This window comes from Flavivirga aquatica, from assembly GCF_001747085.1.
Lineage (GTDB): Bacteria > Bacteroidota > Bacteroidia > Flavobacteriales > Flavobacteriaceae > Algibacter_C > Algibacter_C aquatica.
Map to the genome: position 1 here is coordinate 519,045 of NZ_MDJD01000054.1, position 57,671 is coordinate 576,715.

The window sequence follows — 57,671 nt, forward strand, 5'->3', positions numbered from 1 at the left end:
CTGTAGGAGTTGCTAATATATACTTCCCAGAAGCATTACTAAAATCTCCAACTACTTCTGTATTTACGCTTGCTGTACTTCCTGAAAAATCACCTGCTAAAATTTTAGTATCTGCTGGTGTTTCTGCTTCAACTCCAGTTTCTCCTGCTGGTTCTATTGTTAAAACAAATCTTGTCGCTGCTGCTAATTGAACAGCATCTACAGTAAAAGATTGAGGAAAAGTTACAGATGAAAACGTACCTGTAGAAACTGGAGATCCATCTACAATAATCCACCCTTCGTAAACGTAACCTGCTCCTAACTCATCTAATTTTTGATCTCCTTGTTGAAAATCTAAAGTTAAATTTGCTGTTGTTGCTGCGCTGTTATCGTCGTCATTGCTACATGAACTAGCAAAAACTCCAACTGCTAGTATTGCTAAAAACATTTTTTTAATCATCATATTTTTTAAGTATTTTTTAATACTTCAAAAATATGACACATTTTTTTCTTTAAATGTTAGGTAGCTAACATTAAGCAATATTTTTATGTACTCTTATTTCTTTTCTAGTAAATTCAATAATATTTTCCTCTTTTAATTCATTCAATAAAATATTTAATGTTGACCTTGAAGTACCAATCAAAGAGGCTATATCTTTTTGCGTATAAGGATGATGTATAATTTTATCTCCAGTTCTATCACAATCATATCCATAATCTGTACATAATTCATGTAAAAACTCAAGAAGGCGTGTTTTGGTATCTTTAAGTAATAATAGCTGTAGTCGTCTCTCTAATTTTTTAAACTTATAACCTATTACTTTATAAATTTTAAAACTAAAGGTTTGATTATTTCTCATTAAATCGTGCATTGTATCTACTCCTATTTGGCAAATACTAGTACCATTATCTATCGATTGTGCAAATTCCTTTCTTACAGATTCTCCTAAAATTGCTGTTTCTCCAAATAATTCTCCTCGCGTTAAAATGGCCTTTACAATCTCATCTCCTTCTTCGCTATAATAACCTATTTTAACTTTACCTTTTTCTATAAGATATACTTTATTAGCAGAGTCTTCCTCAAAATAAATATAATCTTTATTTTTATAAGCATCAAAACCATGACCTACCTTGTATGTTTTAAATTTATGAGGGCAGAGTACCTTAAAGAGATTGACGTCGTCAAAGAACCAAAGAGATTTCATATGTTTATTTTAAATAATTATGTGCCTAATATACTTCTATGTATATTATGTATACGTTAAAATTTTAATCACAGATGCTTGATTAAAACTATTATAATTATTTAATTGTCGAGTGACACGAATAAAACTTACAAAATAGGGTATAAAAAAACCTCCTAAATTAGGAGGTTATATCGTTTGTTTTATCTTCTTCTTTTTCAACCTCTAACACGTCTAACATATCATGTTTTTGCAGTAAATTATACCATTGAATAACTTTCTTTATATCGCTAGCATATACTCTGTCTTCGTCATAGTCAGGTAAAACATCAAAGAAATATTCTTCTAGCTTATCTTTACTATCTTTTGGCTTCACACTAGTCTGTTCACCGTTTTCTTTCTTCTTAATATTTTCAAAAACCTGTTTTAAAGGCACTTCCTCTGTTAATGTATAAATCGCAATTTCGCTTAAAATGCTAACATTGTTTTGTACACTTACAGAAAGGCGTTTATTATCCATTAAAGATTCTACTACAAACCCCCCACGTGTTTGTGCTATTAATTTATATAAACCTGGTTTTCCTGATATGGATAGTACTTTATCTAAACTCATAAATTTATTTTTTTGAAAGGCGCAAAGATCAATTGTTTATTGATGTATTGCAAATATTATCGTTTCTTTTTTTGATCTGGAAAACGCATTCTATAGTCAACATTAATCTTGCCTTTAGATATATTTACTAATTTTCCTTTTATTAAACGCTTTTTTAAGCTAGATAGTTTATCTGTAAATAAGACCCCTTCAATATGATCATATTCATGCTGAATAACTCTAGCTATTAACCCATCAAAAGACTCTGTATGCTTTTCAAAATTTTCATCAAGATATTCGATTGTTACATTTGATTTTCTAAAAACATCTTCTCTAACATCTGGAATACTTAAACACCCTTCATTAAAAGCCCATTCTTCCCCTTCTTCCTTGGTTATCTTCGCATTAATAAAAACGCGTTTAAATCCATTAAGTGCCTTTTGCTCATCTGCAGTTAAATCTTCATCTTCAGAGAAAGGTGTTGTATCTACTAAAAACAACCTAATAGGTAAGCCTATTTGTGGTGCTGCTAAACCAACTCCTGAAGCATTATACATGGTGTCAAACATATTTTCTAAAAGCGTATTAAATTCAGGATAATCTTTAGTAATATCTATCGCTTTCTTTTTTAAAACTTGGTGGCCGTAAGCTACAATCGGTAAAATCATCTTATGTTTTATGTTAATCTTTGCAAAAATACAATACTTATAATTTATTGTCTGTATTTATAATAAATTATTCTTTTTGAAATGTTATTATTTAGAGTACAAATAACTCTGTAATATAAGGGTAGCACTAATTTCATCTACAAGTGCTTTATTTTTTCGTTGATTCTTTTTTAAACCACTATCAATCATTGTTTGAAATGCCATTTTTGAAGTAAAACGTTCATCAACTCTTTGGATAGGAATATTTGGAAACTGTTTTTCTAATTTATTTATAAAAGATATTATGTGTACTTCACTTTCTGAAGCTGTATTATCCATTTGCTTAGGTTCTCCTACCAAAAACAGCTCTACAGTTTCTTTCGCAACATAGTCTTTTAAAAAAGCAAGTAAATCCTTAGTGTTAACTGTAGTTAGCCCTGAGGCTATAATTTGTAGCTCATCTGTTACTGCTATACCTGTTCTTTTTGTTCCAAAATCTATTGCTAAAATACGAGCCATTTATCTTTTTTTGACAAAAATAAGGCTTTAATCCACATTTCTTATTAGAAAAGCTCATTACATCGATATCATAAAAAGATACTCTTTAATATTTTTTAGTTATTTCTTGTTATACTAAATTACTTTAATCTTCTTTAAAAAATTATAATCTCTAAAAACAAGAAAGGTCATCTTTTCAGACAACCTTTCTTACTGCTTAATCCTCTCTGATTAATTAATAAATACTTGAACTTTAATTTTTACACTTTAACGCGTTTATTTATCTTAGGGAATATAATATCTAAGTTACTAACATTTCTTATTCTATTTAAGTAAAGTCTAATATCACTACTACGTGTAATAATATCTTCTACCTTATCTTCTTTAGTTAGTAATGAATCGGTATCCTTTACTTTATTAATTTCATAATTAAACTTATCAAACATTTTTTTAAAATCATTATAAATAATTTTACTTATTTCAACCTCTAAAAAGACATCTTCACTTTGTGCATTTCCTAGAGAAGAAGAAAATAATAAAATTAATATTATATAATGTTTTGTTATCATCTGTTTATTAATGTTCTACACAACAAATATAAAAGCACATGAAAGCTTAAACATAAAAAAATGGTTATACATCATGTATTTTCGTTTATAAGGGAAGACACTTATTTTTATCGACAAACAGTTTAACGGTAAAAAGTTGCCGATAAAAAACATAAAATAAATATTTTACTAAGTTATTTTGTACAATTTTATAGAGGAAGTGATTTTTATCTTTACAAAAACACTTTATCTCTAAGTATTTTTGAACTTAAAAAAATAGATATTCTAACTTTTCATTCCCTTTTTTAAATGATACCTATTATATTTGTGCAAAATTAAATATCGATGACAGAATTACAACAAATCATAGAAAATGCTTGGGAAAATAGAGACCTTTTAAAAGAAGAGGTAACGACTTCTGCTATACGAACAGTTATAGATTTACTAGATAAAGGTGAATTGAGAGTTGCAGAACCAATATCTGATGGTTGGCAGGTTAACGAATGGGTAAAAAAAGCTGTTGTTTTATATTTCCCTATTCAAAAAATGGAAACTTTAGAAGCTGGTATTTTTGAGTATCATGATAAAATTCCATTGAAAAGAAACTTTGCTGAAAGAGGAATTAGAGTTGTTCCTAATGCTGTAGCAAGACATGGTGCTTACATCTCTAGCGGAACTATTTTAATGCCTAGTTATGTAAATATAGGTGCTTACGTTGATGAAGGTACTATGGTTGATACTTGGGCTACTGTTGGTAGTTGTGCTCAAATAGGTAAAAATGTACATTTATCTGGTGGTGTTGGTATTGGTGGTGTTTTAGAACCATTACAAGCTGCTCCAGTAATTATAGAAGATAACGCATTTATTGGCAGTCGTTGTATTGTTGTTGAAGGTGTTCGTGTAGAAACTGAGGCTGTTTTAGGTGCAGGTGTTACTTTAACAATGAGTACCAAAATTATTGATGTAACTGGTGATGAGCCTGTAGAATACAAAGGTCTTGTACCAGCACGTTCTGTAGTTATACCTGGTAGCTATGCTAAAGAGTTTCCTTCTGGAAGCTACAATGTACCTTGCGCTTTAATTATAGGTAAACGTAAAGAGAGTACTAATAAAAAAACATCGCTTAATGATGCCCTTCGTGAGCATAATGTAGCTGTTTAATACTTAGACAAAAATAAAAACCATACAAGAGAGCTACTTTTATACGAAGTAGCTCTTTTTATTTTATATTTTCGCATATATAAATTGTATTTATGAAAATACTTATCATACAACAAAAAATGATTGGCGATGTACTAACAAGCAGTATTTTGTTTGAAGCTCTTCGTCAAAAATATCCTGATGCTCAATTAGACTATTTAATTAATGAGCATACCTTTCCTGTTGTTGAAAACAATCCTTTTATAGATCATTTTATCTTTTTCACTAAACAACATGAATCTAGTAAAAAAACACTTTTTAAACTTGCTAAGTCTATAAAGCAAAAAAAGTATGATGTTGTAATTGATGTCTATTCTAAACTATCTAGTAATTTAATAAGTTTTATATCTAAGGCAAGTACTCGAATTTCATACCATAAAAGCTATACTTCATTTTTATATCATAATAATATAAAAAGACAAAAAAGCAATAATCAAGAAGCTGGTCTAGCTATTATAAATAGAATGCAATTATTAAGCCCTTTGGGTGTTGATATACAAACTATTAAACCAAAGATTTATTTAACTGAAGAAGAAATTTCTAAAAGCAAACAATTTTTAGAAAATCATGATATTAACTTTTCTAAACCTTTACACATGATAAGTGTACTTGGTAGTGGTGATAATAAAACTTATCCTTTTGGCTATATGGCTAAAGTTATTGATACCATCGTTGCACAAACCAAGGCTCAAATTTTATTTAATTACATCCCCAATCAAGAAGAAAAGGCAAGAGAAATTTATAACCTATGCGAAGACACTACTAAACAATATATTTTCTTTAATGTGTTTGGGAAAAGTTTAAGAGATTTTTTAGCAATAACGCATCATTGTGATGCTTTAATAGGTAATGAAGGTGGAGCCATAAACATGGCTAAAGCCTTAAACACAAAAACATTTTCTATTTATTCACCTTGGATAGATAAAGCTACTTGGAATCTTTTTGAAGATGAGAACAATATAAGTGTTCATTTTAAAGACTTTAAGTCTGAGCTATATAATAAACCAGAAAAAGCCTTTAAAAAAGAAGCCTTAACTTTATATAAACTATTTAAACCAGATTACTTTGTAGATAAGCTTAAATCGTTTTTAAAAAGTTAAGACTAGTCTTTATTTCTATTTCTTTAAAGTTTCTCTAAAGCTTTTTTAACTGCGATTTCAACAAATTTACCTTTCATTATTTTTTCTTGAACCTTACGCACATTAGCTTTCATTTGCTTATAATCTTCGGCAGTTAAGTTTTCTAAAATACTATTTAAATCTGCCAAGTTAGAAACCCCAATTCCTAAGTTATTATTTATTATAAATGGAGCAATGGCTGCTTTATCCCAAACAATAACTGGCATACCACATAAAAGATATAATGAGGTTTTATGCGGGTTATTATATTTTAAATACTCTCCATACTTCCCACTGCATAATTCTGTAGAAATACCGTCCCAGACCAATCCAAAATGAGCTTCAATTTTATGAGCAACTTGGTCAGACGGGAAAGCTCCTTGATAAAAAATAACAGATGCTTCTTCCTTTACCTTACGTTTTGCTGGATCGAAACTTAACCCATACAATTTCAAATTATATTGGCTATTTTCCAAGGTATCAAAATCAAAGATGTAAGAATTCTTACCGTTACCAAAACCACCAGCATAAGCAATTTTATAAACATCTTCTGTACTTATATTTTCATTTTGAACAGGTTTATCTGAAGACACATAATCAAACACCTCTAAAACTATAATAGGAATTTTTGTTCCCTGTTCTAAAAACCAGTCTTTCATCGATGGGTTATGTACAATTATAGCATCCGAGCATACAATTTTAGATAACTCTGCTTCCACATCTTTAGTTCTTCCCTTTAAAACCCTTACATCATGCACTATAGTAATAATTTTGCAACGCTTTAATTTTGCTACAAAAACAATAAGCTTCCTAAACTTATTGTTCGGATATTGTGTACATATTATAGATTTAAATGGCAACCTTATTAAAGCCATAGAAATCCCAAAAATATTTTTTATAGTTCCTATAGCAGAATTAGGTATAGATGACTGTTTAAACCCTAGATTCTTAAAACCTAAATTCTTTAATGTAACTTCACAATCTGTTTTTGCTTTTCCAGCAGCATTAAATAATGATTTATAGTTTCTAGAAATATAATACATATAGGTTCAAAAGTTTTTTTTAGGAAATTTAAATCCTAGTTTTGTTAAAAAATTAAATGTATGCAAAAATATGATTATTTAATTGTTGGTGCTGGCTTATTTGGATGTGTTTTTGCACATGAAGCTACTAAACAAGGAAAAAAATGCCTTGTTGTAGATAAGCGAACACATGTAGGAGGAAATGTATATTGCGAAAATATTGACGGCATTAATGTACATAAATATGGTGCTCATATATTTCATACCAACGACAAAGCTATCTGGGATTATGTAAATCAATTTGCTGAGTTTAATAATTATATAAACTCGCCTATATCTCTATCTAAAGGCAAATTATATAATTTACCTTTTAATATGAATACATTTTACCAATTATGGGGAACAAAAACACCGGAAGAAGCAAAAACTATAATCGAAAGTCAAATTAAACAATTTGGAGTTAAGACCCCTAAAAACTTAGAAGAACAAGCCCTTTCTTTAATTGGAAAAGATGTTTATGAAACCCTTATAAAAGAATACACAGAAAAACAATGGGGTAAAAAAGCTACCGACCTTCCATCGTTTATTATTAAACGATTACCAGTACGCTATACTTTTAATAATAATTATTTTAATGATACCTATCAAGGTATTCCTATTGGAGGTTATAACAAAATAATTGATGGACTATTAAAAGATATCGATGTAAAAACTAATGTTGATTTTTTTGAAGAAAAAGAAGAGTTAAGTGCTTTAGCTAATAAAATAGTGTACACCGGAAAAATTGATGAATTCTATAATTATAAATTTGGTAACTTAGAATATAGATCCTTACGATTTGAAAATATTAGGTTAGATACCGATAATTATCAAGGAAATGCTGTTGTTAATTATAATGATGCTACTGTGCCTTATACACGAATTATTGAACATAAACACTTTGAATTTGGTAAACAAAAGCATACTGTAATAACAAAAGAATTCTCAGAAAAATGGACTCAAGAGAAAGAAGCATATTACCCTATAAATAATGATGATAATCAAAATAAATATCAACAATACAGAGCACTTTCTATACAAGAGGACAACATTATTTTTGGAGGTAGACTTGCCGAATATAAATATTATGACATGCACCAAATAATAGCTTCTGCATTACAAAAAAGTAAACAAGAATTAAGTTAACTAGATTGGTTTATACCAAAATTGGTATAAACCAACTTGTTCTTTTTTGTATACTTTCTTATGGAGTTATTTAACTGTAATGCCTCTGTATTTTTATATGGACGCTCATGGTATAAATGCAAACATACAGCACTATAACGAATCTGCTTAAATTTAAGTCCTTTATTCATCAATCGTTCTCCTAACTCTCTATCTTCTCCACCATATTGCATACGTTCGTCGAACCCATTAGCTTCAACTATGTCTTTTTTCCATCCGGATACATTCATACCATCAAACGTAGCTTTAGTTGGTGTAAACGTATTTAAAAACCATGCTTTAAAACCTCTAGAAGTTAATTTGTTAGACTTAAACGTTTTTTTAAGTCCGTTTTTAACTAACCATTCGATATAAAAACAATCCTGATTTTTAATATGTTCTTTTGAAATACTATCTGATATTAATTTTGGTAATTTTAAATATCCTCCAGACAAAAAATAATTTGGTTTTCTTAGTTTTAAATGTGTCTCAACAAAATCTTTTCTAGCAATACAATCTCCATCTGTAAAAATCAAATAATCTGAAGATGCTTTAACTACTGCTTTATTTAATATTTTTGTTTTTTGAAACCCATTATCCTCATGCCAAACATGCTTAATAGGATAACTAACCTCTTTTTTTATATGCTCAATAAGTTGTTTAGTTTTATCATTAGAGCCATCATCGGCAATAATAACTTCAAAGTTTTTAAAACTTTGAAAATTATAACTCCAAAGTACCTTTTGCAACCATTCGGGTTGATTATATGTACTAATAATTACTGAGGTCTTAAATGTGGTCATTGCCACAAAAATAACTATTTTTACCCAACCATAATGAAGAATATGATTAAACTATCTGGTGTTATTATCACCTATAACGAAGAGCGAAATATTGAAAAATGCTTACAATCTTTAGTACCTGTTGTTGATGAAATTGTTGTGGTAGATTCGTTCTCTTCCGACAACACTAAATCTATTTGTAACAAATACAATGTCAAATTTATAGAACAAAAATTTCTAGGTTATATTGAACAAAAAAACTTTGCGCTTTCTCAAGCTTCCAACGACTATGTCGTTTCTCTTGATGGTGATGAATCTCTTTCTGAAGCATTACAAGAATCTATTATTTCTTTAAAAAAAAATTGGAAACTTGATGGCTATTATAGCAATAGATTTAATAATTTTTGTGGACAATGGATTAAACATTCCGATTGGTATCCTAATAAAAAATTACGAGTTTTCGATAAAAGAAAAGCACAATGGAAAGGCATTAATCCTCATGACAATGTTGTGCTGCATAATTCAAAAGATAAAACAGGTTATTTAAAAGGAGATATTTTACATTTAACTTATCAAACTTATTCTGAGTTTAATTTAAAAACCGAACACTTTTCTACTATTGCAGCAAAAGCATATTACAACTTAGGAAAAAAAGCACCTCTATGGAAAATTTTATTCAACCCCACTTGGGCTTTTTTTAAAGCCTATTTTTTAAGGTTAGGATTTCTTGATGGCTTAAACGGATTTATAATTTGTGTACAAACAGCAAACATTACCTTTTTAAAATATACTAAACTTAGAGAACTATATAGAAACGAAGAAAAATAAAAAACTTATTTTTTCCAAAACTTTAATTTCTTTTTTAATCTGCGTTTACGATGGTATTTTTCTTGAAAGGCTTCAGTATCATGCCACATTAAATTAAATATTTTATCGTAATCTTCACCTGTACATTTGGCATACTCGTCGCTCATAACTTCTATCATAGACTTATGTATAGTAAGTCTAGAAAAGTTTTTAATACGAGTTTCAAAATCTAACGTTTTAAATTCCATGCGATTTAAATCAACCAAATAAAATGTATAATTCCCTTCATCAGTTTTAATCAATGTATTACCGGGAGAATGATCTAAAAAATGAATTCCTTTTTCATGTAATTGAAATGTAAATCTTGTAAAAGCACGAAGTATAGCTTCATGATTTGGATAATTAAAATTTGTAGTTAATTCTCTATACGTTAAATCATCATTAATTTGCTCACTTATATAATAGCTTTTCTTGAATAAAAAAGACGTAGTAAACTCATAATAAGCAATAGGTTTAGGAGTTCCCACCGCTAACTCTATAAGTTTATTAGCATACTCAAAAGAACGCTGCGCTTTACTTTTCCTAAAAAATCTGTATGCTATTTGGTTAAAAATATTGGGGACTCTAAACGATTTAATGTTAATTGTTCTTTTATTAAGTTTAAATAGCTTCAAAGAATTTCTATCTTGATTGCCAAAAGGAACACCCAGCGTTTCAAAATTTTCTATAAAACCATCTAATAAATTACTACTTTGTTTAAACGATTTATGTATTTGTTTTTTTTTATTACCCAATTAAATATTTGTTTACGCTTTTACGCTAGAATTTTTCTTTATTTTCAGAACAAATTTCATATAAAAAATGAATCTGTTTTATTATAAAAACTCATAATCTATATGAAGTCAAAAATAAACAATTCTACATATAGAATTTAATTCAATTTAAAAAATAACCATCAATAGTCTTAGCACAGTTTTCCCAAGTATACTGGGTTACAGTTTCCCTTATATTTGTTTTTAATAAAAAAGCTTTTTCTATTAAAGGAATAACATCTTGAGAACTTGCATCAACGTCAAACAAAAAGCCGTTTTCTCCATGATTTATTAAATCAGAACAGAAACCTGTTTTAGAAGCTACTGGCACACAATTAGACATCATTGCTTCCAGTATAGGTACTGGTCCTCCCTCTAATATAGAAGGGGAAACAAAAACATCTATTTTACTATATAAATCAGGGTAAGTTTCATAAGGCACATCATTATAGTAAACAAAATTTGGCAAACTAGACAACTCATTAAATTTACTATAATTCTCCCAATTATTACCAATCAAATGAAAGATTCTATTTGGCAAGTTTTTAACGACTTCTAAAATTAAATTTGGGTTCTTACGTATGTTGTAAGTAGAACAAAACCCTACGGCTCCATTTAATCTAGTATGGCTGCTAAAAAAATTTGAGCACGTCCCTATATGTAAAACTTCAAGCAATTCTGGTTTTACTCCCATCTCAATTAAATTAGTTTTAATTTCAGAATTTAAACATATAATAGTATCTGCTTTGTTGAGACACCATATTACATGAGTTTTGGAATATTTTTTAGACCAATTGGGATGCGTAAACATGACAACATTTTTTTTCTTCAAAATACTTGGTGTACTACGAATACACCGACAAAAGTAGTTTTGATAAATATAATAATAGCCATCAGCATCAGGTAAATCACGTAATTTATTATGAAAATAAGGCTCTGCGTTTAAAGAAGAATGCCTTGAAAGACGTCTTATTTTAGCTCCAAAAATCCAATCCTTATCTTTCTCTCTAGCGATATAAACCAATTTATTTATCGTTTTAGTTGCAGAAGATGCATAAAACTTCGAACAAAATATAGCCCATAAATATTTCCATTTATGACATATTGTAAAATAAAGATTCTCTTTTAAATCATTATTACCATTCATCATTGTAATCATTTTACTATGTTTTTACTTATTAACTTCCAATTAATAGAATAACGCCTAACCTATGTAGATATTTTCACTTATCCAAATGCATCTATACAGTATTTAGAATAGAGAAGTAATAAATAACCTTATCCCAAGCTTAATACCAAAATCTTTTCTATTTTTGTTTGCAAACCTACCCAACTATGTATCAAATAGCTGTAATTTTAATAAATTATAACTCTTCAAATTTCACCATTAACGCTGTTAAATCTCTTATTAATAACACATCAAAAGAACTTAACTATCAAATTATTGTTATTGATAATGCTTCTAATTATAGTGATTATGAAACATTAAAAAGAGGACTTCCAAAAACAGAGCATTTAACGCTTTTTAGAAGTAAAAACAATACAGGATTTGGTGGAGGTAATATGCTTGGAATCCAATTTGCAAATGCGGAGTATTATGCTTTTGTTAATAACGATACTTTAATTAAAAATGACTGCTTATCAATTTTATTAGACTTTTTAAAAAATCATAATGATGTAGCACTTTGTGCGCCTCAAGGATTTGATGAAGATGATAATGTTTTAAAATCATTCGATCATTTTTTAACATTAAAACGAGAATTATTTGGTAGAAAAATACTTGAAAAGCTAAACCCTAAAAAATATCCTAAAAGAAAGAAAATATATAGCACTCCCCTAAAAGTGGAATGTATTCCTGGTTCTTTTCTATTTGCAGAAGCAAATGCTTTTAACTTAGTTGGTGGTTTCGATACTAATATATTTCTATATTACGAAGAAACAGATTTAGCATACAGAATAAATAAATTGAATGGTAGACATGCTTGTTATTTAGTTCCTAAAGCACAATATGTTCATTTTAGAGGGAAAAGCACATCAAAAAATATTATAATTAAAAAAGAGTTAAAGTTATCTTTACTATATGTTATAAAAAAGAATTCTTCATATTTAAACTATCTTATTCTAAAAACATTTATGATAACAAAATACTTCTTTAAAGCATTAGTAAAACCAAAAAACTTTACGTTTATAAACTTATTATTATTTCAAGGTGCCTCTATAAGCAAATCCTTGAAACATTCTCAAAAAATATTAGAAAAATAGATGACCATTTTACATGTTTCTGGAGTTACAAATTGGGGTGGTGGAGAAAATCACCTAGAAAATTTGTATTATGAATTAAATAAGTCTAACCCAGAAGTAACACAATATATTTTTTGTGTTAAAGATGCCGATTTTCATAAAAGACTAATCAAAGGGAATTACAATCATATAGCAGCTCCACTAGACCTTAAAATTGACCCTAGATTTATATTTAAACTAATTAGAGTCTGTCGTTCTAAAAAAATTGATTTAATTCATATACACGACCCTACAGCATTAACGCTTTCCGTTATAGCAGATCGAATTTACGGAAAATTACCTCCTTTTATTTATGGCAAGAAAACATCTTTTCCTATAAAAAACAGAAAATCTACGCTTTTTAAATACAATTATAAAAAAATACAAAAATACATTTGTGTTTCTAAGGCTGTAGAACAAGTTACAGCTAAAAGTATTGAAGACACTTCTAAAATTATGACCATTTATAATGGTATACGATTTAGTAACAAGAATACCAAAACAGAATTCTTGCTTAAAGACAAATTTAATATACCTAACGATAAAATTATTGTGGGTAATATTGGCAATCATATAAGAGCCAAAAATCTATTTGCTTTTATAGATGTCGTTAATGATATTGTTAACGTAAGAAAAAATAAATCTTTTCATTTTGTACAAATTGGAAACTTTACAGAAAGAACACAAATGTATCAAGATAAGGTTAAAGAGTTTAAACTTGAAAAACACATTAGTTTTACAGGCTTTATAGATAATGCTTCTAGTTTTATTTCTCAGTTCGATATCTTCCTATTAACATCTCAGTCTGAAGGCTTACCTCAAGTAATAAACGAGGCTTTTTATTTTAAAGTTCCTGTTGTTTCTACAAATCCTGGAGGCATTCCAGAAATAATAAAAGATGGAGAAAATGGTTTCTTATCAAACGTTAATGATTTCGAAAAATTATCAAAAGATTTAATTACTCTAAGTTCTAATAAAGATTTATTAGATAATTTTACCGAAAAGTCTTTTAAACAAATAACGACTTATTTCTCTTCGGAGATTATGGCGAAAAAAACTTTGGAAGTTTATAAAAAAATAATCTAAAATGTCTTCAAACCAAATACAAAAAAAAATAAACATTATACTTCCGTTTCCTACGAAACGTCCTAATGGAGGTCCAAAAGTCATGTTCATTTATGCCAATTTTTTAGCCGAAAAAGGCTATGATGTTCAAATATATCATTCATTAAATACATCATATCAAAGATATAAAAAGCCATATTTTATAAGAGCTATACTGCATAAAATAAGAAAAACTCATAGACCTAATTGGTTTGAATTAAATCCTATTGTTAAATCTTGTAATATAAAAAGAGTCTCAGATCAGTTTATTAGAGATGCAGATTATATTTTGTCAACTTGGTGGGCTACAGCTCTAGAAGTTCATGAATTAAGTGCTACTAAAGGAAAAAAAGTAAATTTTATTCAAGATTATGAAAATAATCATGAAGATGTCAGTTTACTAGAAAGATCTTATGAGCTAGAACACACTACAAATATTGCTATTTCATCTTTTGTTTACGATATTATAGAACCACTATCTTCTAAAAAACCATATCTTATATTGAATGCTATAGATACATCTAAGTTTTATATAAAAAATGATATAGAAGATCGAAAACCTTCAATATTAATGATGTATTGTAAAAGTACTCGAAAAGGTTCTACCTATGGTGTTGAAGCATTACTTCGCATTAAAGAAAAACATCCTCATGTTAATATTTCATTCTTTAGTACTGCCAAACGACCAAAAAATCTTCGTGAAGACATCAATTTTTTCCATAGACCAAAAAATTTAATTGATATATATAATTCACATTCCATTTTTTTAACACCAAGTATAAAAGAAGGTTTTGGGCTTCCTGCATGCGAGTCTCTAGCCTGTGGCTGCACCTTAATAGCTACAAATTTAGAAGGTCATAAAGATTTTGCATTCAATAATGAAACCGCATTAACTATTGCTCCAAAAAATCCTGATGATATTGTTGAAAAAATAGAATCCCTTTTAAATAATGATGACTTAAGAAAGCATTTAGCTAAAAAAGGAAATCAATTTTTATTGAATAATTTATCTTGGAAAAAAAACATAGAACAATTAGAAAACATATTAAATAACATCTAATATTTTTTTAAATAATTACATATGCATCAAGAAATAAACAAAACTATACAAGTTTTAAAACAAGGTGGTATTATACTCTACCCCACAGACACCGTTTGGGGTATTGGCTGTGATGCAAACAATGCTGGAGCAGTAAAAAAAATATACGAATTAAAACAACGTGAAGATAGTAAAGCTTTAATATGCTTAGTAGCAGATGACAGAATGTTAAAAAAGCATGTAAAAAACATACCAGATGCAGCTCTAAGTATTATTGACATAGCAGACAAGCCTACAACCATAATTTACGATGAAGCACAAAATTTAGCTTCAAATTTAATAGCTCCAGATGGTACTATAGCTATTAGAATTCCAGATGATGACTTTTGCTATCAACTTTCAAGAAAATTTAATGGCGCTATTGTTTCTACTTCTGCAAATATTAGTGGTTTCCCTACTCCTAAATCCTTTAAAGAAATATCTAAAGCTATTTTAAAAGGTGTAGACTATGTTGTAAATTTGCATCAAGAAAAAAACTGCTCAAAACCATCATCTATTATTAAATTGAGTAATAATGGAATTGTAAAAGTAATAAGACCTTAAATTCTCAGATTTCGAACACTCTATTCTAAAATAAGTGTTTTGGAATTTAGTTTTCGGGTATTGAATTTTTTATTAATGAATTACAGAGACGCACTACAAAACCCTATATTTAAAATAATTTCACAATCTGCTAAAGAAATAGAAATAGAATCTTTTGTTATAGGTGGGTTTGTACGCGATTTTATTTTAAAACGTGGTCATGCAAAAGATATAGATGTTGTTGCCATAGGAGATGGTATTAAACTAGCAAAACAAGTTGCTAAAAACCTTCCTAATAAACCCAAGGTTCAAGTTTTTAAAACCTATGGTACGGCAATGCTTAAATATAATGATATTGAAATTGAATTTGTTGGTGCTCGTAAAGAATCTTACACAGAAGATAGTAGAAACCCCGCTGTAGAAAATGGCTCTCTAGAAGACGACCAGAATCGTCGTGATTTTACAATAAATGCTCTAGCATTAGATTTAAATGAAGAGAAATTTGGAGATTTACTAGATCCTTTTGGAGGCACTAAAGACCTAGATAACAAGACTATACAAACGCCATTAGATCCAGACATTACATTTAGTGACGATCCATTACGTATGCTACGAGCTATACGGTTTGCTACTCAGCTTGATTTTATTATTGAAGACAAATCACTTCAAGCCATTACCCGAAATAGTAATAGAATTAAAATAATTACTAACGAACGTATTGTAACAGAGCTTAATAAAATACTTGAATGTAAAAAACCATCTATTGGCTTTTTACTCCTAGAAAAAACAGGTTTATTAAAATATATTCTTCCAGAAATAACAGCTTTAAAAGGGATTGATGAAGTCGAAGGACAGCGCCATAAAGATAACTTTTACCACACTTTAGAGGTTGTAGATAATATTGCTATAAATACAAATAATCTTTGGTTACGTTGGGCTGCTTTATTACACGATATTGGTAAAGCTCCAACTAAAAGGTTTAGTAAAAAAGTAGGATGGACATTTCATGGACACGAATTAGAAGGTTCTAAAATGGTATTTCACTTATTTAAGCGATTAAAAATGCCATTGAATGATAAAATGAAATTTGTGCAAAAAATGGTATTTATGAGTTCGCGCCCTATAGTATTAGCCCAAGATATTGTAACAGATTCTGCTGTACGTCGCTTAGTATTTGATGCAGGCGATTATGTAGAAGATTTAATGACTCTTTGTGAAGCAGATATCACCACTAAAAACCCTAAAAAATTCAATAAATATCATAATAATTTTAAAATTGTTAGAGACAAAATTATTGAAGTTGAAGAGCGCGATCATGTTAGGAACTTTCAACCGCCAGTTTCTGGTGAAGAAATCATGAAAACATTTAACATTAAGCCATCTAGAGAAATTGGTTTAATTAAGGAAGCAATAAAAGAAGCAATTCTCGAAGGAGATATACCTAATGAGTATCAAGCAGCATATCAATTAATGATAGAAAGAGGTAAAAAATTAGGTCTAAAAGTTAGCACGCAAAATGATTAAAATTGTTAGAACAGACTCTAAAGACTTCGATTTTATAAACCTCGTTAAACATCTAGACGCCTATTTAAAAGTTAAAGACGGTGACGATCATGCTTTTTACAACCAATACAACAATATAGATGTATTAAAACATGTTGTTATTGCCTATTTAAACGAAGCTCCCGTAGCTTGTGGAGCTTTTAAAGAATTCGATAATAATACTGTTGAAATAAAACGCATGTTTACCCTACCTGAATCTCGAGGGAAAGGATTAGCTTCCAAAATATTACTAGAACTAGAAAAATGGTCTAATGAACTATCTTATAATGCTTGTATTTTAGAAACAGGAAAAAGACAGACCGAAGCAGTAGCATTTTACAAAAAAATGAGCTACACAGCAATTCCAAATTACGGACAATATAAAAACATGACTAATAGTCTATGTTTTAAGAAAATTTTAAGCTAAAATATATAATTACCTCAAAACAATTAAGAGGTTCTTTTTATTAAAGAAAATGAAAAAAGATAATAAAAGAGTTATTTATTGGTTACTCACAGGTTGCGTTTTAATATTCATAATGGTTGTTGTTGGCGGCATAACAAGATTAACCCACTCAGGTTTATCTATTTCAAATTATAAATTAATATCGGGAACCATTCCACCTATCAATGATGCAGAATGGCAAGAAGCCTTTAATTTATATAAGCAATATCCCGAATACCAAAAACTAAATAATCAATTTACCCTTCAAGACTTTAAAGATATTTACTTCTGGGAATGGTTACACAGAGTCATTGGACGTTTTATAGGTATGGTCTTTTTATTGCCTTTTTTATATTTTATAATTAGAAAGCAACTTACAGCCCAAACCATTAAAAAATCTATTATTTTACTATCCTTAGGTGCTTTTCAAGGTTTTTTAGGCTGGTATATGGTTAAAAGTGGACTCGTTGATAATCCAGATGTAAGCCATTATAGATTAGCAGCTCATTTAACAACAGCATTTATAACCTTTGCTTATACCTTCTGGGTAGCCTTAGATTTAATGTTTCCTAATAAAAAAGAAATAAATAAAAACTTTAGAAACCTAATACGTTTAGGGCTAACTATTTTAATTATTCAAATTATTTATGGCGCTTTTGTTGCTGGTTTAGACGCAGGTTTTATACACAACCACTGGCCTATGATGAGTGAAGGTCAATTTATGCATGATACCGTTCTTATTGAACAAAACCCTGTATATAAAAACTTTATAGAAGGAAAAAGCGGCGTACAGTTTGTACATAGAATATTAGCCTATATTGTGGTTATTATAATTTTCTTAATTTGGAAAAAATCAAGAAAATTAGATTTAACATTATACCAAAATAAAGGAATAAACACACTAGTAATAATAGTTTTTATTCAGTTTTTATTAGGTATATGTACTATTTTATTACACGTCCCAGTTTGGTTAGGTGTAGCTCATCAAATAGGTGCTTTTTTCTTATTAAGTGCTACAACATTCACCTTACATCGCTTTACAAAATAATTAAAAATGCCTACCTTTGTAGCATAATTTTACACCAATGGTTTATAGATTTAGAGTTATTTTAGACAATGATACTGATGAGGATGTTTTTCGTGATTTAGAAATCCGTGAAACAGACACACTAGAAGATTTACATAATATTATAACACAATCTTTTGGGTTTGATGGCACTGAAATGGCATCATTTTATATAAGTAATGATCAATGGAATCAAGGTGAAGAAATTTCATTATTTGATTTAAGTGAAGATAATTCAACGCGTTTAATGAATGAAACATCTTTAGATAGTGTTGTTCATGAAGCACAAACAAAACTCATCTATATTTACGATTTTTTAAGCATGTGGACATTTTATGTTGAATTAGCTGAAATAGTTGATGAAACAGAAGGTAACGACTACCCTAATCTTATGTTTATTAAAGGCCAAGTTCCAGATACTGCTCCAGATAAATTATTTGAAGCTGATAACATCAATGATTTTGATGAATATGATGAAGATTCAGACGTTAATGACTACGAGAGTTTAGATTTTGACGAAAATTGGAATTAAGTTCCCTTTTTCGCCCCCCCTTTATCATTTAAACTCACTTAAATAAAATATTGATATTACATTAATTTATCTAAATTCACATTCTCATAATTTCGAGTCAAATAAGCTAAAGAACGTTTAAGAATTTGCCCCATATTTTTGCAGCGTTTAAAAGTGACATCTTGAGTATAGTCGAAAATTTTCATTTTCAATAAATCTATATTTTCTTGTTTAGAAATAACATCCTCTTCCATACAATCTAATAACTTATCTATTCTACCATGAAAACTTTTTAATCGCTTTACTAAAATAGAACGTTCCTCTGTCTTATACTGGTTTATAGACAGTTTCTGCATGCCTCCAGACACTAATTCCACCATTTTTAAATTCTCTTTAAAAAATTGAGGCCGGTATATATTAAATTTCCCTTCGTAAGATTGTTGATCAAAATCTATTGGTCTAATTTTATAAACTACATGATCAAAATCATGAGTAGGAACAATTACATAATTATATGAACGCATGTCTCCTAAGAGCCTAATCATACAGCGTTCATTAAATTTCACAAACTCTTTGGCTATCTGCGATTTTTCAGATTTATCACATTTTGGTAATATATTTTTTATAAAATCATCCCCTGGAATACCTGCTATATGCTCTTCTATTAATGTATTTTCATGTACTAAAAAATTCAAGTTATAGGGAGAAAGCATGTGCTCCAATTCTAAACCATACACACGAGATGCATCAGCTATTTTCACATAAAAATAAGTATAGTTATCATTTAAAATATTTCTAATCTTAATTCTAAAAGGTTTAGAATTTCCAAACGTACAGTAATCAATAGCATCAACACTAAGAAACGGAATGGCACTTTCATTTCCATCAGAATGCAAAATAGTATAAACTTTTTTTAATGCTAAATCAATCTCTTCTCTTTCAAATTCATTATAATAAACCCTAATCCAAAGCGTATCATTATCATCCTTATCATAAACAACTATAGATCCTTGAAAACGCAACAAATCATCATAAAAAATAGGAATTTTTACATTTCTATTATAATCAGATAGATAATCATGTAATCTAACAGTTATAGGGTAAGACGGCTTTTTTTTAGAAATTTTTAAATCTTGCATAAACTTGAAAACTTATTCAAATTTAATGCTTTTATTTATAAGCCTGTAACAAAAAAGGAAGACTGTCGTCATACTTAAAACTCGTATTACTCATTAAAATCTCTTTATCAAGTTTTAAAACTTTATATTTTTTTTTAATGAACAACACTTGTTAATAATAACTAACCTATACTAATTTTTAAAGTTAGCATATAAAAACTAATAGCTTGGAATCTATACTCACAATTAACAACCTTACTAAAAAATTTGGATATTTAACAGCTGTAAAAAACTTATCCTTTACTATTAAAAAAGGTAATGTTTACGGTATTTTAGGACCTAACGGAAGTGGTAAATCCACAACATTAGGTATCGTTTTAAATGTAGTAAATAAAACTGAAGGTGACTTTCATTGGTTTGATGGAAATACCTCAACCCATAATGCTTTAAAAAAAGTAGGCGCTATTATTGAACGCCCAAATTTTTATCCATATATGACTGCCTTTGAAAACTTAAAATTAGTTTGTAAAATTAAAGGTGTTAATTATAATAAAATAGACGAAAAACTAGAAATAGTTGGGCTTTTAAATAGAAAAAACAGCAAATTTAAAACTTACTCCTTGGGTATGAAACAGCGTTTAGCAATTGCTTCTGCCCTTTTAAATGATCCAGAAATTTTAATCCTTGATGAACCTACTAATGGATTAGACCCACAAGGTATACATCAAATTAGGGAAATTATAAAACAAATAGCAGCTAAAGGCACTACTATTTTACTCGCTTCTCATTTATTAGACGAAGTTGAAAAAGTATGCTCTCATGTTGTAATACTTCGTAAAGGCACAAAACTATACTCTGGTCGTGTTGATGAAATGATATCTAGCCATGGTTTTTTTGAATTAAAATCCAATAAAGAAGAAAACTTAATAGCGTTTCTAAAAAACCATAATTCTTTTGGAAAAATTAAAATTCAAGATGATTTGATAACTGCTTTTTTAAACGAACCTATGAATTCTGAAGATTTTAATAAACTCCTATTTGAAAAAGGTATTATACTAACTCATTTAGTACAACGTAAAGAAAGTTTAGAAGAACAATTTTTACAATTAACAGATAGATAAAACCCAACCAAAAACGAACCGCATGTTACGACTTTTAAATTTAGAATTGCAAAAACTATTACTAAATAGAACTAGTAAAATACTCATTTTTGTATCATTTATTTTACCCTTTTTTGTTATACTATTATCTTCCCTAAAAATTAATGTTTTTGGTTTTTTCACTCTAGAATTAGGCGAATTAGGTATTTTTAATTTTCCTATAATCTGGCATCTAACTACCTTTTTTGCATCTTATTTTAAATTATTTTTCGCAATAGTTGTCGTAAGTATGATTGGCAATGAATACAGTAATAAAACAATTAAGCAAAATCTTATTGACGGATTAAGCAAAAAAGAATTTATACTTTCAAAATTTTACACTATTACATTCTTTTCATTACTATCTACAATATTAATTAGTTTAATATCTTTTTTCATTGGTCTATATTATTCAAGTTATACAGAAGCTTCTATAATTTTTAGAGAAACTGAATTTTTATTAGCATACTTTGTAAAACTAATTGGCTTTTTTAGCCTCTGTTTATTTTTTGGAATGTTAGTAAAACGTTCTGCTTTTGCTCTAGCATTTCTATTCATCCTCTATATATTCGAATGGATACTGTACGGTTTAATGGCTTGGAAACTAGACATTAATTTAGCAGAAAAGGTTCATAATTTCTTTCCATTACAATCTATGTATAAGCTTATAGACCAACCATTTCAACGAATTGCCATGACCAAGTTCCCTAATAAAGAAAATTTAGCTTACGATTATGGAACTCATGGCTACGAAATAATCATTGTATTGAGTTGGACTGCTCTATTTGTATTTTTATCCTATAGATTATTAAAAAAGCGAGATTTATAATATCTTTGATAGCAATGCTATTTAAAAGATGAAAAAACTATTTTGCTATTTTACTTTCTTAGTTGCCTCTATTTCTTATAGTCAACAAGAAGCGGCAAACTGGTATTTTGGAGAAAATACAGGTATACGTTTTAATTCTAATGGCTCTACTACAAATTTAACAGATGGCAAACTAAATACAGATGAAGGTTGCACCACTATTTCAGATAGTGATGGTAATTTATTATTTTATACAGATGGTATTACTGTTTGGGACAAAAACCATAACCCTATGCCTAATGCTAATGCAGCTTTAGGCAATGGTCTTTTTGGGGATCCATCTAGCTCGCAATCTGCCATTGTTGTTCCCAAACCAAACGATTCTAATATTTATTATATTTTCACAGTAGATACCGTTATACAAAATGACCCAGATAGAGGTTTTAATTATTCTATAGTAGACCTAAGTCTAAATGGCGGATTAGGAGATGTAATTAGTACTTCTAAAAACATCAATCTATTACAAGATAGCACAGAAAAAATTAGTGCTGTATTAAAAGATTGTACCTCTAAATCCATTTGGGTAATTACATTTGCCTCAGCAACAGGCTTACCATCCGAAAACCCTAATTTCAATACATTTTACGCCTACGAAGTATCTAGTACAGGTATAAATCCCACGCCTGTAAAATCAACTTTTAATATTGTTGTTAATGATTTTAGAGGCTATTTAAAAGTATCTCCAGATGGCACTAAACTAGCATGTGCAAATTCAACATCAGGATTATATCTTTACGATTTTGATGTTACAACAGGAAAAGTGAGTAATCAAGAAGCCATAAACATTAACTTTTCTCATATTGGTAAAACACAATCTCCTTATGGAATTGAGTTCTCGCAAAATAACAAACGACTATATGTTTCTGCTTATTACCAAACCAATCAGGAAAATTTCCTTAACCCATCAAGTCAATATGGTTCGTTATTACAATATGATTTAACAGCAACAAATATAAACGCTAGCGAAGTAGTAATTGATGATAGACAAATGTATCGTGGCGCACTACAGTTAGCCCCAAATGGTAAAATTTATAGAGCCATGAGTGCCACATACCCTGTAGGTTTACCATATCTTTCGGTTATTAATACTCCTAACGAATTAGGTATAAATTGTAATTATAAGCACAATGCTGTGGCACTTGGTCGAAATTCCAGACAAGGGCTACCTCCCTTTATAGCATCATTTTTTTCCGAAAAAATAAATATTACAAGAAACAAATCTAATTCTACCTACTTACCATTATGTCTAGGAGAAAAATATACGCTTACTGCTGAAGATATTCCTGGAGCAACTTACACTTGGACTTTTAACGATGTAAAAATTTCTGAAAGTGATTTTGATTTAGAAGTATCTAAAGCTGGCATGTACAAAGTAACAGTACAAACCACAACTGGTGACTGTAGTAACATTCTTGAAGGAGAAGCCTTAGTTGCTTATTTTAACGAACCAATTGCAAATCCAATAAATGATGTTTCTATATGCTCCAAAGATCTAGCGTCTTTCAATTTTTCTACACAAGCCAAAGAACTTTTAGGAATGCAAGATCCGCTTATTTACTATACTAAATTCTATAAATCGCAGAGTGATTCAGAATTAGATGTAAACGAAATCACTCTAAATTTAACTAATACAAGTAACCCACAACGATTTTACACAAGAATTGGGCTTATTGGAAATACAACATGTTTTAACACTAACATTTCTTTTTTAGCAACCATTTTTGACTCTCCTGTTGTAGAAACTGTCAACCCAACAACAATATGCGACACTCAAACAGCAACAGATGTAAATATTACTAATGGACAAACAGATATTGATTTACATCAATTTGATAATATTCTTTTAGGTAGCCAAGATCCATCAAAATTCTCAATCACCTATTATCGATCTATATCAAATGCAGAGAGTCAAAAGAATCCATTAAATTTTTCTTATTACAATCAAACACCAAACAACGAAACTGTTTATGCTAGAATAGAAAACAAATTAAACACAGACTGCTTTGTTATATCATCTCCAATTAGCATAACTGTTAATCCATTACCAGAATTTACAAATGCAACATTAACTCAATGTGACGAGGATGGTATAAACGATAAACGAACTACCTATAATTTACTCGAAGCGGTAAGTATACTAACAAATGGCTTACCCAATCGCTCTGTAAAATTCTTCAAAACTTTAAATAGTGCAGAGAACAACACTGATGAAATATTAAATATTAATAGTTTTAAAAACACAGAAGATTCTCAAGTCCTTTTCACTCAAATCATTAATGATAATACAAATTGTTTTAGTATTGCAGAACTCACCCTAAAAGTATCTATAAATAAAATTAACGACTACATAGCTCCACCTGTTTGTGACGAACAGAACTCAAGAGATGGCATAAACACATTCAATTTAAATGATATAACAGCAGATATTCAATCTTTAAATAGCATAACATTCCCAATAAATTATTACGAAACTTATGAAGATGCTCTTTTAGAAAAAAATAAACTAAAAACCCCATATTCAAACGTAAATAATCCATACGAACATATACTTTACGCCCGTGTCGAAAATAATAATGCATGTTTTGGAATTGGAAAAATTTTTCTGAAAATTAATGAATTACCAGATATAGACACCCAAGAAACCATATACTATTGCTTAAATAAATTCCCTGAAACAGAAACAATTGATGCTGGAATTTTAAAAGGTAACCTATCCAATTACTCATACAAATGGTCTAACGGAGATACAACTTATAATACCCAAATTAATACAATTGGAGATTACACTGTGACAGTAACAAATATATTTGGATGCTCAATAGACCGAACAATAAGCGTTAAAGCTACTAGTATAGCTTCTTTTAACCCCTCAAGCATTCCTATTAATGTCATCCAAAATACACCAATTACAATCAGTGTTTCAGGAGAAGGCACCTATCAATATCAACTAATTAATAGCGAAAACCGCATTGTTATACCTTATCAAGATAGTCCCATTTTTGAAAACATAAAAGCTGGTATTTATACTGTTTTTGTAAAAAATAAAGATAAGGATTGTGGTCCTCCTATAAGCAGCACCGCTTACGTTATTGGTTTCCCAAAATTCTTTACACCTAATAACGATAGCATTAATGATACTTGGCAAATAATAGGTGTTTCTAATATGTTTCAAGCAAATACTAAAATATTAATTTTCAATAGATTTGGAAAATTAATAAAAGAACTCGTTCCTTTAGGAGAAGGATGGGATGGCATGCTTAATGGTAATAGACTCCCCCCAGATGATTACTGGTTTGTTATTAAACTACAAGATGGCAGAACCTTTAAAAATCATTTCACTTTAAAGTATTAAGTCCATAAAACTAAATTAATTGCATTCTACCTGATTTTTTAACATTTCATTTAAATTAAAATTACTTTTATCCCACTTTGTGCATTAAAATGCTCTTATAAAGCTTGAGAAAACACAATCGAACCTAATACTTATTTAATTTCGGCATAGTACGCCTATGACAAATCAAAAAGTATACATTTTAATAGGTTTTTAAGTGACTTCAAGGCTTCATAGTTTTTTAATATACAAAACAGGATTAACTCGATATTAATCCATGTTAACAGTAGTAATATCTGCCAAGAAAAATCTATAAAACTACAATCTATGAGATATGTTTATTACATATTGTTAGTACTCATTTGCAGTAGCCATGTTATGTTTTCTCAACAAATTTCAATAGATGATTCAATAGGGTTACAACCTCTCATAGAAAACAACCTTGTTGATGGTTGTATTGATATTAGCAATATTAACTCCTCCGTTAATGGAAGTGCTAGTGGCTTTTCAAGTTTTGCCTATTTTGAAAAGGCTGGATCAAATTTCCCTTTCGAAAATGGTATCATGTTATCAACCGGAGGCGCAACTTCTGGAGGTAATTCTTCCATAAGTCCTACACTTAGTGAAAGCTCTACAACTTGGGGAACAGATCCAGATTTAGAAACAGCCTTAGGTATAACGAATACGCTCAATGCCACATCTATAGAGTTTGATATTATATCTACTTCCAATCAATTCCAATTTAATTATTTATTAGCATCAGAAGAATATTTTGGTATAAACCCTTGTCAATTTTCCGATGGTTTTGTTTTTTTAATAAAAGAAACAGGAAGTACAGCTCCATATCAAAATATAGCCTTGGTTCCTGGTACCTCAACACCAGTTAATACCAATACCATTCATGATGAAATATTTGGTGTATGCGAGGCTCAAAATAGTCAGTATTTTGATGGGTATAATGTTGGAGACACAAATTATAATGGTAGAACTAGTGTTTTAAGAGCATCAACTAATATTACCCCTTACGTACAATATCACATAAAACTAATTATTGCAGATCAAACAGATGGCAGATCCGATTCTGCTGTATTTATTGAAGGCAACAGTTTTAAAATTCTAGATTTAGGGGAAGACATATCAACCTGTGCAAGTTCTGCTATTTTAGATGCAGACTTACAAAATCAATTCGCGTTTTATTCATGGTATTTAAATAACAATTTAATTAATGGAGCAACAAGCCCAACTTTAAATGTAACGCAAAGTGGTATTTATAGAGTTGAAGTTTCGGTATCTTTAAATAGTGTTAATTGTGTTGAAGAAGATGAAATTACAGTTACACTTAGTACAGAAGAACCAATTAATGCAATAAATGACTATCAACTATGTGACGATTCAAGTAATGACCAAACAGAAATATTCGACCTATCAACTAAAAATTCAGAATTAATAAACAATATCCCTTTTACAAATTACGATTTTTCATATCATTACTCCGAAACAGAAGCGCGAAGCAACACAAATGGCATAACAACCCCCATTCCTAATACAACTAACCCTCAACCTATCTTTGTTAGAATACAAGATTTAGATAGCAATTGTTTTGCATACACAACCTTTAATTTAATAGTTAACACCGCTCCTAACATAATAGCACCAACAGCTTTAGAAGTTTGTGATAGCGATGATAATCCCGATGGATTCGCCGTAATTAATTTATCAGAAAAAAACGATGAAATCACAGCTGGCCAAAGCGAACTATTTGTAAGCTATCACTTTACTCCATTAGACGCTAGTACAGGAGACAATCCAATACCAACACCTTACTTAAACACAAATACACCATCAGATCAAGTTTATGTTAGAGTTGTTAATACCACTACAGGCTGTGTAAATACAACCACACTAGACGTTAACATAACCGTTAGCCCTATTGTAAATAGAGATATACAATATATAAATGCCTGCGATAGTGATTTAGACGGAAATGCAAATTTTGATTTAACAAAAGTTATTAATAAAATACTAAATGGCTTAACCAATGTTTCTACATCTTTTTACTCCGATCTTAATGATGCAATAGCTGACGAAAATGCTATTGCAGATGAAACAAACTATCAATACACCAACACCATAACAGAACCTGGTTTTACAACCATTTACTTAAGGATTGAAGATAATACAACAGGATGCGCTTCAATAGTACCATTTGAAATACATACCAATTTATTATTAACAGGTACAGACACAGGAGACTTTGCTTTATGTGATACGAATGATGATACTACAGACACCTTAGATTTTAACCTAAGTACCGTTGAAGATTTTATTGAAGGCGATTTAGAACCAGACTCAGTCACAGTAACATTTTATGAGACCGAAGCTAATAGAGATAATAACATAGACCCATTACCAAAAAACACACTCTATTCTGCTATAAGCCCCCAAGTTTTATATATTAGAGTTGATAATGGAGATTGTGTTGAAAACACGGAAATAACATTATTAGTAAACCCAATACTTTTATTCACCCCAATAGATCCAATTCCTTATTGCGATGATGATGATGACGCTATTACAAGCATAGATTTACAATCTTTAGATAGTGTTGTAACTGGCGGCAACACCAACTTTACGGTGAGTTATTTCCCTACTAATACAGATGCACAAAATAATAGTAGTAATAGACTACCACCTTTTTACACAAACACCAATCCTATTGAAACTCTTTACGCTCGTATTGAAAGTGATTCTGGGTGCTCAACAGTAAATCCATTTCAAATTGAAGTACTTGTAGCACCAACAACAACACAACCAAGCAATATTGTTATTTGTGATAATGATCAAGATGGACTTTCTATTGTCAACCTTAATAACAAAATTCCAGAAATTGTTGCCAATACAACAGGTTTAGCCATTAGTTTCCACACATCTCTTGACAATGCAAATAATAATATAGACCCTATAACAAATCCTCAAAATTACGAAACAACAACGCAAACTATTTATACACGTGTTGAAGATAGTGTTAGTGGTACAAATTGTTATGCTATAGTTACTTTTGAAACTATTGTGAACACCTTACCTATAATCCCGTCTAATATTGAATTTCAAATTTGTGAAAGTAATGGAGATATTTTTGCCGATTTTTTATTAGCAGATAAAGACGCCGAAATATTAAATGGACAAAACGGAAAAGAAGTCTTTTATTTTGAAGATGCTTCATTTACAAGTCCTATCGACAAAAACAATGTCTACCGAAATTTATCCAGAGAACAAATTATATATATACGTGTTGAAAACATTACCGACCCAACTTGTTTTGACACATCATCAATAACATTAAAAGTCTCCCCCAACCCTATTTACAACCCTATAACAGATTATTTAATTTGTGATGATAACAGTAATGATGGTATACATGAATTTAATTTAAGTGAAAAAGCAGATGAAATAAGACAAGGTTCTCCAGATATTTTAAACATTTCATTTCATTTAACATCAAATCAAGCTGATAATAATATAAGCCCTTTACCACTTACTTACACCAACACATCCAACCCGCAATCGCTTTATATAAGAATTGAAAGTAACGATTCCTTATGTCATATTGTTGAAGATCTCGGTATTAATATAATCGCATCACCAGAAGTCACTAGCGCATCAATTCCTTCTAGCTGTGATGCAGATTATGATGGGATTACGACTTTTAATTTAGAAACAGCCAATTTTCAAATTTTAGATCGCGTTCAAAGTAATCTTATTATAAATTATTTTGAAAATTTAAGCGATATTAACCAAAATGATGGATTAGACAATACGCTTGAAATAACAAATCCAACAAATTTTCCTTCAAGCACAAAAACCGTATATATAAAAGTAGCCAACTTGTTAACAGGTTGTTTTAGCATAATCCCTTTAGAACTTATAGTTAATTTACCTCCAAGATTCAATACTATAAACACCATTCCTATTTGTGATAATGATACAAACACTTACGATTTATCATTAACAAATTCGATACTTATTAATGACACATCGTTGGCAAATATATCTTACCATAACACTCGAATTGACGCTGAAAACAACACATCCCCACTAGCAAACATATATAACTATACCTTAAGCAATCACAATATTTATGCAAGAATCTCGGACACCAATACAGGATGCCATATCACAACAGTATTCAATTTACAGATAAATCCAAACCCTATAGCAAATACTTCTCCAGATGTTATGGAATGTGATAACAATTTTGATGCAGATGATACTTCTCAAGTCAACTTAGCAACTTATGAAAATATTATTTTAGGAACCCAAAACCCAGATACTTTTAAAGTAAGTTATTATAATAACCTAAATGAAGCTTATGCTGCAATACCTAGCATTCAACCTCTCAATAAACTACACCAAATTTTTAACGGAGAAACTATTTATGCTCGAGTAGAAAACATAAATACGAAGTGCTTTGACGTATCAGAATTTAACACTATTATAAACCCATTACCTATAATCCCTATTAATGATATTGTTCCCCTATGTATTAATGATTTACCATTAATTATAGATGCAAATACAGGAAACTCTGGAGACACCTATTCATGGTCTACAAATGTTAACTCACTAGTAGACACCACCACAACATCAATAATACAAGTAGGAAGAGCTAATTTAGGAGAATACTCAGTCACAATTACCACACCAAGCGGTTGTAATAACACAAAAACATTTACTGTAATAGAATCTGAAAAAGCTAGTAATGTTATTACCGCTCAAATAGATTTTCAAGACCCAAATAGCATTACGATTGTTGGTTTAAGTGGTATTGGAGATTATGTTTTCCGTTTAGATGATGGAAATACACAAACATCTAATATTTTTGAGAACGTAACCTTCGGCCCACATGTAATCACTGTAGAAGATTTAAATGGTTGTATTCCCACTTTAATTCCAATATTCATTTTTGATATTCCTAAATTTTTTACACCAAATGGCGACTCCTTTTTCGACACTTGGCATATAATAGGAGCCAATCAATTACCAGGAACACTTGTCTATATTTATAACAGACATGGCAAACTCTTAACAACATTACAACATACTTCAGCGGGATGGGATGGCACATACAATGGACAAATTATGCCTTCCGACGATTATTGGTATGTAGCCCAAATAATACAAGACGGAGAATCTTCAGAAATAAAAGGGCATTTTACCTTAAAACGTTAAAAAAACTAGACTTTAAAAACAAATCCTACCTTTAAGTAAATTATTGTATATACTATCTTAAAAAAATCTTAATTTTCTAATTAGCTTTAACTCTTTGTTAGAGATATTATTATATTAGCCTCTTAGTTTGTTAAATTTATTTTAAATTTATATTAGCTAAAAATTCATGTATTATTTAAACTAACATTAATTAAAAAAAGCAAAAATGAAAAAGATTCACTCCAAAGGACTTTTTATATTATTATTTGTTTTGTTATCCTATAAAGGATTTTCTCAATTAAGTACGAGGCATTACATACCACCTATTACAGATTCTGATAGTGGCACTAATAAAATAGCAGATCAACATATGTATATATCTACACCTAGCGATGAAGATGTATTCTACGAAGTATATGCTGCTAATGATTTAACAATACCTTTTAGCTCTGGGGTAGTATCAAAAGCTGCCTCTGTAACAGTTAATTTAGGGACAGGTTACGGACAATTCGTTGTTCGAAAGCAAGAAACTTCTATTGTTTCTAAAAAGGGCTTTATTGTAAATGCTACTTCCCCTGTTTATGTATCTATTAGGTTTAATTCAGAAAGAACAAGAGGTCCAGGTAGAAGAACTCCTCAACAAGCAGGAGCTTTAGTTAGTAAAGGTAAAAATGCTTTAGGAAAAACCTTTAGAGTTGGAGCGTTTACTTTTGCAAGGGTAAGAGTATCTACATTACCTGTTTATTTAAATTTCTTCTCCATTATGGCTACCGAGGATAATACGTCTATTAGCTTTCCAGGTATTGCTGAACCCTTAAATGGTAATGCCGGAAATAATTTTTGGGGAGATGACTCTGAAAATATATTAATAAATGCTCATAATAATGATTATATAGGTAAACAATTAAATAAAGGGGAAAGTATTATTATTGCTTTAAGTCAAAGAAACGCATTAATTGGTCAAGAAATAACATCAGACAAAGATATAGTAGTAAATTGTGGATCTATACTAGGTAGCTTTATAAGTGGCGGTCTTGATTATGGAATAGACCAAATTGCTGACACTTCAAAGCCAACTAGACCCACAACCAACGAAGTTGAATATATTTTTGTACGAGGTGATGGAGATGATGATCATGAAAAAGTATTGTTAGTTGAGCACACTCCTGGAACTACCTATTCTATTAATGGAGGTCCATCTATAGATCTTAATGGATTTGGTGGACCTAGAGGTACAGGAATAATTCAAGGTGATCAATACACCAATGGCTATATGCATGTTGTAGCATCTGCCCCTATTTTTGCCTACCAAGGTGTTGGTCGTGGTGGTAACGATGGTAATAAAGGTCTGTTTTTTGTTCCGCCTTTAAATTGCAGTGCCATCGGAAATGTTGAATCTATAGCTAATATAGATCAAATTGGTTCTTTAGATTTTTCAGGAAGTATTAATATTGTAACTAAAAATGATGCCACAGTATCTATGACTTCTTCTTTATTTGTAGGGGATATCCCTTTAGGTACGCCTACTCCTGTTACAGGAACAGATTATGTTATTTATAAAGTAACAGATCCTTTACCTAATAGTACAGCCCCTAGAAATTTAATAGGTGATATTTCAATATTCTCAGATAGGGAATTATATTGCTCTTACTCTAATTATAATAGTGTAGCTACATCTGGAAGCTTTTATTCTGGTTTTGCAGCTGAACCAACAATAAGTCTAAACCCAACAGCAGCTTTACTTGGTAATTGTGTAAATAATGTTTCAATAAATATCCCCAATGCTGCTATTTTTGATAGGTTTGAATGGTTTGTTGACACAGGTAGCGGGTTTAATCAAATAACAGTAACTGATGATACAAATCCAGAATATATACCAATAGAAGCTGGAATTTATAGAGTAATAGGAATTATAGATTGCTCTACAACGCGATTATCATCTAGAGATTTCCCTATAAGTATATGTCCTGAAGATACTGATGGAGATAGTGTACCTAATAGTATTGATATTGATCTTGATAATGATGGCATTTTAAATTGTGATGAATCTAACGGCAATAGAGAAATAGATTTAACAGCAATAACTACTAATATAATTCCAGAAGGTAATGGTACTCCAAGTATCTCACCATCTGTAAATGGTAATTTTACAAGTACTGTTCCTGCTACCAATTTTGGGACTGAAACCAGCGTAACATATGCTATGGATTTTGCCAGTCCTATCAACTTATTATTAGAATATGATATATCAGGAAGCCCTCTAACCGTCAATCAAGAATTTGTAATTGAAGTTGAAGACACCAAAACCTTAACCTTACTAAATCCAGATAATCAAATACTTGTAGATACCGATTTTGATGGTATATTCGAACCTAATGTAACGTTATACCATGGGTTTAAAATTAGATTTAGAATTAACCCACTTGCTTTACCAATAACAAATCCTACTTTCACATTATCTGCATATTATGTAGATCAATTCACTTATAAGCATATTAACAATTCAAAAACAAATGATAATCAATCATCTTTCAAAATAACAGAACCTTGTAGTCCTAGAGACTCAGATGGTGATAATGTAGAAGATGCCTCAGATCTGGATAGCGATAATGATGGTATTCCGGATATTATAGAATCTCTTGCTCCTAATAATTTAACATTATCTGGGGTTGATGCTAATTTAGATGGATTGGATGATATATTTACTAGAGGTACAGCATTAGTAGATTCTGATAATGATTTGGTTTTCAATTTTTTAGATTTAGATAGTGATAACGATGGTATTTTTGATGTTGAAGAATCTGGAAGTGGATTACCTGACACAAATTTCGATGGAATTATAGACGATATATCGACTAAAATAGGAGCAAATGGTTGGGATGATAATGCTGAAACTACTCCCGACAGTGGTATTCTAAATGGAGATATTAGAAACACAGACACTAATACCCTTTTTGATTATATGGTTTTAGATAGTGATGGAGATGGCTGTAATGATGTTACCGAAGCTGGTTTTTCTGATGCTGACAATGATGGATTATTAGGAGATATAGCAGTAACAGTAGACACTAATGGTCTTGTTAATAATGCTACAGATGGTTACAATAAGGATATTAATAATGATTCCTATATAGTAGCTACAGCGCTTACAGTAACAACACAGCCAGAAGATACTGCTGTTAGCGAAGAGTATGATACATCTATTTCTGTAGAAACAAATTCAGATATTATTCAATGGCAAGTAAGTACTGATGCTGGTGTTACATGGAACGATATCACAGATGATACCACATATGATGGTTCACAAAGCGACACATTAAACATTACTGCTGCTCCAGAAGATTTTGATGGATATAAATACAGAGCTGTTTTAAATATTACAGGAAATAATTGCGAAAATGCCATCACCGACGAAATTCTTCTAACCGTAACCCCAACAGGCGTTGTAGTTGTAACAGGTTTCTCTCCAAATAATGACGGTATAAATGACACATATTCAATCGATAATCTAAAAACACAATTCCCTAACTTCGAAATAGAAATATTTAATAGATGGGGGCGATCTGTATATAAAGGAAATGTTAACACACCAGATTGGAATGGAAAAAAAGATAATAATGGAGAACTTGTTCCTGTAGGTGTTTATTTTTACGTAGTAAATTTCAATACAGATGAAAGATCACCTGAAAAAGGAGAAATTTATGTTAGTAGATGATATAAATTAGAGTTTTTAAAAAGCACTTATAAAATAAAAAACGCAGAATGATAATTATCATTCTGCGTTTTTTATTCACGCTTATTTATATATGAAATGATATTTTTAAGCTAATATCCGCTTAAAACCTAAATACGCAATTAAATTTTAGAGTATCAGTATAGATTTTTTCGGCTAGGTCTTTAAATTTTAAAAGTAAAATGTTTGCTTACTACGTTTTATCTTTAAATTGAATTAGTATATTTTTATTTCAATTTTATTATATTCACCAAATAATAAAGACATTCTAAAGAGTAATTTTGTTATACAATAAGGGTTAATCGAAAATTAATTGTCTTATAATAAAAAATAAAGGTGTAAATTCCTATTTTTTTTCTTATAAGAACTGTTGAAGTGTAAAATTAAAATTACACTTTATTATTTTAATTAAAAATAAATTCTCCAAGGTTATACTTTGGGATTAAGGTAAAAATTGCTATTCCTGTAAACCTGCCTATCGGCAAATTAATAGGAATCTAAATATATAATTAACTCTCGACTTAAAAAAAGTCTAAATGAAACTAACATATGCTCTATGGCTTTGCCTAAATAGCTATTAGTTTAAAAATTCTTTATTTAATAATATTAATGAATTCATTTTTTTACAAAAAACTAGAAATGAGAAAGATTAACTGCCCCAAAGTATTATTTATAGTAACGCTTATTTTATTTAGCTTAAAAGGCTTTTCGCAATTAAGTAGAACGCACTATATACCACCATTAACTAATGCTGATCCAGCTATTCCTGGAGGTTCTATTCCTCAGGATCAACACATGTATATCTCTACACCTAGTGTAAATAATGTAACGTATACCATTATTGCTGTTGGTCAATCTACACCTTTATCTACAGGAGTGGTATCTAACGCGACACCTTTATCTATTCCTTTAGACACAGGAAATGGTCAGTTATTTATACCTGCAATCGAGACTAGTGTTGTTACTAATAACAGAGGGTATATTATTGAAGCTAGTGAACCTATATATGTTTCTATTAGGGTTAATGCAGGTGCTCAAGCAGGTGCTTTTGTTAGTAAAGGACTTTCTGGATTAGGTACAACTTTTAGAGTAGGAGCTTATACTAATGAATCTGGCAGGACTCCAGGATCTTCAGGTATTAGTGATAACTTATTGAGTTTTGTTTCTGTTATGGCTACAGAAGACATGACAGCCGTTTCTTTTTCAGATATTTCTAACAATACAGAAGTTGTTAATTTTTCAGGAACATTCCCCTTAAATAACATTATTCTAAATAAAGGAGAATCTTACACCATAGCTATGAACAGCTATTCTAGAAGATTTTCTGAAACAAATAAGGATGGACTAATTGGAGCACTTGTACAATCAGATAAAGCTATTGCCGTTAATTGTGGTTCCGCAAATGGTAGTTTTGTTAAAGATGATGGTAGAGACTATGGCTTTGATCAAATTGTTGATTTCTCTAATGTTGGTAATGAATATATTTTTGTTAAAGGAGATGGTCTTAATTCATTTGAAAATGTTTTAATTGTAGCCCATCTCGATAATACACAAATTAGAGTAAATGGAAATGCAGCTCCTATAGCAACTATTAATGCAGGTGAATATTATGTAATTGAAGGTCTTGAATATACTGCTGAAAACAATATGTATGTCCAGACTTCTGAAAATGTTTTTGCCTATCAAGGTGTAGGAGGTCCTAACCGAGCAGGATCTAATCAAGGCATGTTTTTTGTTCCTCCTTTAAGCTGTGAAGCTAGTGGTGATTTAGACAATATTGCCGACATTACTCATATAGGTTCAAAAAATTATACCGGAGGCATTACTATTGTAAGCAATGGCACTGTTACCATTTCCTCGGCTAGTGGAAATATACCAACAGGATCCGGTGACACAGTTACAGGAAAACCAGGTTACATGACATACAGAGTAGATGGCATTACTGGAGACATTACCGTTAGAAGTACAGGTGAATTATATTGTGCTTACGTTAATTTTAATGCTCAAGCTACATCTGGTAGTTTTTATTCGGGATTCCCATCACGCCCAGAAGTTAATTTTAATTTTGGTGTAACTTCGTTAGGTATCTGTATTCCTAATGTCATTCTTGAAATAGATAATGCTGCAGATTTTACAAATGGTATACAATGGGCTATAGATACGGGTTCTGGATTTAGTGATATTCCTGGAGCAAACTCAGCAACTTTTACGCCAACAACACCTGGAATATACCAAGTAACAGGAACACTGTGTACTGGAAGAGATTTAAAATCTCAAGAAATATCGATAAGTGATTGCCCAGGTGATACCGATAATGATGGCGTTAATGATAATATTGATATCGATATCGACAATGATGGTATATTAAACTGTGTCGAGTCTTTAGGTAACCAAATTATTGATTTATCAACCCCAACATCTGGAAATCTTGCAGTAGGAGGCTATACGTTTACTGGAAATGTAACTGCCAGTACTAATAATTCAGCTACAACACCATTTAGCGGAATGGCAGATGGCACTTTTTCTAGTGACACTTCTATATTTGATGCAACAAACGAATCTAGTACAACATATAACCTTAACTTTAATTCTCCTTTAAATTTATTATTAGAGTACCCTACTAATGGTAGTGTATTATTGACTAGTGATGACGAGATTATTATTCAGGTTCCTAATAATAAAACTGTTACGCTTTTAGATCCTGATGATCAATTATTAGTAGATACGGATTTTGATGGTGTTTATGAAACTGGTGTAACACAAGTTACTGCGTTTGAGATAAGATTCAAATTAAATGGAGCATCCTTAGCTATAGGAACGGGTACATTTACTTTTTCATCACATGCCGTAGATAATTTTACTTATAAACATATAAATAAATCAGTAACATCTGCAAGTCAAGCTTCTTTTAAAATTACTGCAACTTGCTTACCAAGAGATTCGGATGGCGATGGTATTGACGATTCTCTTGATTTAGATAGTGATAATGATGGCATACCTGACATTATTGAATCATTAGGACCAAATAATGTGACACCTTCGGGCATTATAAACTCTCAAGGTTATGACACAAACTTCAATATGAGTGCACTTCAAATTGATACTGATAGCGATGGTGTTCCTGATTTTTTAGATTTAGATAGTGATAATGATGGTATTTATGATGTTCAAGAATCTGGCAGTGGTTTACCTGATACCAATTTTGATGGCATTATAGATAATATAATCGCAACTATGGGAACAAATGGCTGGGATAATAATGCGGAAACAGCTATAGATAGTGGTCTTATTGGTTATACTATAAATAATGCAGATTCAGATAGTCTTTTCACTTATATTGATTTAGACAGTGATGCAGATGGTTGTAGTGATACTACCGAAGCTAATTTTTCTGATGGTAATAACGATGACCTTTTAGGTGATAATATACCAACAGTAGATATATTAGGAAAAGTTAACAATGCTACAGACGGGTACACAGGAGCCCCTAATGATGATTATATAACTGCTGCAATTTCAATTACTATAACTAGTCAACCCGTAAATGATAATATATGTACATCCTCAAACACATCATTTACAGTTGCTTCTAATGCAGACGCTTTTCAATGGGAAGTAAGTTCCGATAATGGTACTAGCTGGACAACTCTAACGAACAGTGTCGTTGATGGAGCAACATATAGTGATGTAACAACGAATACATTAAGTGTTTCCAACACACCTAACTCTTTTAATAATTACCAATACAGAGTACTTTTAAATATCACAGGTAATACATGTGGTGGTATTTATACCAATACAGCTACTTTAACTGTAAACCCTTTTATTAGTCTTCCTAGCAGCCTATCACCTCTAGAATTATGTGATGGCTCAAATAATGATGGAACAGAAAACTTCGATTTAACTAGCAAAAATCAGGATATTTTAGGGACACCTATTCCCGCTGCTTATACTGTAACATATTACACAGACCCTAGTAGAAATACTCCCTTTGAAATTTCAAATATAACATCATACTCCTCTACAGGAGAAACCATATATGTTACAGTTACCGGGCCTAGTGGATGCCCTCCTAATACGAATTTACAATTTGATTTAATTGTAAATCCATTCCCTTCTACTGGTATAGTGGCTAATTATGAACTTTGTGATGACGACACAGATGGTATACAGACCTTTGTTTTAGACTTTTTAGATGCCACAATATTAGGCACTCAATCGCCAACAGATTACGCTGTTAAATACTACTTAGCATCAGACGGTTCTGAAATAACAAACACTGTATCCTATGAAAACAGAACGCCCAACAGTGAGGCTATTATAGCAAGAGTAATAGGTCCAGGCGGATGCTTTGGTGACGATATCCCTTTTGATTTAATTGTACACCCTTTACCTAATATTTCTACAAACCTTCGTATAAATGTATGTGATGGTGACGCTGGAGATGATAGTACAGATGGCATATATCCCTTTGATACATCTAGTTTAGAATCTGATATATTAAATGGAACAAACCCAGCTAACGTCACTACATATTATACTTACACTAACTCAAGTGGAATCTTTGTTAATGATGCAACATCATTACCTAATCCTTTAGTAACGTCGTCACAAACTATTACCGTTAGAGTAGAAAGTAACACTTTAGCAAATAGTATAAGTGGTCAAGCATGTTATAGTCAAATAGATATTCCTTTTATTGTAAGTGTACAACCTGTTGCTAACCCTATAGCTCCAATAGAGGTATGTGACGGTGACGCTGGTGATGATGATGCAGATGGGATGTATCCTTTTAATACATCGACATTTGAAGATGATATTTTAAATGGTCAAACAAGTATGATTGTATACTATACTTATATAGATGAATCTGGATCACAAGTTACTAAATCTAGATTTTTACCAGATCCATTACGTTCTGGTACCCAAACGATACTTGTTGAAGTAGAAAATTTCACGAATCCAAATTGTAGTGATACTACTAATATTGATTTAACTGTTAATTTATTACCAGGTTTTACAATAAGTGCTCAAACTCCCATATGTAATTCAACACCAGGCTCTGTTGTTACTTTAGATCCTGAAGAAGATAACCTAACCGAAGTATACACATATCAATGGGTTAATTTAGCAAACCCATCTACAGTACTTGCAACGACTAATACTTACGATGCTTCAATTGCTGGAACATATAATGTAACTCTAACAAAAACAGATGGTACTGGATGTTCAAGATCAAGAGATGTAGAAGTTATTGAATCTGAAATAGCAACTATAACTATAGCAAACGTAGAGATTAATGATACTTCCGAAAATAATAGTGTCAAGATTATTGATGAAACCACTTTAGGTATTGGAGATTATGAATACGCCTTAGAAGAGGAGTCTTTAACAATTAATGATGAAAGTACTTTTGACTATCAAGATGATTCATCCTTTTATAATGTAAGAGCTGGTTTCTACAATCTTTGGATTAGAGATAGAAATGGTTGTGGCACCTCTACCCCACTTCATATAGCCGTAGTAGGTTATATAAAATACTTTACACCTAATGGAGATAATCAAAATGACTATTGGCAAATACAAGGAGTCAATGATCTAATAAAACCAAGTAGTAATATTTTAATATATGACCGTTATGGTAAACTATTAAAACAAGTAGACCCTTTAGGTCTTGGTTGGGATGGTACTCTTAATGGTAAAATGTTACCTGCAGATGATTATTGGTTTAGAGTACATTTATTAGATGGAACAAGCTTTATGGGTCATTTCACATTAAAGCGATAAAGCTCAATAAAAACTTAACAACATTAAAAATATCCCATAGTACATACTATGGGATATTTTTTTGGTAATTTTATAAAATCATTTAGTCTTATAGAATGCAATTTAAAATTGAATCAGAATTTAGTCCAACTGGAGATCAACCAAAAGCCATCAAAGAACTTATTGACGGCATCACTTCTAATGAAAAATATCAAACCTTACTCGGTGTAACTGGATCTGGCAAAACATTTACAGTCGCCAACGTTATAGAAGAAGTGCAACGTCCAACGCTTGTTTTGGCTCATAATAAAACCTTAGCAGCTCAATTATATTCTGAGTTTAAACAGTTTTTTCCAGATAACGCTGTTGAGTATTTTGTATCTTATTATGATTATTATCAACCAGAAGCCTATATTCCTGTTTCTGGTGTTTATATAGAAAAAGATTTATCTATTAACGAAGAAATAGAGAAAATGCGTTTAAGTACAACTTCTTCCCTACTCTCGGGTCGACGTGATGTTTTGGTAGTAGCGTCAGTTTCTTGTTTATATGGTATTGGTAACCCTGTTGAATTTCAAAAAAATGTAATTACACTAGAACGTGATCAAGAAATATCTAGAACAAAATTATTACATCAATTGGTACAAAGTTTGTATTCTAGAACAGAAGCAGAATTTAACCATGGTAATTTTAGAATAAAAGGCGATACTGTTGATATATTTCCTAGTTATGCTGATGATGCTTTTCGTATCCATTTTTTTGGTGATGAAATTGAAGATATTGAAGCTTTCGATATTCAAACAAATAAAGTTATAGAAAAGTATGATCGGCTAAATATTTACCCTGCAAACATGTTTGTAACTTCTCCTGAAGTTCTTCAAGCTGCTATTAAAGATATTCAAGATGATTTGGTAAAACAACATGATTATTTTAAAGACATTGGAAAACACTTAGAAGCAAAACGCTTAAAAGAACGCACAGAATTTGACTTAGAAATGATTAGAGAATTAGGCTACTGTTCTGGTATAGAAAACTATTCCCGCTATTTGGACGGCAGACAACCAGGTACACGTCCTTTCTGCTTATTAGATTACTTTCCAGACGATTATTTAATGGTTGTGGACGAAAGTCATGTTACCATATCTCAAGTACACGCTATGTATGGAGGAGATAGAAGTAGAAAAGAAAATTTAGTAGAATACGGCTTTAGACTTCCTGCTGCTATGGATAATAGACCCTTAAAATTCGAAGAGTTTGAAGCTTTACAAAATCAAGTTATTTACGTAAGTGCTACCCCCGCAGATTACGAATTACAAAAAACAGATGGTGTTTATGTAGAGCAAGTTATTCGCCCTACAGGATTATTAGATCCTATTATTGAAATACGTCCAAGTTTAAATCAAATTGACGATTTAATAGAAGAAATGCACCAACGTATTGAAAAAGACGAACGCACTTTAGTAACTACACTTACTAAGCGTATGGCAGAAGAGTTAACAAAATATTTAGACAGAATACAGATACGCTGTCGCTATATACATAGTGATGTAGATACCTTAGAACGCGTTGAAATTATGCAAGATTTACGTAAAGGCCTATTTGATGTATTAGTTGGAGTAAATTTATTACGTGAAGGTTTAGATTTACCTGAAGTATCGTTAGTCGCTATTTTAGATGCTGATAAAGAAGGTTTTTTACGTTCTACACGTTCACTTACTCAAACTGTAGGTAGAGCTGCTAGGAATCTAAATGGAAAAGCTATTATGTATGCTGATAAAATCACTAATAGTATGCAAAAGACTATTGATGACACTAATTACAGACGTGAAAAACAAATAGCTTATAATACGAAACACAATCTTAAACCTAAAGCTTTAAATAAAAGTTTGAACAGTGCTTTATCTAAAAACTCTGTAAGCACCTATAGTTACGAATTAGAAGCTTTAAAAGCTGCAGAGCCAGAAAGCGAGTATTTAAACAAAGGGGAATTAGAAAATAAAATTAGAGAGAAACGCAAACTTATGGAAGGTGCGGCAAAAGCTCTAGATTTTATAATAGCAGCAAAATTACGTGACGAAATTAAAAATTACCAAAATAAATTAGAGAAGCTAAAAGTTTAACTTTTTCAGCTTCTCTATAACCCTCACTATTTAGGATAATATCAACACTTCCCTAAATAGCTTTCTTTGTTTAAAAATGTCTTAGGGACAATGGGATCTAATTATATTGTGTTTTAAAAATATCTATTAATACATCTGGTGGCACTATTTTATTTGGAAAACTATCCATTAAATATAAAACTTTGGTTATAGACTCATGACTAAGACCCATTCTTAAACCAAAATTATACAATTTAACAACCTCTGAGGAACTTCTAGTTTTTTCTTGATCTACATTCATCAACAAGACCAGCCTATGAAATTGAACAATACGCTCACTATGTGACCTTAGGTGCGTATATGAAACAGGATGTTCAATTAAATATTCAAAATCTTCTCGCGAAATATCAAGCTGCTTTGAAACACCTAACAAAAAGTTATATTCAATATTCTTTATATCTTTATCTGATTTTGCAAATGCAATCATTTCAGATAATAGACTCAGTTTTTCTACTCGATTAATCATTTTAAAGGGATTAATTAATTACAGTATAAAGGTACACACAAGAGTAATTTAATAATCGTATATATAGTGTCACTTATCGAAAAAGTGGACGCTTTTTGTCGTGATTTTTATTTATTTCATCAATAAAAGACTTTTATTCATCCAAAAAAAACGTATTTCATCATCTAAACCATTGACAATCAGGTAATTCAAAATAAGATTCAATTGATTGATTATCAAGCATTTACACTATTTTAAGTTATCAAAAAAATGTCCTTATAAAAAAACAATATTTAAGGTATCTTTGTAAACACTAAGAAAAGGCGAAAAGAGATTAATTTTTAATAATTTAGGTTATCAAATAGAAGTAAATTATAGGTATGACAAATAACGATACTTTAAAAAAATTACGCGTAGCTTTAAAGCTACGCGATGATGATATTGTAAAAATTTTAGAACTTGTAGATTTTAGAATTTCAAAAAGTGAACTTGGTGCCTTTTTTAGAAGGGAAGACCATCCTAAGTATATGGAATGTGGTGATCAAATTTTACGTAATTTTTTAAATGGCTTAGTGATTCATTTAAGAGGTCCCATGCCCAAAAAAGAAGATAAAAAAAGAGCAACATAAATTAGTTGCTCTTTTTACATTATGAGTTTTATCTAATTGGATATAACTATAAATTCACTACGCCTGTTAGCTTGATGTTCTTTTCTTGAGCACTTTACTTGGTTATTACAATGGTTTGTTAATTTCGTTTCTCCATATCCCTTACCTGTTAATCTACTTTTTAAAATACCTCCTGTATTTATAATATAATCAAGAGTAGATTTATTTCTTCTATTAGACAATAAAAGATTATATGAATCTTGTCCTTTAGAATCTGTATAAGAACGCACATCTATTTTTACATTCGGAAACTTTTTCATATAATTTATAACCTTAGTCAATTCAACCTTAGCATCTTTACGTATAAATGATTTGTCGAAATCAAAATAAATTGGATTTAGACCTAATAGTTTAAACAAATCTGTTTTTACTTCAGCAACCTTCTCTTTCGTAACCTTTTGATCTGATAACTCTGCTTTTGCTTCTGTAGCATTTTTCTCTTTTAAATCTCGTTTAGGTTTTGCAATCTGCTTTTCAGGATCTAAGGCTAGCTTTAAAGAAATAGATTCATTTTTTTCCTCTCCATTAATTACAACTTGAGTTGTATTTTCTTCATACGCCTCTTTTTTTGCATATATACCATAGTTATACATTTCTGCTTTACAAGCAAAACTAACCTTGAAACGACCTAATTCGTCACTTCTTAGTACATCTATAACCTTATCATTTTCATTAGAATCGTATACAACAATATCTGCATTAGGTAAAACCTCTTGTGTTTTTTTATCCATAACGACACCAGATATTATTTTTTCACAATCTTGCTCTAAATCGAATTTTAATAAAATAGGCTGCTTATCTTCTGCATTTATCGTAAGCTGAGATGTATTTTCTTTATATGCTAATTTTTTCACATATATACTGTACGTCTTTGGTTTGCAATCCAAATTAAACTCAAAATGTCCAGATGCATCACTTATCACTACATCTATAATTTTATCATTATCACTGGCCTCATAAATAACGACATGCGTATAGGCCAATGGCTTTTGGCTATCTTTATCTTTTACAATACCTGATATTTCTTTTAAACAATCTGATTCTAAGTCTAGTTTTAATGAAGTAGATTCATTTTCTTCATTCTTTAATTTCTTAAGGAATAATTTATCATAATCATTTGTCTCACTTTTTAATTTTTCATTTAGCGAAAAAGAATTATGAAACACAAATACACTTATGATTGATAATATAAATAGTCTTTTTTTCATATTTTGAGAGAGAGGTTAGTGATTTTTTTTACTTGAGATTTTTAACAAAAATAACATTTGTTAACAATCACCCAACTTTTATTAAAAAAAATTTAGTTTTTTTTAATAATTAATATTACAATCTGCTAAAATATTGCGAATAACATAAATAAAAAAGTCATGGATCTATAGAAATAAACAACATACAACTAACTCATACCTTACTATAGATAAATAGATTAACAAAAGCACAAATCCCTTTAACTCTTAAAAAATATATTTTCTAATATTAGAAAGTAATAAACCTATAAAAGTTAAAAATCTCCAAAAATTATAATTCTTGGAGATTTAAATAATCTTATATGTATGAGTGAGTCATTTTAGGTCACAGTTAAAAACAATCGTATTAGCTTAATACTTGTTGCACTTTGTCTGCTGCCTCTTGAAACTCAGTAGCACTCATAACATCCAATCCAGAATTATCAATTAATTCTTTGGCTATGTCTGCATTTGTTCCTTGTAAACGTACAATAATTGGTACATTAATGGTTCCCATGTTTTTATAAGCATCAATAACACCTTGTGCTACACGATCACATCGTACAATACCTCCAAAAATATTAATTAAAATAGCTTTAACTGCTGGGTCTTTTAATATAATTTTAAAAGCTGCCTCAACACGAGCTGCATCCGCAGTACCTCCAACATCTAAAAAGTTTGCTGGCTCACCTCCTGCTTGTTTTATTAAGTCCATCGTTGCCATAGCCAAACCTGCCCCATTAACCATACAACCTACATTTCCATCTAGGTCTACATAGTTTAAACCTAGTTCACCTGCTTCAACCTCTATAGCACTTTCTTCACGTACATCACGTAAATCAATATAATTTTTATGCCTATAAAGAGCATTATCATCAATAGTAACTTTTGCATCAACGGCCATTATTTTATTATCACTTGTTTTTAAAACAGGATTAATTTCAAATAAAGACGAATCTGATTTTACATAAGCTGTATATAATGCCATAACAAATTTTGTCATTTCTTTAAATGCTAAACCTGACAAGCCTAAATTAAAAGCAATACGTCTAGCCTGAAATGGCAATAATCCTACAGCAGGATCTACTTCTTCTGTAAATATTAAGTCTGGCGTTTCTTCAGCAACAGTTTCAATATCCATACCTCCTTCGGTAGAATACATAATCATATTACGACCTGTACCTCTATTTAATAATACTGATACATAAAACTCATCCGTTTCACTTTCTCCAGGGTAGTATACATCTTCTGCAACTAAAACCTGATGTACTCTTTTACCTTCAGCAGATGTTTGGGGAGTAATTAAATCCATTCCAATGATTTGTCCCGCAATTTCTTCAACTTCTTGAAGGTTTTTAGCAAGCTTTACACCTCCACCTTTACCTCGACCACCAGCATGAACTTGTGCTTTTATAACGTGCCAACTTGTCCCAGTCTCACTTGTTAATTGTTTTGCAGCAGCAACTGCTTCTTGTGCATTTTGAGCAACTATACCACGTTGGATACGCACTCCAAAGTTACTTAGTATTTCTTTACCTTGATATTCGTGTAAATTCATAATTTGCTTAATAGTTTAAGAAACACAAATGTAAATAATCGGGTTTACTTACCCTAATATTTAATTATTAAAACTTTCAATAATTCGAAGGGAATTCCAAAAGTTAAATAATTAACATTTTGTTTAATTTGTATAATTTTTTGTTGATTTATTTTTTATATTCTTTAAAAAAATATCTTTGTCAAAAATTTGAAAATTATGTTAGAAAATCAATTGCTAAAAATTGCACAAGATTTTGGGAGTCCAGTTTATGTTTATGATGCTGAAAAAATTGAAAATCAGTATAAAAGGCTTACAAATGCTTTTAAAAATGTTAAGAAATTAAAGCTTAATTATGCAGTTAAAGCATTGTCAAATATATCTATACTTAAACTCTTTAAAACATTAGGTTCTGGAATTGATACTGTTTCTATTCAAGAAGTACAACTAGGTTTAGCTGCTGGTTTTTCACCAGATCAAATTATTTTTACGCCTAATGGTGTCTCATTATCAGAAATTGAAGAAGCTGCTAAATTAGGAGTTAAAATTAATATTGATAATTTATCAATATTAGAACAATTTGGGACAAAGCACCCTAAAGTACCTGTATGTATTCGTATTAACCCACACGTTATGGCTGGTGGAAACGCTAATATATCTGTTGGACATATTGATTCTAAGTTTGGTATATCTATTCATCAAATACCCCACTTGTTACGTATTGTAGAAAACACTAAAATGACTATTAACGGTATACACATGCATACTGGTAGTGATATTTTGGATATTGAAGTATTTTTATATGCTAGTGAAATATTATTTGATACAGCAAAACAATTCAAAAATTTAGATTTTATTGATTTTGGTTCTGGTTTTAAAGTCCCTTACAAACAAGGAGATATAGAAACCAATATTGAGGAACTAGGAAAAAAGCTTTCTGCTAGATTTAATAAATTCTGTAAAGAATATGGTAAAGATTTAACCTTAGCTTTTGAGCCAGGTAAATTTTTAGTTAGTGAATCTGGTAGTTTTTTAACTCAAGTAAACGCTGTAAAGCAAACGACATCAACAGTTTTTGCTCAGGTAGATTCTGGCTTTAACCACTTAATACGCCCTATGCTTTATGGATCCCATCATGATATCGTTAATATCTCAAACCCTAAAGGTCGTGAGCGTTTTTATACCGTTGTTGGTTATATTTGTGAGACAGATACTTTTGGAAATAACAGACGTATTAATGAAATTACTGAAGGAGATATTTTATGCTTTAAAAATGCAGGAGCTTATTGCTTCTCGATGGCTAGTAACTATAATTCTAGATACAGACCCGCAGAAGTTTTATGGTACAATAAAAAAGCGCACTTAATTAGAAAAAGAGAAACGTTTGAGGATATTTTGAATAATCAAGTAGAAATAGATTTTACCTCTAAAAAAGAAACTGCTTTAACAAAATAGCATTCTTATACTCATATTTTTATATAAATTCCTTTTAATGCTATATATATAGTATTAAAAGGAATTTTCTTTAAAAAAGACAGTTTTAGTAATAGATACTAAGAAAATCGTTCTACTTTTGGAACATAACAATATATTTAAATGAGTTTTACAAATCCATTAGTGTATGGAGTCCCTTGTTTCCTTGGGTTAATCTTACTTGAGTTAACGTATAGCAAACACCATAAAGACAAAAAAGATTTATATAATAAGAAAGATTTAATCGCTAGCCTTTTAATGGGAATAGGCTCTACAATTATAGCTCCTCTTACAAAAACGATTGCTGCCATTGTACTTTTTAATTATGTTTATGATGTTTTTAACCCGGAGATAAACGGTATTAGAACAAACATTATGGGATGGAAATCCTTTGGTTATGCTTGGTACATCTGGGTAATTTGTCAATTATTAGACGATTTTAGTTATTACTGGTTCCATCGTCAAAATCACAATGTAAGATTTCTTTGGGCTGCACATATTGTTCACCACTCATCAAACAACTTTAATTTAGGTACTGCAGTAAGGAATGGTTGGTTTACTATTTTTTACAAACCTTTTTTCTATATGTGGATTCCAGCTCTTGGCTTCCCTCCAGAAATGGTTGTGGTTTGTTTAGGTATTGAAGCCTTGTGGCAATTTCAACTGCATTCTGTTTTTGTACCGAAGCTAGGGATTATAGAAAAAATATTTAATACGCACACTATGCACCAAGTACATCATGCTCAAAATATTGAGTATATGGATAAAAATCATGGAGGCTTTTTAAATATCTTCGATAAAATATTTGGTACTTGGAAAGCATTAGATGAAAACATTGAAATAAAATATGGAGTTACCCATGCTCCCAATTCTTATAATCCATTAATTATACTCACTCATGAATATAAAGATATTTGGAATGATATGAAAAAATCTAAAAATTGGTACCATAAATTCATGTATGCCTTTGCTGCTCCTGGTTGGAGTCATGACGGAAGCTCTTTGACTATTAAACAGCAACAAAGATTAAACAAAAAAGTAAAGTAATTTATTGACATATTCGCTTTTAGTTATTGAACTCGTCCTGACCCTGACTATTACCTATCTTTTAAACTAAAAAGACTCATGTAAATAAAAACAAGTTGCATAGAATCTATAGATATTTTAAGGGTCTTGTTATGCTTATTATGGCTTAGATCATGTTAGAGATTGCCATTATTGGTATTTTAATTTTTGGAGGATAATGGAAAGATATGATATTAACTACTGATGTATTTAAAAATGTATACTTGATAAACTATGCTTATTCGCTTTTTGTAGTTTATATAGCATGAACAGGTATTATTGATCTACTTTACTTCCCTTGTAAAACATTTATAAAGCAAATAATAAAGATAAATTGGTGGTTAAGCTGTTTGCAAAACAAAAGAGTTACTCTCTTAATTTACCTGTAAACACACTAACTTTTGAATTAAACGGATTACCAGATCCACGTCTAAGCATTACTATTTGTCCACAATGCCAAAGTGCATCTGCAATGGGACCATTAATAATATTCCAAAATGGAAATTTATTATCAAATTGAGAAACCTTTTTAGTAAATCTTAAAATATCTGCTGCCTTTTTAAAGTTTTTTAAGGTTAGTTCTCGTTTCTCTTTAAACGAAAGTTCCAATTCAGTGTTATTTCTTTCTGATTTTGATATTGAACCAAGAATAAATTTTGATAACCCTAGTAAATGTTCAATAGTTTCAGCACTTGTACGACTAGATTCACTTATTTTATATACTAAATCTTCATCACGTAATCCTTCAGTAGCCCAAAAATATCTAAAGCCCAAACCATCAATCATTCTTGCTGCTACTGTTCCTGCTGTATAAGTTTTGGGGCACTCAGTAATTTCATAATAAGGCAATTCTTTATTAGTTACATTTTGAGCATTGAGATTCATAAATAAAAAAGCTACAAATACTATACATATATTTCTCATAATTTTATTATTCTTTTATTTAACAATTTTGATAAGTAACAAGTATCTATTTTATCTGTTATTCTTAATTTTTAGAATTTTCAAAGATATGTAATAACACTTACACTCCTTTTTAACCTAACCAAATTATTAATTTTCATCTAAATTAAAGCACATCTTATTCATAAAAGAAAAAGAAACAACAGATGTCTAAAAATAAACTACTGACTGTCTTATGTTTAAAATTAAGTTTTTTAAAAAAAATAATGCTTTGATTTAATGTAATACTATTCGAATAAAATCACTAAATTGTAGGTATTAATTTACATAAACTAATCTTTTAATCATGAAACATTTAATCACAAAAACACTATCTATTTTTATTTTTATGTCCCTTATTTTTTTAGTAAACGCATGTAGTTCTGAAGAAACAAAATCTGAAAATTCCCTAGAAACAAATCAAGTATTAAAACAGCAAAAACAAAACACTTTTGAGGCGTGGCAATCTGCAAACTTAAGCACTTTATTTTCTAAATTTAAAGATCAATCATTCTCTTATACTTTTAGCAAGGAAGGTTTTAAACAGAATTTAGCAAATGATCAACTTAAACATTTTCGATTTTACTTAGGCGTAAAAAATAATCAACTAGAAATTACAGTCTATGGTTTAACTGCTGATGAAATGAAACTACCAAACCCTCAAAAAGGTAAAATAACTTTAAATTCTACTAAATTTGAAAACTATAAAAATATTAGTACTCTTAATTTTGCTGCTAAACTAAAAAAAGTAACAAATAAATCTGCTAAAAAGCACATACTTGCTCTTAGTAGTGCTGTAGACTATATTGTAGCTTGGGAAAATGCTCTAAAAGATTTATCTACTTTAGAATCTAAAGTGTCTTATGATGCTATTAGAATTAGATCATTCACAATACATAAAGAAGCTATTGAGTTTTTAGTTAATAAAAATCAGTCTTCAAATATTGAGTTATTTTTAGGATTAAATAAAGAATTCAAAATGACTACAGTTTTTCTTGAAAGCGGTAATTTAGATAATAAACTTTCAAAACAAACTAATAGAACTTATGCTCTTGACCTTACTACTCCATGTCCGAATATGTGTGATAAAAAAATGGATGATTTATATAATTAAAGTTTGATTTTTGCCTTTAAGCTTATAAAATAAATAAGGATGATTATTAGAAATGTAACCATCCTTATTTTATTTTTTATTAAACCTAGTCTTAATTTATTACTAGAATAATTATGCGTAGAATCAAAATGTTTCTTCTAAATTGACTATTTTATTTTGAATAGCATAAACGACAAGTCCAGCTAAATTTTTTGATTCTGTTTTTAAAAGTAAATTATTACGATGCCCTTCAACAGTTCTAGGACTAATAAATAAAAACTCTGCTATTTCATTTGTTGTATACTGTTTACAAATAAGATCTAATACTTCTTTTTCTCGTTTTGTAAAATAAGTAGTATCAAAGCTAGATTTTACATGATCATCATTTTGATTTAGCAAACCTTCATGTATAAATTTAATAACTTGAGGATCGTAATAAAACCCTTTTTCTGCAACTTCTTTAATAGTTGTTAACATTAACTTTGGTGTACTATTTTTTGCCAAATAAGCAACAGCTCCAATGGAAATCATATTAACAATAAATGGTTTACTAAAATAACTAGTTAAAGCTATTATTTTAATACAAGGAAATTCTTTTTTAATAAGTTTTGTAGCTTCAACACCATTAAGTCCGGGCATTTTTAAATCTGTAATAACCAGTTCTGGCAAAACTTTGGCTTTCCGAAGTTTACTCATTAAATCATCACCATCTTTGGCATCAAAAAGAATATCAATTTGTTTTTCTTTACCTAATATAGATATAAGTCCTTGTCTAAATAACAATTCATCATCTGCTATAGCTATTGTAATTTTAAGCTCCATAATTGCAACAGTTTATAATGAATGTACTACCCTTTTTTTTTGAACTTTTTATCAAAAGATCTCCATTTAAAATAGCCACTCTACTTTTTATATTTTGTAATCCTAGTCCAGATTTTCTCTTTATTTCAGAGACATTAAAGCCTCCTCCATTATCATTATAAGTCATTTCAAACCCTCCATTCTCTTTAATAAGTTTAATTTGCATTTGCTTTGCTTTTCCATGAATTAATGAGTTATTTATTAACTCTTGTGTTATTCTAAAAATATGCAATTCATTAGATTTACTTAAATTATCTATAGTTTCAATCTTATAATTTATATTAATTGCGGTGTTTGATGTAAATTCATCAAACAACTCTTCTAAAGCTACTTTTAATCCAAATTTATCTAATATAGGAGGCATTAATTCATGAGCTATTTTCCTAGAACTCTCTATAGTTTTAGTGGTAATGTTTAATATATGATTTAAGGCTTCCTTATGTTTATCATTAAGGCTAATATCTTCAAGTAATACATGCGTCGTTAAGCTTACAACATTAAGTTTAGAGCTAATAGCATCATGTAAATCTTGTGCTATTCTATTGCGCTCTGCTTCCTGTACCTTGATAGTAGTCTGTAATATCTTTTTTTGATGACTCAATTTAATATTTACCTTTTCTATTTCTTTTTCTATAATCTTTTTTTTAGTATGATGAAAGAATGAAATTAAAGTGACAGCCATTATTATTAATAAACAGATACTTATACCTACAATACTTATCAGCGAATTGTCTTCCAATTAAATTATATTTTTGATTTAAAAATTTTATGCCATTGAATAAATATTAAAACCTGATAAACAATAAATAATACTGAATTAAGGATCCAAAATAATCTATTCATAGTTGAATTTAAGACATTAATAAGATTCCCTGAACAAAATATAAGAGTACTACTTATAAGATATATAAAAATACCATAATTAACATAAGCATATTCTATTTTTTCTGTTAAAGCATTATAAAAATACATAACTGAAAAAGAAACGATACTCAATGATGTTAATATTATTTCTAACAAATTAAACTTAAAATAAATAGATGGAGTTTTTACATATTGAAATGCTAGTATCAACATAATACCTATAAAAACAATTTCTACTATTCTTTTGTTTTTATAAGTTTTAAATAATTTCCAATAAAATAAACTCAAAAAAACAAATTGAAAAATGAAATAAAAATGAGAAAGAAAAAGGTTATTAATTCCCATTATATACAAATAATTAAACACAAGTTGAACAACTAAAACAGTTAACAAGTAGAAAGTAAATATTTTAAGACTTATATTTTTATTGTAAGCCCTAAAATATAAAATAGTGTTAACTAAAAGAAATACACTTCCTAGCAGTAAAAAAACTCTTTCAATCATATTTTAATTCAATGTTAAACAAAAAACCTATCCTTTCTATTAGCCATTAGCATATTAATGCTAATAGTGCCATTATCACTCATCACTTTAATACCGGTTAACAATATTTAAAATTAGACCATTTATTTTAGATAAAATAGTACAAATTTAAAAACAGGTAAAAATACCCGTTTTCATTTGTAAGTAAATAAGCGTTAAAAAAAAGAGTAAGTTAATTATACTATTGTAAATAACCAATATTTAAAAGCGGTATATGTATAATTTAACAGTTAAAAACGATTACATTAGAGACATTGGTGCCTCTAATGGAGTTATAGTTACACAAGGTAAAAGCTTTGTTTTTGATAATCAAGGTTCTCTATATTTAACAATTCCTGGAATGAATGAAATAAATTTTATTGATTTAGGAGACAAAAAATTAGAAGGCTACCCAGAGCCTACAGAAACTTAGGGAGTTCTAGTACGCTATAGTACTATTGACGCTTATTATAGATATGAAGGTCAAGGAGAACTTACAGCTACTTTTGATACTTATGGTACTTGTACTATTTCTACAAATAATGGCTCTATGCTTTTAATATCCTTACCAGAATTTAGTCTTTAAACAAATTTATAACACTTAATCAAATAAACATTATGGAACCATTTTTAGCAGAAATTATTATGTTTGCTGGTAATTTTGCCCCGAGAGGTTGGGCACTTTGTAACGGGCAATTATTACCAATCGCACAAAACACGGCTTTATTTTCACTTTTAGGAACAACCTATGGTGGTGATGGTAGGACTACCTTTGCTTTACCAGATTTAAGAGGTAGAATAGCAATGCATGAAGGAACAGGTCCTGGTTTATCTCCTGTTAGATTAGGCCAAAGAGGGGGCAGTGAACTTGTTGTACTGACAACTAATGAGTTACCAAATCATAATCATAGTGGGAGTACTTTAAATGGATCTGTTTCTGTTAATGAAGTTGATGGGTATTCTGATGAACCAGCAGGAAGAAACATAGGTATCTCTCCAACTGACACACCATATAATGACAAAGTCACTGATAGAACTATGGCAGCTGATTCTGTAAATATTACAGGAAACACTAGTAATACGGGGGGCAGCCGTCCTTTTTCAATAAGAAACCCTTACTTAGGAGTGAACTATATTATTGCTTTACAAGGTATTTTTCCTTCTAGAAGTTAATAAAAATTAACATTACGTTATAGCGTATCTATCATAATATTTGGTATTGAACTATTGATAATTGTATCGGAATTATCAATAATTCAATACCAAAAAATCATCATTATAAGATAATTAAAAAATGGAATCTCACCTTTGAAAACTAGGCTAGTACTTTATATTGGTATTATTACGATTTTATTTTGTTTTTGTTAATGCCATCTTAACTGCTAATACAGTCAATACAGAAGCCATAAACCATTTTTGGATTCTTAACCAAATTGACTTTTTAGAAAACCAATTCGCCATTTTAGCAGCAGATATTACAATCAAAAAATTAATCGAAAAACTTATTATTTGAACAATTCCGAGTTGAAAACTTTGACTTAAAATCGAACCATATTCAAGTTTTATAAATTGTGAAAAAAATGAAAGATAAAACACAGCCATTTTTGGATTTAGAACATTTATTAATAATCCAATATTAAAAAGTTTAAGAGGCATATCTGATTTCAAATTTTTATCGGCATCAAATATTTTGTTTTTCGAAATGACAGTATTATAAGCCAAATAAAATAATTATCCAACACCTAAAAATTTAACTGCTACATATGATAAGGTACTGCAAAGAAAATAGCAGTTAACCCAAAAGAAACCATTAATATATGAAATAAAAACCCACTCATTATTCCTAAAAGAGATATGATTCCAGCCTTTTTTCCGTGTGATAATTATCTAGAAATTAAATAAATCATATTCGATCCAGGAGACAGAACCATAATTAATGATGCTAATACTAATAAATCATTAACAAGTATCATTTTTTAAGGTTAATTTATCTACTGTAGATTTATACTTTTTTTTAGTCATTTAAGTATAGTTTAATACTATTAAAAATAAATTATTCTTGATTTTTTAGTTTTTATCTCCCGTGACATCAACTAATTAATCCTTAATTGTTTCTTGATTTGAGATAGGATTGATTCCATATTTATCAAATAAATATACCAAAGCGGTCATGGTTGCAGCTCCTAATTCTAACTCTCTCTTATTTATAGCGTCAAATGTATCATTACTAGCATGATGATGATCGAAATACCGTTGACTATCTGGTCGTAAGCCAGCAAGTACATTTGAGTCTGTTTTAAGCGGTCCTACATCTGCTCCACTTCCACCCTTTTCAAAATAATGAATTAAGTAAAGTTTAAATAATGGTTTCCAACTTAATACTTGATTGAAACTGGCATCGTTACAATCGAAACTAAAACCTCGAGGTGTAAACCCTCCTGAATCACTTTCTAAAGCAAAAACATGGTTCTCTCCTTTTTGTTTTGCGACCTCTGCATATTTTTTACCACCTCGTAATCCATTTTCTTCATTCATGAATAGCACAACTCTAATACTTCGTTTAGGCTTAATTCCTGATGCTTTTAGTAATCTTAAAACATCCATAGATTGTACTACTCCAGCCCCATCATCGTGCGAACCGTCACCTAAATCCCAAGAATCTAAATGTCCTCCAACGATCATATATTCATTAGGATACTCGCTTCCTGTAATTTGTCCAATAACATTATAAGATTGTACATCTTTAAGTTGCTTACAGCTTTGTTTGAAATATAATTTAATAGAACTATTCAATTTCAACATAGTACTTAACAATTCAGCATCATTAGTACTTATTGCTGCAGATGGAATACGCTTATCTATAGAAGTATCTGCATAAGTCATACTTCCTGTATGTGGCAAATCGTCTAAACGTAAATTCATTGAACGTACAATGACACCAATTGCTCCATATTTTGATGCTTCTACTGCTCCTTTATAACGTTGGTTTACACAACCTCCATAAGCAGCAAACGTATTAATTAAATCGGCTTGCATTGGTCTGTTATAAAACACAATTTTACCTTCTATTTTATCTTTTCCTAAAGCTTCTAAGTCTTCAAAATTTTTAACTTCAACAACATTTGCTTTTAGTCCTAGTGCTGGAGTTGCTATCGAGCCTCCCAGTGCACATATATTAACTGTAGTGGTTTTCCCTGGACTTGTTTCTATAAAAGCATATTCTTTTGCTCCCCTAACCCATCTAGGAACCATTACTGGTTGTAGCCATACTTTATCTAATCCTAATTTGTCAAGTTCTTCTTTTGTATAAGCTACTGCTCTTTCTGCTCCTAAAGATCCTGATAGGCGACTTCCTATTTGATTTGACAAATGGTTTAACCAATGGTAACTTTTACCATTGGTTAATGATTGTGTGTATATTTTTTTTAAAATTTCTTGATCTGTTTGAGACGAAACAGATATAGAAATTAATAGAATTATAAGAAAAATATATTTTTTCATTTATTAAGTTTATTAAATAGGTTCATACAACTACTAGGAATTTAAGTTTAAAGATAGTGTTTCTGTAAAAAAACAAACCTTAACAAAGGCATAAAACTGTGTTAAGAAGCAGGAGCCTTTATGCGTTAACGATTGAAGCGGCATCCTTTTTAGCAAAACTATCCTGAATTTGTTCAGGATAGTTTTGCTAAAAAGATATAGCGGAAAGCGTGTTAAAACGCCAAAAAACTACTCTTTATTAAGTTGTTGTTTATATAATTCAATATTTGCTTTAATGTCGTTATTGAGTTCTGGCTCTTTAATATCTGTATAAGTACTTAATGTATCATAAATAATTTTAGCCACTAAGTAACGCGCAGTAGGTTTATCATCTGCTGGAATGGTAAACCATGGAGCATGTGCTTTAGATGTTCTATTTATTGCATCTTCATAACATTCCTGATATTTATCCCAAAGTTTACGCTCTTTTAAATCTCCTGGTGAGAATTTCCAGTTTTTTTCTTGTTTTTCTAAGCGACGAAGTAATCTGTTCTTTTGTTCTTCTTTTGATAGGTTTAAAAAGAATTTAAATATTATGGTTCCGTTTTCTGTTATGTGTTTTTCAAAATTATTGATTTGTTCAAAACGTTTATCCCAAAAAACCTCATTAATAACTTCTACAGAATTTACTGTTGGTATATTTTCTCCTAAAATATAGTGAGGGTGTACACGTGTAACTAAAACATTTTCATAATGTGTTCTATTAAAAACTCCAAATTTTCCTCTTGCTGGTAATGCTATATAGTGCCTCCACAAATAGTCATGTTCTAACTCCAACTCTGTAGGTACTTTAAAACTATGTACAACAACACCTCGTGCATTAAAATCTTTAAAAACTTCGCGTATCAAACTATCTTTCCCAGAAGTATCCATACCTTGCAAACAAATTAAAACAGCATATTTATTGTGTGCATATAACGTGTCTTGAAGTTTACCTAACTTTCTTCTTACGCTTTTTAACTCGCCTTCAATATGTTTTTTATTTGCTCCTAAATTTATTTTTGTTGGTTGTTTTGATAGATTTATTTTAGAAGTGATTTTAAAATTATTCAAGTTTATTTCTTCCATAGTATGTGATAATTAATAATATTCTATAAATATAGTGAATCCATAATTTCGATGAATAACACATATATGTATAATCTTTTTAAT

Annotated in this window: 44 protein-coding genes and 2 pseudogenes (1 of these 46 only partly in view); 25 read left to right on the forward strand and 21 right to left on the reverse strand. The window is 30.1% G+C overall.

Features of this window, described 5'->3' with window-relative positions:
* The 6 genes from A8C32_RS16565 to A8C32_RS16590 all read right to left on the reverse strand — a co-directional run.
* Window positions 1-442, reverse strand: partial view of an anti-sigma factor gene (locus A8C32_RS16565; RefSeq protein WP_240491772.1) — the 5' portion only. The gene continues 470 nt to the left of window position 1, outside the view; the window shows 442 of its 912 coding nt (coding positions 1-442); its start codon is at window positions 440-442; the stop codon falls past the left edge of the window.
* Window positions 443-512: 70 nt separating this feature from the next.
* A complete protein-coding gene (locus A8C32_RS16570; protein ID WP_069831511.1) occupies window positions 513-1,184 on the reverse strand; it encodes a Crp/Fnr family transcriptional regulator in 672 nt (223 codons plus the stop codon).
* A gap of 160 nt (window positions 1,185-1,344) precedes the next feature.
* On the reverse strand, window positions 1,345-1,776 hold the full coding sequence (locus A8C32_RS16575) for a DUF5606 family protein (RefSeq protein WP_069831512.1): 432 nt from the start codon (window positions 1,774-1,776) through the stop codon (window positions 1,345-1,347).
* Window positions 1,777-1,832: 56 nt separating this feature from the next.
* Window positions 1,833-2,423 carry a peptide deformylase gene (def, locus tag A8C32_RS16580; RefSeq protein ID WP_069831513.1) on the reverse strand — a complete coding sequence of 197 codons (591 nt, stop codon included), beginning with the start codon at window positions 2,421-2,423 and terminating at the stop codon, window positions 1,833-1,835.
* Between the two features lie 87 nt (window positions 2,424-2,510).
* A complete protein-coding gene (gene ruvX, locus A8C32_RS16585; protein ID WP_069831514.1) occupies window positions 2,511-2,921 on the reverse strand; it encodes a Holliday junction resolvase RuvX in 411 nt (136 codons plus the stop codon).
* Between the two features lie 239 nt (window positions 2,922-3,160).
* Window positions 3,161-3,469, reverse strand: a complete 309-nt coding sequence (locus A8C32_RS16590; protein ID WP_069831515.1) for a hypothetical protein — start codon at window positions 3,467-3,469, stop codon at window positions 3,161-3,163.
* 324 nt (window positions 3,470-3,793) lie between these two features.
* On the opposite strand from A8C32_RS16590, the gene A8C32_RS16595 reads away from it, so the two are divergent.
* Complete coding sequence (locus A8C32_RS16595; RefSeq protein ID WP_069831516.1) at window positions 3,794-4,609, forward strand: 2,3,4,5-tetrahydropyridine-2,6-dicarboxylate N-succinyltransferase; 816 nt, start codon at window positions 3,794-3,796, stop codon at window positions 4,607-4,609.
* A gap of 92 nt (window positions 4,610-4,701) precedes the next feature.
* Window positions 4,702-5,748 carry a glycosyltransferase family 9 protein gene (locus A8C32_RS16600; RefSeq protein WP_069831517.1) on the forward strand — a complete coding sequence of 349 codons (1,047 nt, stop codon included), beginning with the start codon at window positions 4,702-4,704 and terminating at the stop codon, window positions 5,746-5,748.
* Between the two features lie 23 nt (window positions 5,749-5,771).
* On the opposite strand, the gene A8C32_RS16605 is transcribed toward A8C32_RS16600, so the two are convergent.
* Window positions 5,772-6,809, reverse strand: coding sequence for a glycosyltransferase (locus A8C32_RS16605; protein ID WP_069831518.1), 1,038 nt, complete (start codon window positions 6,807-6,809; stop codon window positions 5,772-5,774).
* A 60-nt stretch (window positions 6,810-6,869) separates the two neighbouring features.
* Between A8C32_RS16605 and glf the strand changes: the two genes are divergently transcribed.
* Window positions 6,870-7,973, forward strand: a complete 1,104-nt coding sequence (gene glf / locus A8C32_RS16610; RefSeq protein WP_069831519.1) for a UDP-galactopyranose mutase — start codon at window positions 6,870-6,872, stop codon at window positions 7,971-7,973.
* Here the strand turns inward: glf and A8C32_RS16615 are convergent.
* Window positions 7,970-8,794 (reverse strand): glycosyltransferase family 2 protein, encoded by an 825-nt coding sequence (locus A8C32_RS16615; protein WP_069831520.1) that lies wholly within the window; start codon window positions 8,792-8,794, stop codon window positions 7,970-7,972. The genes glf and A8C32_RS16615 overlap by 4 nt on opposite strands.
* A gap of 33 nt (window positions 8,795-8,827) precedes the next feature.
* Between A8C32_RS16615 and A8C32_RS16620 the strand changes: the two genes are divergently transcribed.
* A complete protein-coding gene (locus A8C32_RS16620) occupies window positions 8,828-9,601 on the forward strand; it encodes a glycosyltransferase family 2 protein (RefSeq protein ID WP_240491773.1) in 774 nt (257 codons plus the stop codon).
* 5 nt (window positions 9,602-9,606) lie between these two features.
* On the opposite strand, the gene A8C32_RS16625 is transcribed toward A8C32_RS16620, so the two are convergent.
* On the reverse strand, window positions 9,607-10,374 hold the full coding sequence (locus tag A8C32_RS16625; protein ID WP_083253399.1) for a lipopolysaccharide kinase InaA family protein: 768 nt from the start codon (window positions 10,372-10,374) through the stop codon (window positions 9,607-9,609).
* Between the two features lie 142 nt (window positions 10,375-10,516).
* Entirely contained in the window at window positions 10,517-11,551 is a 1,035-nt protein-coding gene (locus A8C32_RS16630; RefSeq protein WP_069831522.1) for a glycosyltransferase family 4 protein, read from the reverse strand.
* Window positions 11,552-11,727: 176 nt separating this feature from the next.
* On the opposite strand from A8C32_RS16630, the gene A8C32_RS16635 reads away from it, so the two are divergent.
* From A8C32_RS16635 to A8C32_RS16670, 8 genes are all read left to right on the forward strand, one after another.
* Entirely contained in the window at window positions 11,728-12,654 is a 927-nt protein-coding gene (locus A8C32_RS16635) for a glycosyltransferase family 2 protein (protein WP_069831523.1), read from the forward strand.
* A complete protein-coding gene (locus A8C32_RS16640) occupies window positions 12,655-13,758 on the forward strand; it encodes a glycosyltransferase family 4 protein (protein ID WP_069831524.1) in 1,104 nt (367 codons plus the stop codon).
* Window position 13,759: 1 nt separating this feature from the next.
* Complete coding sequence (locus A8C32_RS16645; protein WP_069831525.1) at window positions 13,760-14,836, forward strand: glycosyltransferase family 4 protein; 1,077 nt, start codon at window positions 13,760-13,762, stop codon at window positions 14,834-14,836.
* A gap of 21 nt (window positions 14,837-14,857) precedes the next feature.
* Window positions 14,858-15,418 (forward strand): L-threonylcarbamoyladenylate synthase, encoded by a 561-nt coding sequence (locus A8C32_RS16650; RefSeq protein ID WP_069831526.1) that lies wholly within the window; start codon window positions 14,858-14,860, stop codon window positions 15,416-15,418.
* 75 nt (window positions 15,419-15,493) lie between these two features.
* Entirely contained in the window at window positions 15,494-16,921 is a 1,428-nt protein-coding gene (locus A8C32_RS16655; RefSeq protein WP_069831527.1) for a CCA tRNA nucleotidyltransferase, read from the forward strand.
* On the forward strand, window positions 16,914-17,366 hold the full coding sequence (locus tag A8C32_RS16660; protein WP_069831528.1) for a GNAT family N-acetyltransferase: 453 nt from the start codon (window positions 16,914-16,916) through the stop codon (window positions 17,364-17,366). Before A8C32_RS16655 ends, A8C32_RS16660 begins: the two co-directional genes overlap by 8 nt.
* A gap of 49 nt (window positions 17,367-17,415) precedes the next feature.
* Window positions 17,416-18,432: a COX15/CtaA family protein gene (locus A8C32_RS16665; RefSeq protein ID WP_069831529.1), complete on the forward strand. Its 1,017-nt coding sequence runs from the start codon at window positions 17,416-17,418 to the stop codon at window positions 18,430-18,432.
* 37 nt (window positions 18,433-18,469) lie between these two features.
* Window positions 18,470-18,982, forward strand: coding sequence for an IS1096 element passenger TnpR family protein (locus A8C32_RS16670; protein WP_069831530.1), 513 nt, complete (start codon window positions 18,470-18,472; stop codon window positions 18,980-18,982).
* 56 nt (window positions 18,983-19,038) lie between these two features.
* Here A8C32_RS16670 and A8C32_RS16675 read toward each other — a convergent pair whose 3' ends face one another.
* Entirely contained in the window at window positions 19,039-20,100 is a 1,062-nt protein-coding gene (locus tag A8C32_RS16675) for a hypothetical protein (RefSeq protein ID WP_069831531.1), read from the reverse strand.
* 206 nt (window positions 20,101-20,306) lie between these two features.
* Here A8C32_RS16675 and A8C32_RS16680 point away from each other — a divergent pair, with 206 nt between their 5' ends.
* The 7 genes from A8C32_RS16680 (at window position 20,307) to uvrB (ending at window position 42,244) form a co-directional block, all read left to right on the forward strand.
* A complete protein-coding gene (locus A8C32_RS16680; RefSeq protein WP_069831532.1) occupies window positions 20,307-21,200 on the forward strand; it encodes an ABC transporter ATP-binding protein in 894 nt (297 codons plus the stop codon).
* A 22-nt stretch (window positions 21,201-21,222) separates the two neighbouring features.
* On the forward strand, window positions 21,223-22,047 hold the full coding sequence (locus A8C32_RS16685; protein ID WP_069831533.1) for an ABC transporter permease: 825 nt from the start codon (window positions 21,223-21,225) through the stop codon (window positions 22,045-22,047).
* A 28-nt stretch (window positions 22,048-22,075) separates the two neighbouring features.
* Window positions 22,076-25,438, forward strand: coding sequence for a T9SS type B sorting domain-containing protein (locus A8C32_RS16690; RefSeq protein ID WP_069831534.1), 3,363 nt, complete (start codon window positions 22,076-22,078; stop codon window positions 25,436-25,438).
* 306 nt (window positions 25,439-25,744) lie between these two features.
* Window positions 25,745-30,646, forward strand: coding sequence for a T9SS type B sorting domain-containing protein (locus tag A8C32_RS16695; protein ID WP_069831535.1), 4,902 nt, complete (start codon window positions 25,745-25,747; stop codon window positions 30,644-30,646).
* Window positions 30,647-30,851: 205 nt separating this feature from the next.
* Window positions 30,852-34,340 carry a T9SS type B sorting domain-containing protein gene (locus tag A8C32_RS16700; RefSeq protein ID WP_069831536.1) on the forward strand — a complete coding sequence of 1,163 codons (3,489 nt, stop codon included), beginning with the start codon at window positions 30,852-30,854 and terminating at the stop codon, window positions 34,338-34,340.
* 657 nt (window positions 34,341-34,997) lie between these two features.
* Window positions 34,998-40,145 carry a T9SS type B sorting domain-containing protein gene (locus A8C32_RS16705; RefSeq protein WP_165605859.1) on the forward strand — a complete coding sequence of 1,716 codons (5,148 nt, stop codon included), beginning with the start codon at window positions 34,998-35,000 and terminating at the stop codon, window positions 40,143-40,145.
* 95 nt (window positions 40,146-40,240) lie between these two features.
* Window positions 40,241-42,244, forward strand: coding sequence for an excinuclease ABC subunit UvrB (uvrB, locus tag A8C32_RS16710; RefSeq protein WP_069831538.1), 2,004 nt, complete (start codon window positions 40,241-40,243; stop codon window positions 42,242-42,244).
* Window positions 42,245-42,341: 97 nt separating this feature from the next.
* On the opposite strand, the gene A8C32_RS16715 is transcribed toward uvrB, so the two are convergent.
* Window positions 42,342-42,749: a hypothetical protein gene (locus A8C32_RS16715; protein WP_069831539.1), complete on the reverse strand. Its 408-nt coding sequence runs from the start codon at window positions 42,747-42,749 to the stop codon at window positions 42,342-42,344.
* 359 nt (window positions 42,750-43,108) lie between these two features.
* Here A8C32_RS16715 and A8C32_RS16720 point away from each other — a divergent pair, with 359 nt between their 5' ends.
* Window positions 43,109-43,357 carry a DUF1456 family protein gene (locus A8C32_RS16720; protein WP_069831540.1) on the forward strand — a complete coding sequence of 83 codons (249 nt, stop codon included), beginning with the start codon at window positions 43,109-43,111 and terminating at the stop codon, window positions 43,355-43,357.
* A gap of 32 nt (window positions 43,358-43,389) precedes the next feature.
* Here A8C32_RS16720 and A8C32_RS21170 read toward each other — a convergent pair.
* The 3 genes and pseudogenes from A8C32_RS21170 to sucC all read right to left on the reverse strand — a co-directional run.
* Window positions 43,390-43,758: pseudogene (locus tag A8C32_RS21170) on the reverse strand (OmpA family protein); the annotation flags it as partial.
* 438 nt (window positions 43,759-44,196) lie between these two features.
* Window positions 44,197-44,604, reverse strand: a pseudogene (locus A8C32_RS21175) (carboxypeptidase regulatory-like domain-containing protein); the annotation flags it as partial.
* Between the two features lie 385 nt (window positions 44,605-44,989).
* A complete protein-coding gene (sucC, locus tag A8C32_RS16730; RefSeq protein ID WP_069831542.1) occupies window positions 44,990-46,180 on the reverse strand; it encodes an ADP-forming succinate--CoA ligase subunit beta in 1,191 nt (396 codons plus the stop codon).
* A 198-nt stretch (window positions 46,181-46,378) separates the two neighbouring features.
* On the opposite strand from sucC, the gene lysA reads away from it, so the two are divergent.
* Window positions 46,379-47,614: a diaminopimelate decarboxylase gene (lysA, locus tag A8C32_RS16735; protein WP_069831543.1), complete on the forward strand. Its 1,236-nt coding sequence runs from the start codon at window positions 46,379-46,381 to the stop codon at window positions 47,612-47,614.
* Window positions 47,615-47,755: 141 nt separating this feature from the next.
* Window positions 47,756-48,679 (forward strand): sterol desaturase family protein, encoded by a 924-nt coding sequence (locus A8C32_RS16740; RefSeq protein WP_069831544.1) that lies wholly within the window; start codon window positions 47,756-47,758, stop codon window positions 48,677-48,679.
* Between the two features lie 384 nt (window positions 48,680-49,063).
* Here the strand turns inward: A8C32_RS16740 and A8C32_RS16745 are convergent, their stop codons facing one another.
* The gene (locus A8C32_RS16745) at window positions 49,064-49,621 is read right to left on the reverse strand and encodes a hypothetical protein (protein WP_069831545.1); all 558 of its coding nucleotides are present in this window, start codon (window positions 49,619-49,621) and stop codon (window positions 49,064-49,066) included.
* 325 nt (window positions 49,622-49,946) lie between these two features.
* Between A8C32_RS16745 and A8C32_RS16750 the strand changes: the two genes are divergently transcribed.
* The gene (locus tag A8C32_RS16750) at window positions 49,947-50,753 is read left to right on the forward strand and encodes a hypothetical protein (RefSeq protein WP_069831546.1); all 807 of its coding nucleotides are present in this window, start codon (window positions 49,947-49,949) and stop codon (window positions 50,751-50,753) included.
* 123 nt (window positions 50,754-50,876) lie between these two features.
* On the opposite strand, the gene A8C32_RS16755 is transcribed toward A8C32_RS16750, so the two are convergent.
* Window positions 50,877-51,554 (reverse strand): response regulator transcription factor, encoded by a 678-nt coding sequence (locus A8C32_RS16755; protein WP_069831547.1) that lies wholly within the window; start codon window positions 51,552-51,554, stop codon window positions 50,877-50,879.
* Entirely contained in the window at window positions 51,544-52,275 is a 732-nt protein-coding gene (locus A8C32_RS16760) for a sensor histidine kinase (RefSeq protein ID WP_093455673.1), read from the reverse strand. The genes A8C32_RS16755 and A8C32_RS16760 overlap by 11 nt, the downstream gene beginning before the upstream one ends.
* A 939-nt stretch (window positions 52,276-53,214) precedes the next feature.
* Between A8C32_RS16760 and A8C32_RS16770 the strand changes: the two genes are divergently transcribed.
* Together A8C32_RS16770 and A8C32_RS16775 are read left to right on the forward strand one after the other, a co-directional pair.
* Window positions 53,215-53,412 carry a hypothetical protein gene (locus A8C32_RS16770; RefSeq protein ID WP_069831550.1) on the forward strand — a complete coding sequence of 66 codons (198 nt, stop codon included), beginning with the start codon at window positions 53,215-53,217 and terminating at the stop codon, window positions 53,410-53,412.
* 185 nt (window positions 53,413-53,597) lie between these two features.
* Window positions 53,598-54,152, forward strand: a complete 555-nt coding sequence (locus A8C32_RS16775; RefSeq protein WP_069831551.1) for a phage tail protein — start codon at window positions 53,598-53,600, stop codon at window positions 54,150-54,152.
* A 177-nt stretch (window positions 54,153-54,329) separates the two neighbouring features.
* Here A8C32_RS16775 and A8C32_RS21180 read toward each other — a convergent pair whose 3' ends face one another.
* The 3 genes from A8C32_RS21180 to A8C32_RS16790 form a co-directional block, all read right to left on the reverse strand.
* Window positions 54,330-54,701, reverse strand: a complete 372-nt coding sequence (locus A8C32_RS21180; RefSeq protein ID WP_240491774.1) for a LysE family translocator — start codon at window positions 54,699-54,701, stop codon at window positions 54,330-54,332.
* 375 nt (window positions 54,702-55,076) lie between these two features.
* Entirely contained in the window at window positions 55,077-56,480 is a 1,404-nt protein-coding gene (locus tag A8C32_RS16785) for a M20/M25/M40 family metallo-hydrolase (RefSeq protein ID WP_069831552.1), read from the reverse strand.
* 228 nt (window positions 56,481-56,708) lie between these two features.
* Window positions 56,709-57,587, reverse strand: coding sequence for a PPK2 family polyphosphate kinase (locus A8C32_RS16790; RefSeq protein WP_069831553.1), 879 nt, complete (start codon window positions 57,585-57,587; stop codon window positions 56,709-56,711).
* Window positions 57,588-57,671 lie beyond the last annotated feature (84 nt).

Bases quoted from the DNA above. Each gene is read 5' to 3' on its own strand.
- A8C32_RS16570 (WP_069831511.1), bottom strand. From the start codon at position 1,184: ATGAAATCTCTTTGGTTCTTTGACGACGTCAATCTCTTTAAGGTACTC.
- A8C32_RS16575 (WP_069831512.1), bottom strand. From the start codon at position 1,776: ATGAGTTTAGATAAAGTACTATCCATATCAGGAAAACCAGGTTTATAT.
- def (WP_069831513.1), bottom strand. From the start codon at position 2,423: ATGATTTTACCGATTGTAGCTTACGGCCACCAAGTTTTAAAAAAGAAA.
- ruvX (WP_069831514.1), bottom strand. From the start codon at position 2,921: ATGGCTCGTATTTTAGCAATAGATTTTGGAACAAAAAGAACAGGTATA.
- A8C32_RS16590 (WP_069831515.1), bottom strand. From the start codon at position 3,469: ATGATAACAAAACATTATATAATATTAATTTTATTATTTTCTTCTTCT.
- A8C32_RS16595 (WP_069831516.1), top strand. From the start codon at position 3,794: ATGACAGAATTACAACAAATCATAGAAAATGCTTGGGAAAATAGAGAC.
- A8C32_RS16600 (WP_069831517.1), top strand. From the start codon at position 4,702: ATGAAAATACTTATCATACAACAAAAAATGATTGGCGATGTACTAACA.
- A8C32_RS16605 (WP_069831518.1), bottom strand. From the start codon at position 6,809: ATGTATTATATTTCTAGAAACTATAAATCATTATTTAATGCTGCTGGA.
- glf (WP_069831519.1), top strand. From the start codon at position 6,870: ATGCAAAAATATGATTATTTAATTGTTGGTGCTGGCTTATTTGGATGT.
- A8C32_RS16615 (WP_069831520.1), bottom strand. From the start codon at position 8,794: ATGACCACATTTAAGACCTCAGTAATTATTAGTACATATAATCAACCC.
- A8C32_RS16620 (WP_240491773.1), top strand. From the start codon at position 8,828: ATGAAGAATATGATTAAACTATCTGGTGTTATTATCACCTATAACGAA.
- A8C32_RS16630 (WP_069831522.1), bottom strand. From the start codon at position 11,551: ATGATTACAATGATGAATGGTAATAATGATTTAAAAGAGAATCTTTAT.
- A8C32_RS16635 (WP_069831523.1), top strand. From the start codon at position 11,728: ATGTATCAAATAGCTGTAATTTTAATAAATTATAACTCTTCAAATTTC.
- A8C32_RS16640 (WP_069831524.1), top strand. From the start codon at position 12,655: ATGACCATTTTACATGTTTCTGGAGTTACAAATTGGGGTGGTGGAGAA.
- A8C32_RS16645 (WP_069831525.1), top strand. From the start codon at position 13,760: ATGTCTTCAAACCAAATACAAAAAAAAATAAACATTATACTTCCGTTT.
- A8C32_RS16650 (WP_069831526.1), top strand. From the start codon at position 14,858: ATGCATCAAGAAATAAACAAAACTATACAAGTTTTAAAACAAGGTGGT.
- A8C32_RS16655 (WP_069831527.1), top strand. From the start codon at position 15,494: ATGAATTACAGAGACGCACTACAAAACCCTATATTTAAAATAATTTCA.
- A8C32_RS16660 (WP_069831528.1), top strand. From the start codon at position 16,914: ATGATTAAAATTGTTAGAACAGACTCTAAAGACTTCGATTTTATAAAC.
- A8C32_RS16665 (WP_069831529.1), top strand. From the start codon at position 17,416: ATGAAAAAAGATAATAAAAGAGTTATTTATTGGTTACTCACAGGTTGC.
- A8C32_RS16670 (WP_069831530.1), top strand. From the start codon at position 18,470: ATGGTTTATAGATTTAGAGTTATTTTAGACAATGATACTGATGAGGAT.
- A8C32_RS16675 (WP_069831531.1), bottom strand. From the start codon at position 20,100: ATGCAAGATTTAAAAATTTCTAAAAAAAAGCCGTCTTACCCTATAACT.
- A8C32_RS16685 (WP_069831533.1), top strand. From the start codon at position 21,223: ATGTTACGACTTTTAAATTTAGAATTGCAAAAACTATTACTAAATAGA.
- A8C32_RS16690 (WP_069831534.1), top strand. From the start codon at position 22,076: ATGAAAAAACTATTTTGCTATTTTACTTTCTTAGTTGCCTCTATTTCT.
- A8C32_RS16695 (WP_069831535.1), top strand. From the start codon at position 25,745: ATGAGATATGTTTATTACATATTGTTAGTACTCATTTGCAGTAGCCAT.
- A8C32_RS16700 (WP_069831536.1), top strand. From the start codon at position 30,852: ATGAAAAAGATTCACTCCAAAGGACTTTTTATATTATTATTTGTTTTG.
- A8C32_RS16705 (WP_165605859.1), top strand. From the start codon at position 34,998: ATGAGAAAGATTAACTGCCCCAAAGTATTATTTATAGTAACGCTTATT.
- uvrB (WP_069831538.1), top strand. From the start codon at position 40,241: ATGCAATTTAAAATTGAATCAGAATTTAGTCCAACTGGAGATCAACCA.
- A8C32_RS16715 (WP_069831539.1), bottom strand. From the start codon at position 42,749: ATGATTAATCGAGTAGAAAAACTGAGTCTATTATCTGAAATGATTGCA.
- A8C32_RS16720 (WP_069831540.1), top strand. From the start codon at position 43,109: ATGACAAATAACGATACTTTAAAAAAATTACGCGTAGCTTTAAAGCTA.
- sucC (WP_069831542.1), bottom strand. From the start codon at position 46,180: ATGAATTTACACGAATATCAAGGTAAAGAAATACTAAGTAACTTTGGA.
- lysA (WP_069831543.1), top strand. From the start codon at position 46,379: ATGTTAGAAAATCAATTGCTAAAAATTGCACAAGATTTTGGGAGTCCA.
- A8C32_RS16740 (WP_069831544.1), top strand. From the start codon at position 47,756: ATGAGTTTTACAAATCCATTAGTGTATGGAGTCCCTTGTTTCCTTGGG.
- A8C32_RS16745 (WP_069831545.1), bottom strand. From the start codon at position 49,621: ATGAGAAATATATGTATAGTATTTGTAGCTTTTTTATTTATGAATCTC.
- A8C32_RS16750 (WP_069831546.1), top strand. From the start codon at position 49,947: ATGAAACATTTAATCACAAAAACACTATCTATTTTTATTTTTATGTCC.
- A8C32_RS16755 (WP_069831547.1), bottom strand. From the start codon at position 51,554: ATGGAGCTTAAAATTACAATAGCTATAGCAGATGATGAATTGTTATTT.
- A8C32_RS16760 (WP_093455673.1), bottom strand. From the start codon at position 52,275: ATGGCTGTCACTTTAATTTCATTCTTTCATCATACTAAAAAAAAGATT.
- A8C32_RS16770 (WP_069831550.1), top strand. From the start codon at position 53,215: ATGTATAATTTAACAGTTAAAAACGATTACATTAGAGACATTGGTGCC.
- A8C32_RS16775 (WP_069831551.1), top strand. From the start codon at position 53,598: ATGGAACCATTTTTAGCAGAAATTATTATGTTTGCTGGTAATTTTGCC.
- A8C32_RS16785 (WP_069831552.1), bottom strand. From the start codon at position 56,480: ATGAAAAAATATATTTTTCTTATAATTCTATTAATTTCTATATCTGTT.
- A8C32_RS16790 (WP_069831553.1), bottom strand. From the start codon at position 57,587: ATGGAAGAAATAAACTTGAATAATTTTAAAATCACTTCTAAAATAAAT.